This window comes from Polaribacter sp. (assembly GCF_036480315.1).
Lineage (GTDB): Bacteria > Bacteroidota > Bacteroidia > Flavobacteriales > Flavobacteriaceae > Polaribacter.
This window is the reverse complement of the sequence record NZ_JAZGGG010000052.1, coordinates 1-57,671: the sequence shown is the minus strand read 5'-3', so window position 1 is coordinate 57,671 and position 57,671 is coordinate 1. Positions and strand designations below refer to the sequence as shown.

Sequence of the window (57,671 nt, the reverse complement as noted above, 5' to 3'; positions counted from 1 at the left end):
CTGAAGAAATCGTAAATTTAGAAAACGGAAAAACTACTCCTTTTAATGCAGCTAAACGTTTGTTGGAATTGTAGTTTGGTTTGTAACCTAAAAGCTATCTATATAAGCCACTAAAACAGTATCACAATATTTTTGAAAAAAGAAAAATTTCGTTTTAAAGCACAAAAAAACTCCTTTTAAGGAGTTTTTAATTTATAACTATAAGAGTTTTTTACTTAAAAAAAGAATCAACAAATTCATGTTTATTAAACACTTGTAAATCGTCTATTCCTTCTCCAATTCCAATATATTTTACAGGAATTTTAAATTGATCTGAAATACCAATTACAACTCCGCCTTTTGCTGTACCATCTAATTTAGTAACTGCCAAAGAAGTTACTTCTGTTGCCAATGTAAACTGTTTTGCTTGCTCAAATGCATTTTGCCCTGTAGAACCATCTAAAACTAATAAAACATCGTGTGGAGAGTTATCAACTACCTTTTGCATTACACGTTTAATCTTTGTTAACTCATTCATTAAGTTAACTTTGTTATGTAAACGACCTGCAGTATCAATAATTACAACATCTGCATTTTGGTTTACTGCAGATTTTAAGGTATCAAAAGCTACAGAAGCAGGATCAGACCCCATTTCTTGCCTTACAATTGGCGTATCAGTTCTGTTCGCCCAAACTTGTAATTGATCTATTGCCGCTGCTCTAAATGTATCTGCCGCACCTAAAACAACTTTTAAGCCTTGTTTTTTAAATTGACTTGCCAACTTACCAATTGTTGTTGTTTTACCAACTCCGTTTACACCAACTACCATAAGAACGTAAGGTGTTTTGTTTCCGTCTTTGTCTAAAGGTAATTTAGGAATTGTAAATTCGGTTTCATTGCCAATATTAGTTTCTGATAAAAGGCCTGCAATTTCTTCTCTAAGAATTGCATTTAATTCATCTGTACCTACATACTTATCTTTAGCAACTCTTGCTTCTATTCTATCAATAATTTTTAAAGTGGTATCTACACCAACATCCGAAGCCACTAAAACCTCTTCTAAATTATCTAAAACATCTTCATCTACTTTAGATTTACCTGCTACTGCTTTAGATAATTTACCAAAGAAACTTTCTTTGGTTTTCTCTAAACCTTTATCTAATGTTTCTTTTTTTTCTTTCGAAAATATATTTTTGAAAAAACTCATATCCTTTTTTTATAATCTAATGGAAATACTCTAAAAAGTATGCCATTTATCTGGTTGGGTTAAATTGTTATTAAAGTTGCCTGCGTTAGGGATTGAAGCGACATCCTTTTTATACTTAACTCGATTTAGTATCTCTACTAAACACTTAAATTACTTATAAGTATAAAAGATACTGAAATAAATTCAGCATAAAAAGATATAGCGGAAAGCCCGACCTTTAGTTAACGCCCAAAAATACGTAATTATAAGGCGCAAAAAAAACTACTTTCTAAAATAGAAAGTAGTTTTAAATATTTTATGTGGTAAAAATTACTTTTTTGCTAAAAAAGCATCTACTTTAGAAGGATCCATAATTGATTCTACAAAAGTGTAAGCTCCTGATTTTGGAGATTTTACCATTTTTATAGCTTTACTTAATCTTTTTGAAGATGTTTGTAACGATGCTACTGTTTTCTTTGCCATTGTGTTAGTTTTTAAAATCTATATGCTCTGTTCTGAGTTCTAGATATTTTAATTATTTAATTTCTTTGTGAACAGTCATTTTCTTTAAGATAGAATTGAATTTTTTAATTTCCATTCTATCTGGAGTGTTCTTCTTGTTCTTTGTTGTAATATATCTAGAAGTACCTCTTTCTCCTGAAGCTTTATGCTCTGTACATTCTAAAATTACCTGAACTCTGTTTCCTTTTTTTGCCATCTGTATAAAATTTTAAATCGCTTAAGCTTATTTAGTTAAAAATCCGTTAGCTCTCGCTTCTTTTATAACTGCAGAAATTCCTTTCTTGTTAATATTCTTTAATGCAGAAGCTGATACTTTTAAAGTAATCCATTTATCTTCTTCTGGTATGAAAAAACGCTTGGTCATTAGATTAGCGTCAAACTTTCTCTTAGTTCTATTCATAGCATGAGAAACATTGTTCCCAACCATTGCTTTTTTTCCTGTTAATTCACAAACTCTAGACATCTTTTCGACAGTATTTATAGTGTTATCTCTAAACGAGGTGCAAATCTACAACTAATTACAATATTGAGCAAAACAATTTTACATATTTTTAAAGAATTTCTTTCTGTAAAATTTCTAATGATTTACTTACCGTTCTGTTAATTACTTTTTCTCTTGGTTGACCAAAATTAAACTCTTCTACAAACACCTCATTATCTGTTGCTAACGCTATAAAAACAACGCCAACACTTTTATCATTATGGTCTGTCGTTGGGCCAGCATTACCAGTAACTGCAATTGCATAATTTGTATTTAATTTTTCTTTTGCTCCTTTTGCCATCTCAATTGCTACTTCTTTACTTACAACAGAGTACTTTTCTATTGTTTTTTTGGACACTCCTAACAAACTTATTTTTGTTTCTGCTGAATAGGTTATAAAACTACCTTTATAATAAGCAGATGATCCTACAACAGAAACCAAATTGGCTGCAATTTTTCCTCCAGTTAGACTTTCTGCCGTGCAAATAGTCTTATTATTCCTTTTTAAAATCTCTCCTACTCTTTTTTCTAAAGAAGCATCATCATCTAAACCTGTAATAATTTCTGGTATTAATTGATAAACCTTTGCAACCTCTTCATTCAATTCTTTTTCTAGAATTTCTTTATTTTCTCCTTTGGCGGATAAACGTAAACGGACTTTACCAAATGATGGTAAATACGCTAATTTTATATAGGTTGGCAAATTGTTTTCGAAATCTTCAATTCTTTCAGCAATCATACTTTCTCCTGCTCCATAAGTCATAATTGTTTTATGAATTATAAAAGGTAGTTTAAATTGCTTTTGAATTCTTGGTAAAACTTGATTGGTAATTAAACCCTTCATTTCATAAGGAACTCCGGGAAGTGACACAAAAACAGTTTCGTTTTCATAAAACCACATTCCTGGCGCTGTACCAAAACTGTTTTGCAAATAAGTTGCTTTTGAAGGTAATTGCGCTTGTGCTCTTTGAATTTCTTTAAATGGATGATTTATCTTCTTGAACAATTCTTTTATATGCGCCACAACTTCTGGATACTCAATAAGTTTATCATCATTAAAATACTTTGCAATTGTTTTTTTTGTGATATCGTCTTTTGTTGGCCCTAACCCGCCAGTAAGAATAATAATATCTACTCTTTTTTGCGCTTCTTTTAAAGCGTTTAAAATATGTAGTTCATCATCTTGGATAGATGTTATTTGATATACAGAAACGCCAATTTTATTTAATTGTTGACCAATCCATTGCGAATTTGTATCTACAATTTGACCGATTAAAATTTCATCTCCTATTGTTATAATTTCTGCATTCATATTTTTTTTGTTGCAAAGTAACAAAGTTAAAAAGAGTCACAAAGTTTGACTTTGAATCTTTGCAACTTTGTAACTTTGTAACTTTGTAACTCTTTTTAACTTTGTTGCTTTTTTTTTCTATTTAACTCTAATATTAAAAGCTTCTTTTCCTTCTACAACTCCTTTTAAAACATCATTTTCTACAACTTTTCCAACTCCTGCTGGTGTTCCTGTAAAAATAACATCTCCTTTTTTTAATGTAAAATATTGAGAAACATAAGAAATTAACTCATCTGTTGTCCACAACATAGCGTTTGTGTTTCCATCTTGTACTATTTCATCATTTTTATACAATTGAAATTTTAAGTTTTCTAAATCGAATTGTTCCTTTGGATAAAATTCTCCAATAACAGCACTTCCGTCAAACGCTTTTGCTTTTTCCCAAGGCAAACCTTTTTCCTTGCATTTTGCTTGTACATCTCTTGCAGTAAAATCGATTCCTAGTCCGATTTCATCGTAATATTTATGCGCAAACTTTGCATCTATATGTTTACCAACTTTATTAATTTTTACCAAAACTTCTACTTCATAATGAACATCGTCAGAAAAAGGTGGGATAAAAAATGGGTTTTTTCTTGGTAAAATAGCAGAATCTGGTTTTAAAAAAACAACAGGATTTTCTGGTCTTTCATTTGCTAGTTCTTCTATATGTTTGGCATAATTACGCCCAATACAAATTATTTTCATTTTTATTTATTGAAAAATTAAAAAGTTCTAGATACAAATTTATTCATTCTTCATAAATTCACTCGAACTGACAAACTGACAAACTGATAACTGACAAACTGATAACTGATAACTGATAACTGATAACTGATAACTGAAATCTACGGAATCTACGGAATCCAAACTTTTGGAAAATTAGGTTTACGTTTTTCTAAAAAAGCATCTCTACCTTCTTTTGCTTCATCTGTCATATAAGCAAGTCTTGTTGCTTCACCTGCAAAAACTTGTTGCCCAACCATTCCATCATCGGTTAAGTTCATTGCGAATTTTAACATTTTAATTGATGTTGGAGATTTTTCTAAAATTTCTTGCGCCCATTCAAAAGCTGTATCTTCTAATTCTTCATGAGGAATTACAGCATTTACCATTCCCATTTCAAAGGCTTCTTGCGCAGAGTAATTTCTTCCTAAAAAGAAAATTTCTCTTGCTCTTTTCTGACCAACCATTTTTGCCAAATATGCTGAACCATAACCACCATCAAACGAAGTTACATCTGCATCAGTTTGTTTAAAAATAGCATGTTCTTTAGACGCCAAAGTTAAATCACAAACAACATGTAAACTATGCCCGCCACCAACTGCCCAACCAGGAACAACAGCAATAACTGCTTTTGGCATAAAACGAATTAACCTTTGAACTTCTAATATATTTAACCTGTGATAACCATCTTCGCCAACATAACCTTGGTGTCCTCTGGCCTTTTGATCTCCACCAGAACAGAAAGAATAAACACCATCTTTTGTACTTGGTCCTTCGGCCGAAAGTAATACTACACCTATCGAAGTATCTTCACCTGCATCATAAAAAGCATCGTATAATTCTTTTGTTGTCTTGGGACGAAATGCATTTCTAACATTAGGTCTATTAAAAGCAATTCTAGCAACTCCATTACATTTTTTATACGTAATGTCTTCATATTCTTTGGCAACTTTCCACTCGGGTTGTATCATAATTTTGTATTTTAGGCGTTCTTTTTAGAGAACTAAAACAATTTGCTTACAAAAATAAACATTCTATATGATGATTAAGAAATCAGTGACAGTAATATTTATATTTTTTTGTTTCTTCGGGTTTTCACAAAAAATAATTAATAAGAACATTGAATCTGAAATATTAGAAACAACAAGAAATGTAAAGATTTATCTTCCACAAGGTTATGAGAAAGATAGTATTAAAAATTATCCTTTAGCTGTAGTTTTTGACGCTGAATATCTTTTAGATGCTTATATAGGTAATTCTGTATTATTTGCAGCAAAAGACAAAGCACCTAAACAGATAATTGTAGGTATTTCTATGAGTAAAACTAGAAAAAAAGACACTTATTTTGATGTAAATACAGGTAATTTAACTGCAGACAATATTGCTTTTTATCAATTTGTTAAGGATGAAGTTATCTTTTATATGGAGAGTAATTTTAGAACTTCTCCATTTATTTCTTTAGTTGGCGAAGGAACTTCTGCAAATTTAATTACACACTATTTAAGTGAAAATAAACCTTTTATAAATTCATACATTTGCATTAACCCAACTTTTTCAGATTTTGTTGGTCAACAATTTCAATCTTATAATTTACAGAAGTTTTTAAAAGAAGACAATACTTTTTATTTATATACAAACAATGCCAGTTCTTTTTCTTCAAAAAAACAGACAAAGATTAGCGAACTACAAAACGGTCTTGCTTCTTTAGAATTAAAAAACTTTAATGTAATAAACGATACAATTAAAACCTCTAGTAGTGTTTCTGCAATTAGTGAGGCAATACCAAGAGCTTTAACAAATGTATTTGAAATTTATTCTGCAATATCAAAAGATGAATTTAATAAAAACATAAAAGACTTATCACCAATTGATGCCATCGCTTATTTAGAAAATAAATATCTAGAAATTGAATTCCTTTTTGGAAGTAATTTAGGAATAAGAGAGCGTGATATTTATGCTGTAGAAAAAATTGTAATCGAAAAAGAAAATGGAGATCATTTACGAGAATTTGGTAGAATGATTTTAAAATTATTCCCTACATCTCCTTTAGGCGATTATTACATTGGTAGATACTACGAAAGTGGAAAACAGATAAAAAAAGCCTTAAAACAGTACAAAATTGGCTATGGAAAAATGGATCCTACAGACCCAAATTCTGATGCTTTTTATGAAAATATTTTAAGACTTGGTGGAATGTAAAAAGTTGGCAGTATTTTAGTCTTCAGTTGGAGGTAAGTTTCTGCCTGAATACTGCCTACTGAAGACTGAATACTACTTTACCAACTCTATTCTGTCTTCTTTAATTACAATTAGTTTTTGTTTGTACAAGTTACCAACTGCTTTTTTAAATGCCTTCTTACTCATTTTCATATGAAAACGAATAGAATCTGGCGAGCTTTTATCAGTAATTAAAATAAAACCCTCTCTACTATCTTTTAATCTAGCAAGTACTTTCTCAACGTCAGAATCAATCACATTTCTAAAACCTTGTGGCCTTAAAGAAACGTCTATCTTACCATCTTCACGAATATTTTTGATATAACCAGTAACTTCCATATTCTCTTCTAACTCCTGAAAAACTTCACTTCTAAAAAGTAAACCATCAAATTCTTCATTAATTAAAACAGTATAACCCAAACCGGTTTCAGTTTCAATTACCAAATTCACCTTATCACCTTCTTTCAAGTACATTTCTTGTTCTTCAGAACTATTTTCTTCGTCTTGTAAGTTCTCTTCTTCGTCGTATAAACCTTCTTGTAAATCCATTACTGTATATATTTAAAATATTCTTTTAAAATTAAATCATTTTCTTCACTTGGCGTAAAGATTTCTAATATTTTTGGTTTTTCTGATGTTTCATAAAAACCTTCTAGTTGTTCTCGTACTGTTTCTGTTGAGTTTGCTTTTAAATAATCAAGTTCATACATTTTACATAAATGTTCTGCAGTTAAAGAATGTGGGGTTTCAAAATACTTTGCAGCATTTGTAGATTTTGGTCCAGGAATAATTTTAAAAATTCCACCACCAGAATTATTAATTACAATAATTCTAAAACTTGCAGGAATATTAGCATTCCACAATGCGTTACTATCATAGAAAAAACTTAAATCTCCTGTAATAAAAATAGTTTGATTCTTATTCGAAAAAGCAGCTCCAATTGCTGTAGAAGTACTACCATCAATTCCACTAGTTCCTCTATTACAGAACACATTATTTGTTTTATGAATGCTAAACAATTGCGCATATCTAATAATTGAACTATTACTAATTTGCAACTGACAATTGTTAGGAACACTTTCTAAAACTTGCTCAAAAACCTTAAAATCTGAATGTGTCGTTTTTGATAAATATTCAGCATGTTTAACTCGTTTTTCATCACGAATTTCTAGCCATTTTGATTGATAATCGCTATCTTTTTTCACTATTGAGGTATTAAATTCAGTAAAAAAATTAAGAGGGTTTATTTGTATAAATTCTGATAAGCAAAAAAACGTGTTTGTTGCTTTTTTCTCATCAATACTCCAATGGTGTTTTGGTTGATATTTTCTTAAAAATTGTTTTATTTTTTTAGATACAATCATTCCTCCAAAAGTGATTAACACTTCTGGTTTTAAATCTTGAAACTGATTTTCGTTCAAAGAAAAAATCAATTGATCTATAGAATTAATCGCTTTTTCTTGATGCAAATTAGACGTTGTTTCTGTTAATACTAACACAGAATCATCATCAGCATACAAATCCATTAGTTTATGTAAAGCTTCATCAGGATAATTTACACCTACTAAAATCATTTTCTTTTCAGCTGCGTTCCAAATTTTAGATAAATCATCATAATCTATATGAAAATTATCTAAAGAACTTAAAGAAATATGCGGAAATTTAAATTCTTCTAAACCAAAAACTGTTTCGTACAAAGGCTCATCAAAGGGAACATTTATATGCACAGGTCCTTTTTGTGAAACTGATATTTGTAGCGCTTCCCCAATTAATTGAGAATTGCGTGTTTTATATTTCTCATTTTCAATCAAATTTGCAGAAAATAATATGTGGTTTTCAAACACATTTTCTTGACGAATCGTTTGCCCGTCGCCAATATCTATTAAATGTTTTGGTCTGTCTGCAGAAATTACAACTAACGGGATATTACTGTAAAAAGCTTCTGCAATTGCAGGATAATAATTTAACAAAGCAGAACCAGAAGTACAAACAATTGCAACTGGTTTTTGCGTTTGTTGCGCAATTCCTAAAGCAAAAAAAGCAGCACAACGCTCATCAACCACACTTAATGTTTCAATTTCTGGGTGATTAGAAAAACCAACCGTTAAAGGAGCATTACGTGAACCTGGAGAAATAACAACGGTATCAATCTTAAATTGATAACAAGCTGAAATTACAATTTGTGCGAGTTCTTTTTTTGGATACATTTTTTAAATCCTTTTTAAGATTTAAAAGTTTTTAGTTGTTGACTTTTAGTTATTAGTGAAGACTGAAAACCAAAAATAAACATACAAAAACCAATCTATTAAACTATTAGTTACTAAACAAGTTTAGCCCTGATTGAGCGACTTGTTTGAGCTCTTTTTTGCCTTTTCGGAAAAAAAAGCGAGTAGCGAAAGCAGGAAATAGCTTCTTATTATATAATAAATTGTTGATTTTTAATTAAGAGTGAGTACTAAAAATTAAAAACCAACAACTAAAAACTATTTTCTAGTTTCCTTTTTGGTAATCTGCTAAAAATTTAGCCAAACCACTATCTGTTAAGGGGTGTTTTAATAAACCTTCAATAGCACTTAAAGGTCCAGTCATAACGTCCGATCCTAATTTAGCACAGTTAATAATGTGCATTGTATTACGTACAGATGCAGCTAAAATTTGAGTTTCAAAACCATAATTATCATAGATTAAACGAATTTCTTTAATTAAGTTCATTCCGTCTGTAGAAATATCGTCTAAACGACCAATAAATGGAGAAACATATGTTGCTCCTGCTTTTGCTGCTAATAAAGCTTGACCTGCAGAAAACACTAACGTTACATTTGTTTTAATTCCTTTAGATGAAAAGTATTTACATGCTTTTACACCGTCTTTTATCATTGGTAATTTTACCACAATTTGAGGGTTTAAAGCAGCTAAAGCTTCACCTTCTCTAACCATTCCTTCAAAATCGGTAGAAATAACTTCCGCAGAAACATCACCTTCAACCAACTCACAAATTTCTTTGTAATGATTAATAATATTCGCTTCACCAGTAATTCCTTCTTTTGCCATTAAAGACGGGTTTGTAGTTACGCCATCTAAAATACCCATAGCTTGCGCTTCTTCAATTTGGGCTAAATTTGCTGTGTCAATAAAAAATTTCATTCTATATAAATATTAGTTGTGATTTCTGTTTTTGGGCGTTCCTTAAAAAGGTAGGGCTTTACGTTCCAATCTTTTTATTTTGTTCTCGATACAAATTTGTTCATTCTTCACAAACTCACTCGAACTGACAATAAAAAGGATTTCCACTTCAATCCCTAACGCAAAGATAGTTACTTGCTTGTAAATTTAGGAAGTGAAATAAAAGTATTTTTCTATCACTTATAAACAATAAAAAAACACCTTTCTAATTATAATTTGTAATGATTCATTAAGATTTTCTCATACATTCTATCTGGCAAAATTCGTTTTAAGACTATAGAGAATTTTTCCATAAACCCGCCAACTTTATAATGAATTTTAGGACTCTTGGTATTTATAATTTTATGAACCACTTTTGCCATTTCTACAGGATTCATCCCTCCGTTAACATGTGTATCCATTAAATCTAAATTCGCTTGATAATTCTCTTTATAAGCAGAGTTTTCAAAAACAGGTGTATGATATCTTGCTGCAGCAATATTGGTAGCAAAATCTCCTGGAGCAACATTCACAACATTAATTCCAAAAGGTTTTACCTCCATACTTGTAGATTCAGTAATCGTTTCTAAAGCGCCTTTTGTTGCAGAATATAAACCTCTAAAAGGCAAACCCATATAACCAGCAATAGAAGTTACATTAATAATTGTACCAGAATTTTGTTTTCGCATTTGTGGTAAAACTGTTTTCATGACATCTATTGCACCAAATAAGTTGGTATTAAAAACAGCACGCATTTCATCGGTTGGTGTATCTTCAATCGGGCCAGTAATTCCCATTCCTGCATTATTCACCAAAACATCTAACCTTCCTTCTTTTTTGATGATAAAATCAATTGCTGTATTAATTGTTTCAACTTTTAAAACATCTAAAGCAATGAGTTCAAAAGAAAAGTTCTCAATATTTTTAGGATTTCTACTTGTACCATATACTTTATATCCTTTTTGATATAAAAAAGTTGCAATCGATTTCCCGATTCCAGAGGAAGCGCCAGTAATTAAAACAACTTTAGACATAGTGTATTAAAATATTTAAGAATTTAATAGAAAGGCAAATATCTTAAAAGTTAATGAATGAAACTAAAAAGGAGAAAGTTAATAACTGTTATAAAAATAAAAATTCTGAAAAGATTCAGAATTAAATTAAGGGTAAAAAAAATGGCAAGCTATCTACATCACACCGCTACAACCTAATACCTTTGCTGCGTTCCCGCCCTGGAGGATTCAAAGGGAGCTAGTTGTGTAGGACTTGCCGCTGCAAATTTACAATAGATTTTTATTTAATCAACAAAAAAAATATGAAAATTTTTGTAACATTTTTAATACTTTGATTACTAATTAATTGTTTAGATAATTTTTCTAACTTTATTAAAATTAAAAACTATCTAAATGAAATGAATATATTTGTATAACTAACTAAATTTAAACACAAATGGAAAATCAAGCAAACAGTAAAGGTTTTATAGTAAATAACGGAGTAATATTAGGTGTAGCAAGCATACTTTTATCGCTTGTAATGTACGCAACAGGTAGTCATTTAGATCCACATTGGTCTAGTTCGGTAGTATCTGCAGCTTTATTTATTGGTATAATTATTCTTGGAACTAAAAAATTTAAAGAAGCAAATGGTGGTTTTATGTCTTGGGGGCAAGGAGTTAAAATTGGTGTTGGAATTGCGGTTCTTGCAGGGTTAATAGTAGTTATTTACAATTATATCTTTATGAACTTTATAGAGCCTGACTTTATGAGCCAGGTTATGGAAATTCAAAATCAAAAGTTTTTAGACCAAGGAATGACTGAAGAACAAATTGATGCCGCTAATGAAATGGGGAAATCTTTTCAATCTCCAGGAGTTATGGCTGCAATGGGAATTATTGGTTATGCTATTGGTGGTTTTATTGTTGCGGCAATTACTTCTGCAATTATGAAAAAAACCGAAGAAGAAAACTATTAGTATCGTTTAAAAGTTAATTAGTTTATAAAGTTTAATAGTTTTAACAATAATTATTTTTAAACTTTTAACTTTACAACTTTCAACTTTAGAGCAAAAATTATGGATATTTCGGTAGTAATACCACTTCTTAACGAAGCAGAATCTTTACAAGAATTACACGATTGGATTGCAAAAGTTATGCAATCCAATCGTTATTTATATGAAATTATTTTTATTGATGACGGTAGTACAGATACTTCTTGGGAAGTAATTGAAAAACTATCTAAAAAAGATAATGCAGTAAAAGGAATTCGTTTTAAAAGGAATTTTGGAAAATCGCAAGCTTTAGATGCTGGTTTTGAACTAGCAAAAGGTAAGGTAGTTATTACTATGGACGCAGATTTACAAGACAATCCTGATGAAATTCCTGAATTATACGACTTAATTATAAAAGAAGATTTCGACCTTATTTCTGGCTGGAAAAAGAAACGTTATGACAATGTTGTAACTAAAAACATTCCTTCAAAACTATTTAATGCTGCAGCCAGAAAAACTTCTGGTTTAAAATTACACGACTTTAACTGTGGTTTAAAAGCTTACAAAAACGAGGTAATTAAAACCGTAAAAGTTAGCGGAGAAATGCATAGATACATTCCTGTTTTAGCCAAAAATGAAGGTTTTAATAAAATTGGAGAAAAAGTTGTGCAACATCAGGCAAGAAAATACGGAGAAACTAAATTTGGAATGGATCGTTTTATAAATGGTTTTTTAGATTTAATTACTATTTCATTTTTATCTAAATTCGGAAAAAGACCAATGCATTTTTTTGGCCTTTGGGGAACTTTAATGTTCTTATTCGGTACCACTTCTGCATTTTATATTGGCATTATAAAGCTTTACAAAGTATACAAAGGTGTTAAATCAATTTTAGTTACTGATAATCCTTGGTTTTATATTGCTCTAACTTCTATGACTTTAGGAACTTTATTATTTTTAGCAGGTTTTATTGGCGAATTAATAATTAAGACCAAAAGCAACGAAAAACACTATACTATAAAAGAAAAACTCAATTTCTAATCTGTATATTTGTATTTCTAAATTAACAAAAAACCAAACCTAAATGAGTAAAATTTTAGACAAAGCTAAGCAATGGTTAACTTCAACTTTTGATGCTGAAACTCAACAAGAAATTCAACAATTAATAGACACTAATTCTTCAGATTTAGAAGACAGGTTCTATAAAAATATGGAATTTGGTACTGGTGGAATGCGTGGAATAATGGGCGCAGGAACTAACAGAATTAATAAATATACTTTAGGTAGAGCTACACAAGGTTTGTCTAATTACTTAATAGAAAACGTAAAAAAAGAACAATTAAAAGTAGTTATTGCTTATGATTGTAGACATAATAGCAAAAAGTTCGCAAAATTGGTTGCAGATGTTTTTTCTGCAAATAATATAAAAGTTTTCCTTTTTGAAGATTTAAGAGCAACACCAGAGTTATCATTTGCTGTAAGGCATTTAGATTGTGATGCAGGTATTGTTTTAACAGCTTCTCACAATCCACCAGAATACAATGGTTACAAAGTGTATTGGTCAGATGGTGGACAAATTGTTCCTCCACATGATGGCGGTATAATTGGTAATGTAAATGGATTAGATTTTACTGAAATTAAATTTAATGCAAACGAAAGTTTAATAGAAACTATTGGTAAAGAGGTTGATGATGTTTTTGTAGCAAAATCTGTAGTAAACGGAAAGTTATCAGAAAAAATTGATAGAAAAAATTTAAAAGTAGTTTTTACTTCTTTACATGGAACTTCTATTGTTTCTGTACCAGATGCTTTAGCAAAAGCAGGTTATACAGATGTACATATTGTAGAAGAACAAAGAGAACCTAACGGGGATTTTCCAACAGTAAAATCGCCAAATCCAGAAGAACCAGAAGCTTTAAAAATGGCAACTGATTTGGCCTATAAAATTGGAGCAGATATTGTTATTGGTACAGATCCAGATTGTGATCGTTTAGGTGTAGCAGTTAGAGATGCAGATGGAAACATGAAATTAATGAACGGTAACCAAACAATGGTTGTTATGACCGATTTCTTAATGAGAAAATGGAAAAAAGAAGGAAAAATTAATGGAAATCAATTTGTAGGCTCTACAATAGTTTCTACTGAATTAGTTAATGAAGTTGCTGCTGGTTATGGTGTAGATACTAATGTTTCTTTAACTGGTTTTAAATGGATTGCTAAAATGATAAGAGACAACCCTAATAAAGATTTTATTGGTGGTGGTGAAGAAAGTTTTGGTTATATGGTTGGTGACTTTGTTAGAGATAAAGATGCTGTTACGGCTACACTTTTAGCTTGTGAAGTTGCTGCTTTAGCAAAACAAAACGGAAGTTCTTTTTATGAAGAATTACTAAATATTTATATCAGAAATAATTTTTATAAAGAACATTTAATTTCTATTACAAAAAAAGGAATGGATGGTGCTGCAGAAATTCAGCAAATGTTAAGCGATATGCGTAACAACCCTATTACAGAAATTGATGGAGAAAAAATAGAATCGCTTTCTGATTATGATGCATCAACAAGAAAAAATTTAATTACTGGTGCTATAACAAACATAGATTTACCAAAATCTAATGTTTTAATTTACCAAACAGCATCAGGAACAAGAATTGCTGCAAGACCAAGTGGTACAGAACCTAAAATTAAATTCTACTTTAGCGTAAATACTTCTTTAGATAATGTGAAAAATACAGATAAGGTTGAAGCGGAATTAGATGCTAAAATTCAACGAATTATTAAAGAAATGAAACTGAATTAATGAGCTATTTTAAGGACATTTTAAAATACGAGAAAAAGTATCGAAAATTTACAATTCTTAATATTATATTTAATATACTTTACGCAATTTTTAACGTGCTTTCTGTATTGGCTTTTATTCCTGTTTTAAATATTTTATTCGGAACAGAAAAAAAAGTAATTACAAAACCTATTTATGACGGAATTACTAATATTGGTAGTTACCTAGAAAATAGTTTTAACCATTTTATCTATCAAAAAATCATAGATGATGGAGAAATTAATGTGTTACTATTCATTTGTTTATTATCGCTTTCATTATTCTTTTTCAAGAACCTATTTAGATATTTAGCTTCTTATGTAATTACTTTTTTAAGAACCGGAATTGTAAAAGATTTACGAGATAAATTATATAATAAAATAGTAGAATTACCAATTGCTTATTTTTCAGAAAAAAGAAAAGGAGATATTATTGCTCGAATGACTTCTGATGTGCAAGAAGTAGAAAACTCTATTTTAACCTCTATAGAAGCATTGGTAAGAGAACCTCTTACAGTAATTATCTCTATTACTATTATGCTTTTTATAAGTTTAAAATTAACACTTTTTGTTTTTGTTTTATTACCTGTTTCTGGTTTTATAATTTCATCAATTAGTAAAAAATTAAAATCTACTTCTGTTAAAGCTCAAAAAGAAACCGGTAACTTTCTTTCTTTTATTGAAGAGACTTTAACAGGTTTAAGAATTATTAAAGGTTTTAATGCTGAAAACGTAATTGCGAAAAAATTTAATGATTCTACATTAAGTTTTAGAAAATTAATGACCAGTGTTTTTCATAGACAAACATTAGCGTCTCCAATGAGTGAGTTTTTAGGATCTGTAACTATTATTGCGATTCTTTGGTATGGCGGAACAGATGTTTTAAATAAAACAAGTGCTTTAGATTCAAGTAAATTCTTAGGCTATATACTTCTATTTTACACCGTTTTAAACCCAATAAAATTAATTACAACAACATTTTATAACATTCAGAGAGGAGAAGCTTCTGCAGAAAGAATTATGACTATTTTAAATACTGAAAATAGTATTAAAGACAAAACAAACGCAACTGTAAAAGAAGGTTTCAATAATAAAATTGAATTTAAAAATATTTCATTTAAATATAAAGATGATTATGTTTTAAAAGATTTTTCTTTGACGATTAATAAAGGAGAAACTGTTGCTTTGGTTGGACAATCTGGAAGCGGAAAATCAACTTTAGCAAACTTAATTACTCGTTTTTACGATGTTAATAAAGGGGATGTAATTATAGATGATAATAACATTAAAGACATAACAAAAAAATCTTTACGTGATTTAATGGGCATTGTTTCCCAAGATTCTATTCTTTTTAATGATACAATTGCTAACAATATTAAGTTAGGAACTCAAAATGCAACAGATAAAGCTATTTTAGAAGCCGCAAAAATTGCTAACGCAAATGAGTTTATTCAAAATTTACCAGAAAAATTCGATACTAACATTGGTGATGCAGGTGGTACACTATCTGGCGGACAAAAACAACGTTTATCTATTGCTAGAGCGGTTTTAAAGAACCCTCCGATTATGATTTTAGACGAAGCAACTTCTGCTTTAGACACAGAGTCTGAACAACTGGTACAACTTGCATTAGAAAAAATGATGCAAAAGAGAACTTCTTTAGTAATTGCACATCGATTATCTACTATTCAAAATGCAGACAAAATTGTAGTAATGAAAAAAGGTAAGATAGTAGAACAAGGAAAACATGATGAATTGCTTACAAAAAAAGGTGAATACTATAAACTGGTAACAATGCAGAGTTTAATCAAATAAAAAACGCTTCTAGAAATAGTATAAATGTGTCTAAAACTTCTTGTTAAAAAGAATTATTAGACACATTATTTATTTATAAATAACCAACTAAAGTCTAATTATTATTTTATTTGACACAAACAGTTGCTAGTTATAATTTTAAAAAAAACTCAAAGATTATAGAACCTTTGAGTTTTTCTTTAAAAAAGTAAGACCTCTAACAGTTAGTCAAAATCTTTTCTAATATTAACTTTAGCATATTGAGCATTCAATACTACTTTTCCAGAAGCATCTACTAACATAGCAATTACTGCAGTATTATTAACATTAGCAATACCAACTAGACCTAAATTAGTACTAAAAGATTTATGATGAATTCCTGTGGTTGCAGAAGTTGGATCTCCTAAAACATCAGTTGTTGCATATCTTAAAACGTGATTGTGTTCAAAACCAACAATTGGATCTGCACCTGCGTAATAACTTGTATAATTAGACTGATTATAAATGACTTTATCTTCTAAAATAAAAACAACCAATTTAGTTCCTGCTAAATTTTGAGTAAAACCTGTACTTATAACTATGTCTAAGGTAGTACCAGATAACAAAGAACTTATTGCTAAACCTGCATTCGTATTTCCCTTTGCTTGGTTTACTGCCTGATCCACGTTACTTGGTTCTGGATAAGACCATTCAGATGCTCTATTAACATAAGCTGTTGGAAAACTAGAAACTCCAAAAGCACTTCTTAACGCTTTAGACGCATCATTTTCCATTGGTTCACTATTTGCAACGTGAGCAGCTATAGCAAAGACTTTATCAGTTTGTGCTTCAACTAAACCAATAGCGTAAGAAACTCTAGGACACCATCCGCACCAAGTTCCTGTATAATCTTCTATAACCGCTTTTTTGGTGTATGTAGTTGGTGTAGAAACTTCAGATATTGATATAATAATTTCATTACTAGTTACATTATTATAGACCGATTTTGCTTTTACATCACCTACTTTATCAGCAATATATTTATTTCCTGTTAAAACTGTTCCGTCAACAGAAAACTCACTATCACTAGTTTTATCTACTTTAGAGCCATCACTTAAAGTTACTTCTGAACTAAAAGTTATAATATCTCCTGTTTTTGCAGAAGAAACATCAGCAGTTATAGCTACCGAAGTTACAGTTATAACTTCATTAACAGTAATTGTTAATTCATTACTTGTTAAACTACTAAATGTAGCACTTACTTTAAACACACCATGTGTAGAAGGCGTATAAGTACTTCCTGTAATTGCAGCACCATTTACTTTTATTGCAGCTTGAGAAGTAACATTTGTATTTTGATTTGTTTTAACAGTAAAATTAGCCGTTCCTCCTGAATCAAAATTATTTTTATCAGATGTTAATGTAATTGAAGTTGGTGGAGTTTCTCCACTACCCGATCCTGAACCACTTCCAGTACCCGAACCAGTAGGTTCTCCTTCAGGAGAAGAACAAGACATGATAAGTAATAAAGCAAAAAAGGTAATAAATTTGTAAAATTTTGTTGTTTTCATAAAGAAATATTTATAGGGTTTTAAAAAAAAATTTTGTTAAAGATAATATATTTATTTTCATTAAAACCCATTTTTTTTATTGAATAGTATATATTTGCTCCAATATTTTAACAAAAAATCAAAAAACATGAAAAATTCTTTCACTATTCTTTTTCTTTTAATTTGTACTTCTATTTTTTCACAAAAAACAATACCAAATGTTAGTTTAACCAGTTTAAATGGAAAAACTGTAAGTATCGAAAATGAAATTTCTAAAGACAAAGTAACTGTATTGAGTTTTTGGGCTACCTGGTGTGTTCCTTGTATAAATGAACTAGATGCTATTAGTGAAGTTTACCAAGATTGGCAAGATGAAACTGAAATAGAAATAATAGCTATTTCTATTGATGACTCTAGAACACAAAAAAGAGTTAAACCTTTAATCAATGGAAAAGATTGGAATTATAAAGTTTTAATAGATAAAAATCAAGAATTAAAAAGAGCGTTAAATATATCTGTAATACCACATGTAATTGTTTTAAAAGGTTCAAAAATTTTATATAGACATACAGGTTATTCGCCTGGTGCAGAAGAAGAACTTTATAAAAAAATTAAAGAATTTTCAAAATAATACCCTTAAACTTAAATTATGAAAAAAATATTATTTTTTACTACAATCTTATTTTCTGTGATATCTTTTGCTCAAGAAAATAGTTATTTTTCTGTAGGCTTTGAATCTAATTCTCAATATTATTTAGATGATGAAAAAACAGGAGACTTCTTGCTTTCTGATAGGTTTAGGTCAAATAATTATTTAAAAATAGATTACGCTATTAAAAACTTCTATTTTGGTGTACAAGTTGAAAGTTATGCACCTATGGCATTACTTAATTACTCACCCGAATTTGACAAAACAAATCTAGGTTTATTTTATACTGGTTACAAAACTAAAAAGTTAGACATTACTTTAGGTCACTTTTATGACCAATTTGGGAATGGATTGATTTTAAGATCTTGGGAAGACCGACAAATTGGTATAAACAATGCTTTAAGAGGTGCAAGAATTAAATATAGCCCAAAAGACTTTATCCATTTAACAGCTTTGTATGGTAAACAAAGAATAGGATTTGGGGTATCTAATGGAGATCTTTTTGGTTTTAATTCAGATATAGATTTAACTTCATTTATAAAATCCGAAAACGCTACTTTAAATGTAGGTTTTAGTTATGTTGGTAGATCTCAAGAAAAAGAAACTTCAAATCTTGAGTATAACAAATTAACTAATTTAGTGTCTAGCAGAGTTGAGTATTCAAAAAATAATTTTTATGCCAATGCTGAATTAGTTACTAAAGGGAAAGATGCTGTTATTCTAAACAATCAAATTAAAAATGCAAAAAAAGGGAATGCCTTTTTATTAAATTTCGGCTATTCAAAAAAAGGTTTAGGTATTGATGCTACTTTTAGAAGAATGGAAAATATGAATATCTATTCAGAAAGAGAAGCGTCAGGTAATGTTTATAATGAGGCTATTGTAAACTATTTACCAGCTTTAACAAAACAACACGATTATTTGTTAACTAATATTTATGTATATCAGGCGCAGCCTCAAGTTTCTTTTCAAGATCCGACTTTAATTAAATCAGGAGAAATTGGTGGGCAATTAGATGTCTTTTATAAAATTAAAAAAGGGACAACTTTGGGAGGTAAATACGGAACAAAACTAGCGGTGAACACTTCATTTTGGTACGGTTTAAAAGGTGAAAATGATTTTCAAAATTTTGAATTTTCAAATGAGATTCTTGGTTTTGGAGAAAAGTATTTTTCAGATATTAGTTTAGAAATTCGAAAAAAATGGAATAAAAACTGGAATTCTATTTTTTACTTTGTTAACCAATCTTACAATAAAAGATATATTGAAGAAACAAACGGACAAATAAATGCCAATATTATTGTTGGTGAAGCAACTTATAAAATGGGAAGCGGAAAATCTTTAAGATTTGAAGCACAACATTTATCTACAAATGATGATAAAAAAAATTGGGTTGGTGGTACTTTAGAGTTTAATGCTACTTCTAAATTAGCCTTTTATGTAAACGACATTTATAATTACGGTAATGATGTTGCAGCTAAACAAATACACTATTACAATGCTGGTGGAAGTTATTCTATTGGTGCTCATAGATTTGCTTTAAACTATGGTAGACAAAGAGGTGGTTTAGTTTGTGTTGGTGGTGTTTGTAGATTTGTACCAGAAAGTACAGGTGTTTCGGCAAATATTATTATGTCTTTCTAAAGTATAGAAAACCTTATTTAAACTTATAACCACCATTAAATATTTTAATTAGAAATATTTAATGGTGGTTATTTTTATAATTTTAACCCTAACGATTTTCCTTTTTCAATCATAAAATCATAAGAAGCCTTGTGCTCATTTGGTATTTTACCATCTAAAATAGCTTCTTTTATGGCTTCTTTTATTTGCCCTATTTCTCTACAAGGTTTTAAATTGAATGCTTTTATAATTTCTTCTCCTGTAACTGGAGGTTGAAAATTTCTAACATTATCTCTTTCTTCTACTTCTTTAATTTTTGCACGAACAACCTCAAAGTTTTGATGATAACGTTTAAATTTCTTTGGATTTTTAGTAGTAATATCTGCTTCACAAAGTGTCATTAAAGAATCTATGTCTTCGCCAGCATCAAAAACCAGTCTTCTAACAGCAGAATCAGTAACATTTGTTGCTAAAACAATTGGTCTAGAACTTAACATTACTATTTTTTGAACAAATTTCATTTTATTATTTAAAGGCATTTTTAACCTTTTAAATAATTTGTAAACCATTTTTGATCCTACAAATTCGTGAGAATGGAAAGTCCAACCAACTTTTTTACTAAATTTTTTGGTTGGTGCTTTTCCAATATCATGTAATAATGCAGCCCAACGTAACCAAACGTCTTCTGTATTTTCACTAATATTATCTACAACTTCTAAAGAATGATAAAAATTATCTTTGTGTAACTGACCTTCTACTTCTTCTACTCCTTTTAAAGCTACTAATTCAGGAAGAATTTGTGGTAATAAATCAGTTTCTTCTAACAACAAAAAACCAATTGAAGGTTTTGAAGAAGATAAAATTTTATTTAACTCATCTACAATTCTTTCTCTAGTAATAATTTTTAATCGACTAGAGTTCTTTGCTATTGCAGCTAAAGAATTCTCCTCAATTTTAAAATTTAATTGTGTTGCAAAACGAATAGCACGCATCATTCTTAAAGGATCATCAGAATATGTAATATCTGGCTCTAAAGGTGTTTTTATAACTTTATTCTCTAAATCTTCAATTCCATTAAACGGATCTAATAATTCGCCAAAGTTATCTTCACATAAACTTAATGCCAATGCGTTAATTGTAAAATCTCTCCTATTTTGGTCGTCATTTAAAGTACCAACAGTAACTTCTGGGTTTCTACTTTCTTTTGTATATGATTCTTTTCTTGCACCTACAAACTCAATATCCACATCTTTATAACGCAACATTGCGGTACCATACGTTTTAAAAACCTGAACTTTGGGCTTATTTGGCAATAAACTTGCTACTTTTTGAGCTAGTTCAATTCCGCTACCTACTGCAACAACATCTATGTCTTTTGCGGTACCTCTTTTTAAAAAAAAGTCTCGTACAAAACCACCAATTACATAGCTTTCAACCTGTAGTTGTTGAGATGCTTTTGATATAATACTAAAAATTTCTGATGAAATTGCTTCTTTGAAGTTCATTTTTATTTTTGCCACGAATTCACAATTTTTTTATAATACAATTCTTTTATGTTGTAATGAGTCTTTATGAAAATTTTCCAAAATAGCTAATTTGCATTCAGATACTTTTAATAATTAAGGCATTGAGATATGTGCTTATTATGAAAACTATCAACGCATTTTAATTCTAATATAATTTTATCAAAAACCACAAAATCTGCATACAATTTATGTGCTAAAATAACATCTTTATAATTAACATAATACTCTTTTTCTCTTGTATATGGAATTTCTAAATTTTTAAATTCATACTCAATTGCATCTTTATAAACTATTTCAGAAAAACCACTACCTAAATTATTATAAACCTCAAACAAAACACCAATAATTTGGTAACTTTCTTCTTTGTAAATAATATTTGACATTCTATATGGTCTTAAATTCGTGAATTAGTGGCATAAAATCTACGCTCTTAATACTTTAACATCATCTCCAATAATTTTTAAAATTGTAGATGATTTTTTGTTTACTTTATTTTGATGCAAATTTACTATATAATCTACGCCATCCAAAATTGGTTGGTTAATTTCTTGAAATGATTTTGGTGTTTTATTTCCGCTAACATTCGCAGATGTGGAAACAATTGGCTTTCCAATTTTTTTAATCAATTTTCTGCAAAAATCATCTTGTACGATTCTTATTGCTATCGTTTTGTCTTTAGCAACAGTGTTTTTTGCAAACCCAATTGGATTTTCATAAATAATTGTTGTTGGATGCGTTGTTTTCTTTAAAATTTGAAGAACAGTTTTTGGTACAGAAACATATTTTTTTAACATGTTTATAGAACTTACTAGTACAATTAAACTTTTACTTTCTTCTCTGTTTTTAAGTCGATAAATCTTTGAAACAGCTTCAGAATTTGTCGCATCACAACCTATTCCCCAAACAGTATCTGTTGGGTATAAAATTGTTTTACCTTGAATTAAAATCTGATTTGTTTTTAAAATTTCTGTCAACATTTAATTTCCAAACTTTTAGAATTTCTTTTATTGTAACAATTAAATCGTATTTTTACAACGAGTACAAAAATACCATATTATTATAGAAAAACCTTAAATGATTGTTGTTAGAATTCTTGGCGGTTTAGGAAATCAAATGTTTCAATATGCATATGCAAAAGCATTAGAACACGAAGGTTTTAATGTAAAATTAGATCTTTCTAAATTCAAAAAATACAAATTACATGGTGGTTATCAATTAGATAAATACACTATCAATATACAATATGCAGATGCACTTTCTTCAACTTTAGGAAAACTAGGCATCAAAAAATCGGTAAAAGAAAAGAGTTTATTGTTTGATAAAAACTTATTATCTTTAAAAGGAAACGAGTATATAAAAGGATATTTTCAAACTGAAAAATATTTTTCAGAAATAAGAGAAATTTTACTAAAAGACTTTACAATTAAAAAAGAAATAGCAGAATCAACAAAAAGTTTTGCTACAAACATTTCTTCTTTTAAAAACACATGTTCTCTACATATAAGACGAGGAGATTACATTTCTGATGAAAAAGCAAATAGTGTTCATGGAACTTGTAGTTTAGAATATTATAAAAAAGCCATCGAAATTATTCTTAAAAAAGATAAAAATACACATTTTTTTGTTTTTTCTGATGACATTAATTGGGCAAAAGAAAACTTAAAAATTGAAAATGCTATGTATATAGATCATAAAACCATACCTCATGAAGATATGTATTTAATGAGTTTATGTAAACACAACATTACTGCAAATAGTAGTTTTTCTTGGTGGGGAGCTTGGTTAAACACAAATAAAAACAAAACTGTAATTGCGCCAAAACAATGGTTTGTAGATAAAGAAAATGAAATTGCTTGTTCTAATTGGATAAAAATATGATGTCTTACAAAATATATTATATCAATTTAGATAAAAGTAAGGAACGTAGAAACTTCATGGAAAATCAATTTAAAGAATTGAAGATTCCAATAACTAGAATTTCTGCTGTTTACGGAAAAGAACTAGACAAATCATTTTTAAAAAAAGAGAAAAGTAAACATAATATTTTGGCACATTTTCCTTTACCAAATGATGGTGAAATTGGCATCTGTTTAACGCATTTTAAGCTTTGGGATTTTTTATCTAAACAACCCGAAGATTTCTCAATTGTTTTAGAGGACGATGCTTTGGTGCAAGAAGTTTTTTTTAAGGATTTAAAACAACTTTTAGAACAACTAACTGTTGAGGATTTTTTAGATATTTCCGGTAAAAAAGGTTTTTATTCATTAGAAAAAAATGAGTTAGTTAATACCTTTTTAATGCCACCAGTTTTAATGATTGGGCAAATTATTGGAAGAAACGCTGCTAAAAAATTAACTGATAATTTAAGCAACTACTACGCTCCTATTGATGTAATGAAGCAAGATATTTACAAACATAAAGTTCGATTGTATTCTACAAATAAACAATATGTAAAAAGTTTTGATAAACAAATGGGAGGAAGTACGATTCAGCAAAATAATATGATTGTTTGGAAAAAAGCAATTAGAGAAATTCTTCGTCCTTTTTGGCAAATTATTACACTATTTACTTATAAGTTAAATAGATGTGTTAGAAATTACATCTTTTATAAAAAGAATTAATTTTCTTTTAACCCCTTGTTTAATAGCCAAAGTTTAATATATCTAGTTAAAACTGCATAACCTTGGGTAATTGAAAGTATTAAACCAGCATAACCGTCTAAAAAACCTTTTCTTAATATAAAATGAGAAAAAATTCTAAAAGGTGGTTTTATTAAAACATGATAAGCATTTACAGTTTTACCTTTTGAATGTAACTCTTTTGCTTTTAATTCTCCATAATGATGTATTTTAGAAATAAAATGATTGTAATTTTTATACCCAAAATGATCAATTTTATGTTTAAAAAAACCCAATTCTCCTTCTGTAAATATAGTTTCGTGAACAACTCCTTGATACTTGCAATGTTCTTTTAAAAATAAACGCACTACTTTATCTCTTTGCCAACCAGAGTAATTTATTTTTTCACCCACAAAGTAAAAAGTCCTTCTCACATAAAAACCAACAAAGTCTTTTGGATTTTTAACAGCTTCTAAAATCTCTTTTTCTACTTCTGGAGTAACTCGTTCGTCTGCATCTAAAATGTAGATCCAATCGTATTTAGCTTGATCTATAGCGAAGTTTTTGTGTGTAGAAAAATCATCAAACTTTCGTTTGATGATTTTTACATTATATTTTCCTGCTATTTCTAGCGTCTGGTCTGTACTATAAGAATCTATAACTATAATTTCATCTGCAAAACTTACAGATTTTATTGCATCAGCTATATGAATTTCTTCATTTAATGTGGGTATAATTGCCGATATTTTTGTCATAGTATTTCTAAATCTTAAACGGCTACGTCATATTCACGTAAAGCATCGTTTAAAGATGTTTTTTTGTTGGTACTCTCTTTTCTTTTTCCAATAATTAATGCACAAGGTACATTGTACTCTCCAGCTGCAAATTTCTTTGTGTAACTTCCAGGAATTACTACAGATCTTGCAGGAACTCTTCCTTTCATTTCTATAGGTTCATCACCAGTTACATCTATAATTTTAGTACTCATTGTTAATACAACATTTGCACCTAAAACTGCTTCTTTTTCAACTCGTACACCTTCAACAACAATACATCTAGAACCAATAAAAGCGCCATCTTCTATAATTACTGGTGCAGCTTGTAATGGTTCTAAAACACCACCAATACCTACGCCACCGGAGAGGTGTACATTTTTACCAATTTGTGCACAAGAACCAACTGTTGCCCAAGTATCTACCATTGTTCCTTCGTCTACATAAGCACCAATATTCACATAACTTGGCATTAAAATAGTTCCGGCAGAAATATAAGCACCATGTCTTGCAACTGCATTTGGTACAACTCTAATTCCTCTTTCAGCAAAATTTCTTTTTAGTGGAATTTTATCATGATATTCAAAAATACCTGCCTCTAGAGTTTCCATTTTTTGAATAGGAAAATATAAAACAACTGCTTTTTTTACCCATTCATTTACTTGCCATCCACCATTTATTGGTTCTGCAACTCTTAATTCTCCTTTATCTAATAAATCAATCACTTTTCGGATGGTATCAATCGTATTTTGTTCTTTTAACAAATCACGATTTTCCCAAGCAGTTTCTATAATTTCTCTAATATTTTTCATTCTAATTGTATACTTTTCTGCAAATATAAATCTATCTGTAAAAACGGTAAGCGAATATACCTTTTTTAAACATATTACTCATCCTTGTTTAAATTCAAAAAACGAAGCATAAACTATTTATTATAATCAATTGATAATATTTAAGTTAATACTTCGTTTTTAAAATTTAACGTTTATTTTTGCAGAAAAGTATATAATTTGGGAAGAATTTTATCAATAGATTTTGGAAAAAAAAGAACAGGTATAGCAGTTACAGATGAACTACAAATAATTGCTTCTGGTTTAACTACTGTAAATACCGCTGATCTACTAGTTTTTCTAAAAGAATACACAGCCAAAGAAAAAGTAGAATTATTTTTAGTTGGAAAACCTAAACAGATGAATAATTCTGATAGTGAAAGTGAAGTACTAATTCTTCCTTTCTTAAAAAAATTAGAAAAATTTTTTCCCAAAACACCAATGAAAAGAGTTGATGAACGTTTTACTTCTAAAATGGCATTTCAAACAATGATTGATGGTGGAGTTAAGAAAAAACAAAGAAGAAATAAGGCTTTAGTTGACGAAATTAGCGCTACAATTATTTTGCAGTCTTACTTATACAATCAACATTAATATATCTTCTAAAATTATAGGCACTGTCAGTTCGAGTGATTTTTTTGACGAAGGAAGAAAAATTGTATCGAGAACATTTTGTAAACAAATTAAAAACTTCTCGATACAATTCCCCTAAAAGCGAAATCACTCGAAGTGACATTTTGCGAAATAAATAAATCACAGTAAAAAAAATCGTTTTATAAATTCCTATTTCAAAAATTCGTAATTCATAATTCAAAATTGTATTTTTGCACTCGTTTTTAAATTCAAATTAAATGATATTACCAATTGTTGCCTACGGAGACCCTGTTTTAAGAAAATTAGCAACAGATATTAATGCAGATTATCCTAATTTAGAAAAATTGATTTCTGATATGAAGCAAACCATGTACAACGCTTCTGGTGTTGGTTTGGCAGCTCCACAAATTGGTAAGGCAATTCGTTTGTTTATTATTGATGCTTCGCCATTTGCAGAAGATGAAGATATCTCTGAGAAAGACAAAGAAGTCTTAAAAGATTTTAATAAAGTTTTTATTAATGCACAAATTGTAAAAGAAGAAGGTGACGAATGGGTTTTTAACGAAGGTTGTTTAAGTATTCCTGACGTTAGAGAAGATGTTGTTCGCCAACCAATAATTACTATTGAATATCAAGATGAAGAATTTAAAAAGCATACCGAAGTTTTAGATGGTTTGGCGGCAAGAGTTTTTCAACATGAGTATGATCATATTGAAGGAATTTTGTTTACAGATAAGCTTTCAACATTAAAGAAAAGATTAATAAAAAAGAAATTAGAAAATATTTCTAGAGGAAAAATAAATTCAGATTACAGAATGCGCTTTCCAAATTTAAAAAAAGGTAAATAGTCTTAAAAAGACACAAAATATATAATATGGAATTTAATAAAATTATTTCAGTTACAGGTAAACCAGGTTTATACCAAGTAGTTTCTCAATCTAAAAATGCAATTATAGTTGAAGCTTTAGCTGATAAAAAAAGATTAGCAATTAATACTACACAAAATGTAAGTTTGTTAGAAAACATTGCCATTTATACTTATGAAGAAGACAAACCTTTATTAGAGGTTTTTACTGCTATGTTTGAAAAAACAGCAGGTAAAGAAGCACTTTCTCATAAAGAAAGCGGAAAGAAATTAGCTGCTTTTTTTGCTACAATCTTACCAGATTATGATGTAGAAAGAGTATATTCTTCTAACATTAAAAAAGTAATTCAGTGGTTTAATCTTTTGGTAAAAGCAGGAATGGACTTTTCTAAAGTTGAAGTTTCCGCAGAAGATACTTCTGAAATAACTGAAACAGAGTAAGTAAGAAAGTAAGTTTATATTTTTAATATACAGTTTGCAGTCGCAGTTTTCAGTTTGTGCGGAACCTATGTAACATTCAAACTCTGCTAATTTGCTGCTTTGTAACTCTAAAAACTATGTAACTCAAAATATGAACTCTAGAAAAGAACAGTTAGCCGCTTTTAATCGTTTGTTAGATATTATGGATGAGCTTCGTGAGAAGTGTCCTTGGGATAAAAAACAAACTTTAGAAAGTCTACGTCATTTAACTATTGAAGAAACGTATGAACTTGCAGATGCTATTCTAGACAACGATTTACAAGAAATAAAGAAAGAATTAGGCGATGTGTTGCTGCACATCGTTTTTTATGCAAAAATAGGAAGTGAAAATAAAGCTTTTGATATTGCAGATGTTGCCAATTCAATTTCGGATAAACTAATTCACAGACATCCTCATATTTATGGAGATGTTACTGTTAAAGATGAAGCTGAAGTAAAACGAAATTGGGAACAATTAAAGCTAAAAGAAGGCAAAGAATCTGTTTTAGAAGGCGTACCTAAAAGTTTACCAGCTGTTGTTAAAGCTAGTAGAATTCAAGAAAAAGTTGCTGGAGTTGGTTTCGATTGGGAAGAGCCCCAACAAGTTTGGGCGAAAGTGCAAGAAGAATTAATAGAATTTAACGAAGAAGTTAAAGCCGGAAATAAAGAAAATACCGAAAAAGAATTTGGTGATGTTTTATTTTCTATGATTAACTACGCTCGCTTTATTGGCGTAAACCCAGAAAATGCGTTAGAGAAAACCAACAAGAAATTTATAAATCGTTTTCAGTATTTAGAAAAAGCAGCCAAGAAAGAAGGCAAAGAACTTTCTGATATGTCTTTAACTGAAATGGACGTGTATTGGGAGAAATCGAAAGAATTCTTTAAATAATTATTATTTCTTCGGATAGAATTGCGATTCCAAAAAGCCTAATCCATATCCTAAAAACTGGGTTAATGAAGTAAAAATACTCAAAAAGGCAACGTACAAGTTTTTATTTTGAAACAAAGAATCTAGGAAGATTAACAAAAAATAAAATCCGTAGAAATACATAAATTCGTTGAAACTAAAAACTACAAGAATAATACTAACATCTAACCCAATAATAAACAAACTAGGAAACCAATAGGTGATTTTTGCTGTTTCTGGATAACGTTTATTTAATTTTGGTCTTGCTGTACCAAAACTAAATGTTTGTTTAAAAAATTGCTGAATAGTACTTCTTCTTTTATGATACACAAAAGCTTTTTCTATCAATTGTGTTTTAAATTCGTTTTGCCAAAGACGAAAAGTTAAATCGATATCTTCTCCTGTTTTTAAATCTGTAAACCCGTGTGTTTTTAGAAATGCTTCTTTAGATAGTCCGAGATTAAAACTTCTTGGTTGAAACTTACCAACGGCTTGCTTTTTTCCACGAATTCCGCCAGTTGTTAACACAGAAGTCATAGAATAATTAATTGCTTTCTGTAATGATGTAAAACTTTTATGTGCTGCGTCTGGCCCACCAAAAGCAGCTGTAAAATTATGCTCTAAACCTTTTTTAACTTCAGATAAATATTGATTTGGTACAATTACATCTGAATCTAAAATGATAAAATAGTTTCCAGAAGCTTTTTCCATACCAAAATTACGGCTTGCTCCTGCTCCACTATTGGCTTTAAAAAAATATTTTAAATTAAGTTGACTTTTATATTTCTCAACAATGAATTCGCTTTTTTGGGTTGAACCATCTTCTATTATTAATACCTCAAAATCATTAAAGAAATCTTGTTTTGTAAGACTTTCTAACAACTCGTCTATTTCATTAGGACGATTATAAACAGGTATTATTATGGAGAAACTGAGTTTCAAACTGTATTGGTGTTTTTTATTAAGTAGTTACTTATTAAGTGTTTTAATTTTTTGAAAGAAACTCATTTTCTTCTTTACTCTTGATTTTGCAGAATACATACTTTCTAAAGTTTGCAGGCTTAATGTGTCTTTTATAGATAAATTATAACACTCTAAAGCATTCAATAAATCTCCCTTTAATTCATAAGCTTGACCAAGTTTATTATAAATAACAGCTTTATCTACTGAATTATTATTAATATTCTCTAAACCAAAACTTAACATCTCATCATATTTATTTGTTTCAACCAGTAAATAGGCGTAATTATTATATCCTCCTCCAAAATCTGACGCATATTTAATAGCCATTTCGTAATGAAGTTTAGCTTTCGTATTATTAGAAAACTTATTTTGATATAACCACCCTAAAAGATTATGAGCTCTTCCATAGTCAGGAAAATCACTCAATAACTCCAGCAATATATTTCTTGCTTCAATATTTTTATTATCATCAGAAAGTTGATCTGCTTCTAAAAATAAATCTTCTGCTTTTATATCTCCCATAATAATTTAATTCAACAATTCTTTTGCATGTCTAAGAGCAGAATCAGAAATATCTTTACCACTTAACATTTCTGCAATTTCTACAACTCTCTCTTCTTTAGATAATTGTTTTAAATTTGTGGTAGTTACACCGTTTACCTCTTCTTTATACACTTTGTAATGATTGTTTCCTTTTGCCGCAATTTGTGGTAAATGTGTAATTGCGATTACCTGCATATGATTACTCATTTGTTGCATAATTGCTGCAATTTTGTTGGAAACTTCACCAGAAACTCCAGTATCTATTTCATCAAAAATAATGGTTGGTAACTTTGTGTTTTCTGATAAAACTGTTTTTACAGCCAACATTATTCTAGACAATTCTCCACCAGAAGCAACTTTTTTCAACTCACCAAAGTTACCGCCTTTATTTGCTGAAAATAGAAACTCTAAATTATCTTTTCCGTTTGGAAAATAGATGATAGTCGGTTTTATTTTTATTGAGAAACGTGCGTTTTGCATTCCTAAATCTGCCAATAAATGTTCTAATTTTTTTGTTAATTTTGGGATTGATGTATTTCTTGCTTTAGAAATTAAATCGGCAACTTTATCTAATTTTTCTGAAACTGAATGTATTTCTGCTTTTTTCTTATTAATTACATCTTCTGCAGATTCAACTTGCATTACTTTATCAGATAATTCTTCAAAAACTGCTAATAACTCTTTATTAGAATTTGCATAATGTTTCTTTTGCAAATTATAAATAAGTTGCAATCTATCATTAATTTCTTCTGTTTCATTCGGATTAAAATCTACGGTTTCATTAACATTTTCTAATTCTGAAACAATATCATCAATTTCAATTTTTACGCTAGTAATTCTTTCTGACAACTCATTATATTCTTTAGAAAAAGAAGCAACTTTAGATATTTTATTTTCTAAAATGTTTAGTAAATTCTGAATTCCTACTTCTTCATTGATTGTGATTTCTAGTGCTTCAGATAAATTACTTTTTATATCTTCTATATTGTTGAGTTTCTCTAGCTTTTCTTCTAAAATTTCTTGCTCATCTAATTTTACGTTTGCTTCTTCTAATTCTTTAAACAAATGTAAATTATAATCATATTGCTGATTTGCTTCACGCTGAATTCGCTCTAATTCTTTGAGTTCTTTTTCTAGGAATTGTAATTGTAAATAACCACGTTTATAAGAATCAATTTTCTTTTTATTATTAGCTAAAGCATCAATTATAGAAAATTGAAAAGCGTTATCTGATAATTCCATTGTTTGATGTTGCGAATGCACATCAAACAATTTATTTCTTAATTCGTTTAAAACAGATAAAGTTACTGGTGTGTCATTTACGAAAGCGCGGGATTTTCCTGAAGGAAGAATTTCTCTTCTAATTATGGTTTCAGATTCGTAATCTAAATCTACTTTTTTAAAAAAATCTTCTAAGTTATAATTAGAAATTGCAACTTTTGCTTCTACAATACATTTTCTTGAAGTATCTTTTAAAGAAGATAGATCTGCTCTATTACCTAAAACTAAACCTAAAGCGCCTAAAAGTATGGATTTTCCTGCTCCTGTTTCTCCTGTTATTATGGATAAACCTGAAGAAAAATCAATAGATAATTGATTGATTAATGCGTAGTTATTTATGGAAAGTTGCGTTAACAAGTTGACTAATTTTTGGAAGATAAAATTAGTGAATTATAATTAACATACCCCATAAATAAGTTTTTATTGGGTATGTTAATAAATTTATTAGTAAGATAATAGTATTTATTATGTTTAACATCCATTAGAATTACTTCCATATTGCCCAGGACAAGCATCATCATTATTTAAAACTCCATCAAAATCATTATCTCCAAATGGGTTAGACCAAAGTAGAGGGTTCCAAAGGCAATGAGTATTTAAAGTACATGCCAAATTTCCAGAAGTAGGCGCAGATTCAAAATTAGAAACTTCAGACAGGGTATTCATAACAGCTCCATAGTATACTTTAATAATTTTCATTGTAATTGTTCTATTACCATTTACATTTTGACAATAAGGGAACATACTCCAAGCACTAACATTGTATAATTTATTAGAATACTTTTCTCCTGCCTTAATTGTAAACAATTGAGGAACAAAAACCATTTGATTTCCTCCGTAAAAATAACCAACCATAATATTTATGTCTTGATCATGTAGATTTATAGATGTAAGTCTAATACCCGCAAGATCTACGTCATTAACCCTATTCTCTACATTAAAATACATTTTTAACTTTATGTCATCTTTTCCAAAAGTTAATCCTGGGCCTGCAAACCTTTCACTTAATACCTCTTCAGGTTCAGTTTCAAGTTTAGTTTCATTTAATTGTTCTTGAGAACAACTAAAAAAAATAATACTTAATAATAAATAAATTGCTTTTTTCATGTTTGTAATTTTAGTTTAATGAAGTATGAATTATTTTATGTCACTCATAGCATTATGACTACCATTGCAATGATACCGCAAACATATAACAGAAAAAACAACTTATCAATGCCTAAAAATGGATAAATTATACCTTTTTAATCTCACTGAAAACCGTGAGAAAACTCACGGTTTTCAGTGACCCAAAAACTGGCTATTGTAGAATGAAAATACAACATGTACCTTTACAAAAAATTGTATTGCCTTTATTAAATCACCCAATAATAATAATAATAATAATATGTTGTTAGAGGAAAAAGCAGAAAAAGTTAGAAAGAGAATTAGAAGTACTAGATTAGAAAAAGAATTCACACAAGATTATGTTGGCCAAAAATTGGGTGTCAGTCAAAAAACGTATCACCGTTTAGAAAATGGAAAATCTCAATTAAAAGTAGAAATACTTTTTAGATTGGCTATTGTATTAGAAGTAAATGCTAGTTATTTTCTAGAAATTTAATTTTAAAAAAAAGCTGGAAAATATTAATTAATTTTTTTCCATTTGCTACTATTGTTCGGAGAAATTTTTCTTAAAACTTCAATTACTTTAGAAGTATTTCTAGTTTGTGGCCCATCTGAATAGATGTTTACAATCTCATCTGCTTTTGCATCAAAGAAAAGTCTAATTAAATAGTTACCTACGGTTTTATTGTAAATATTTTCGATAGATAAAACTGAATTCTCTAAACTTTCTTTTGCTATATTTCTATTGGATGCAAATTCATCTAACCCATTTCTATGGTAGTTATACATTACATCTCTATAGTTTTTTAATTTTGGAGATAACATATTATCTATCAATAAAAAACGATTTTGCTTACCAACTACATTTTGCCAAGAAGATAAACCACTTTGTTGTGCTTGTAACATTACATTTTGTGCTTCTTTTAAATAAGTTTCTCCGCCGTATTTAGAAAATGTATCTGCATCTGCACCTAAAATAATATTTACATAAAAAACAATGGTAGAAACTAAATTACTATCAAATGAGTTTTTATTGTAAATTAAAGGATCAAATTCATTGTATTTAAAATTGAATTGATTGTCTTTAATGTTTAAAACAGGTGATGCATAACTAGAATCATAAACAGGCCTTGTAGATTGCACTTGTAAAGTTGCTGTAAAGTTATTTGCATCTCTAGAAGTAATAATAATTGTCATTGCACAATCAATACGTTCTTCTGTTTTTACTGTTTTATTCGTCCACTTTGTTTGATTCAAATATTCATTCAAAGACTTTTGTAGCGTAGTAAAAACTTGTTTATTAGAACCTGCAACTTGTGCTGAATTTACAGTAACTAAACAATTTAATTCTTGAGAATTAATACTTGATATGAAGAATAATACTAAAAAAAAGGAAATATATTTATGCATATTCAAGTTTAGATTTTTAGAATCAAGAGCAAAACTATTTTAGGTAAGCCAAATAAACCTTATTTCTTTGTTCTTAAAACAATTTCATTTATAATATCTTCTGCAACAGCTACCTTAGACTTTAATTTAAAAGATTTCTCATTGAATTCTTTATCAATAATAGTGATTTTATTTGTGTCTGTTGCAAAACCTGCACCTTTATCTTGTAAAGAGTTTAATACAATAGCATCTAAATTTTTTCTTTTTAGTTTGCCTTTTGCATTTTCTAATTCATTATTAGTTTCTAAAGCAAAACCAACTAAAAACTGATGCTTTTTTATTTCTCCTAAAGAAGCTAAAATATCTTTTGTTGGTGTTAACTCAATCTCTAACGATGAATCTTTCTTTTTTATTTTCTGATGAGCAATATTTTTTGGCTTATAATCTGCAACGGCTGCAGAAAGTATAGCAATATCAACATCATTAAAATAAGTGTGCGAAGCTTCATACATTTCATCTGCAGAAACTACATCTATTCTATGTATTAAAGAATGTTTTATTTTTTGATGACTTGGGCCCGAAATTAAAAACACTTCTGCCCCTAAATTGGCAGCAGCATTTGCAATTGCAAATCCCATTTTACCAGAAGAATGATTTCCTATAAAACGAACAGGATCTATAGCTTCATAAGTTGGTCCAGCAGTAATTAAAACTTTTTTACCTTTTAAAGGTAATCTAGATAAGATATCACTTTCAATAAATGATACAATATCTTCTGGTTCTGCCATTCTTCCTTCACCAACTAAACCACTTGCGAGTTCGCCAGAAGTTGCAGGAATTAAAACATTACCAAAACTTTGTAATTTGTTTAAACTTTCTTTTGTAGATGGATGAATATACATGTCTAAATCCATTGCTGGTGCAAAGTAAACAGGACATTTTGCAGATAGATAAGTTGCTAACAGCAAATTATCGCAAGTTCCATTAGACATTTTAGATAATGTATTTGCAGTTGCAGGTGCAACTAACATATAATCTGCCCAAAGGCCTAAATCTACATGATTGTTCCACAATTCATTTTCTTCTTCCTTATCATAAAAAGTAGTATGAACAGGATTTTTAGAAAGTGTAGAAAGTGTAAGAGGTGTAATAAAATCTTTAGACGCAGGAGTCATAATAACTTTGACTTCTGCGCCTAATTTTATAAATAAACGAACTAAACTAGCCGTTTTGTAAGCAGCAATTCCGGCAGTAATGCCTAATAAAACTTTTTTACCACTTAAAACAGACATTATTCAGCGTCTGGAGTTCTAAAGTAAACTTTATCATTTAACCATTCGTCCATTGCAAGTGCAGTTGGCTTTGGTAATCTTTCGTAAAATTTAGATACTTCTATTTGTTCTTTGTTTTCAAAAACTTCTTCTAAACTATCATTGTAAGTAGCAAACTCTTCTAATTTATCAACTAATTCTCTCTTTAAATCAGAATTAATTTGCTCTGCTCTTTTAGAAATGATAGAAATTGCCTTGTAAATATTTTCAGTTGGTGCTTCAACTATATTTTTATCATAAGTAATAGTACTTAATGCAGCTGTTGTGTCTTTATAATCCATAATAATAATTATTTCTTTAGTGAATTTGCATATTCTTTTTGCTTTGCTTCCAAAGCATCAACTCTTGTTTTTTCTTTTTGTAAAGTTGCTAACATACTGTTAGAATCTTCCATAAACTGAGATTCCGGGAAATTTCTTTTTAATTTTTCGTATGCCTCAATTGCATCTTTAATACGTTCAGGTTTTCTTCTGTCATAACTTTTTAAAACAAAATCATGTGCAGCTTTTAATCTGAAGTATAATGCTTCTTCTTTAAATTCTGACCCCAAATAATCTGACAACAAATTATCGAAAGCTTGTATTGCAGCTTTGTAATTTCTTAAATCATAATCTGCAGTTCTATAATATGTTTTTGCTATTTCAAAAGATTTCTTTTGTAATTTATAACGCAAGTCTTTATAGTGTTTATTTGCTTCTGGAATTTTATCTGAATCAGGATATGCATTTATAAAGCTTTGGAATGCTTCTAAAGCTTTATAAGTATCTGTTGGATCTAAACTAAAGTTAGGTGAAGCTAATTTATAACTGTAAGCTGATAAGTATGCAGCTTCTTCTCTTTTAGAGCTTTTAGGATAATTTTTAGAAAAACGATCAAAATAATAACCAGAAATACTGTAATTTTTCTCGTTAAAATTAGATTGAGAAATCATAAATGAAATTCTTTCCATTTGTGGTTTTCCTCTATAAGAAGGTGTAATTTTCTCGAATAAACGTAAAGCTTTACTATACTTATTACTTTCGTACATCTTTACAGCCATCTTATACTGCTCTTCTGTAGTACCTTTGTTTAATACTTTTTGATACTCACCACATGAAAACAAGAGAAGTGAGAACATCAATAAATACGCTAAATTTTTAATTTTTTGCATCGGGCAAAATTAGTGATTAATTATGGATAAATAAAACGATTTTTTACACAGTTAATTGTGCTGTGAAATAATTATCACAAAACAACAAAAAAATGTGCAAATTGATACTAAAAGTATGTTAATATTATGGCTGTGTTGGTGCTGGTACAATTAATTGTTTAATATCATTATCAAATAAGTAAAAACCACTTTTATCATCACCAATTAAATTAATTTTATCTAATATGTTTCTTGCTAACGCTTCTTCTTCAATTTGTTCAGACACATACCATTGTAGAAAATTATGTGTTGCATAATCTCTTTCTTCTAATGTAATATGAACTAAATCGTTTATTGACTTTGAAACAGCAACTTCATGCTCAAACAGCGTTTGAAATACTTCTTTAAAAGAACCAAATTCGATTGGAGGTGCAGATAGTTCCGAAACCTTTGCATGTCCACCACGTTCATTTATAAACTTTACCAATTTTAACATATGCATTCTTTCTTCATCTGAATGTGCATACATAAATTGAGAAACGCCCTCAAAACCCTGTGTTTCTGCCCAGGAAGCCATTGCTAAATATACTTGTGAAGATTGCGCTTCTATGGTTACTTGCTCATTTAATGCGTCTTGTATTTTTGCTGATAACATCTTTATTGGAATTTTAGGAAAAATATTTTAATTAAAACTTGTTACAAAATTAGCGATTTTTAACTGAAGTTCTGTACTTGCTTTTACTAAAGGCAAACGAACTTCATTTTTACAAATATTTAATTCTTGTAAAACTGTTTTAATTCCTGCAGGATTATTTTCTTCAAAAATATAATCTACTATATCCATCATTTTAAAGTGAATATCATATCCTTCTTTATTATTCCCTGCTAATCCATGGTTTATCATTGTTGAGAATTCTTTAGGAAATGCTTGTCCTATAACAGAAATTACACCAGAACCACCAGCTAAAGTTACACCAAAAGCTAAATCATCATCACCAGAAATAATTAAAAAATCTGCTGGTTTGTCTTTTAACAAAGCATAATATTGTTGTGTATTATTTCCAGCTTCCTTTACTCCTACTATATTATTAAAATCTTTTGCCAAACGAATTGTAGTTGCTGGCTCCATGTTTTTTGCTGTTCTACCAGGAACATTATACAAAATAATTGGTTTTTCTGTTGCTTCTGCAATTGCTTTAAAATGCTGATAAAACCCTTCTTGAGTTGGTTTACTATAATAAGGTGCTACAGAAAGAATACCATCTATATTAGATAGGTCTCTTGTTTTAATTTCTTCAACAACCTTTAATGTATTATTTCCACCAATTCCTAAAACTAATGGTAAACGTTTGTTATTTGTTTTAACAATAACATTTATAATTTCTTGTTTTTCTTCTTCAGTAATTGTCCCACTTTCGCCAGTGGTACCATTGATAACCAAATAGTTTGTTCCGTTTTCTATATTGAAATTCACTAATTTTATTAGCGCATCAAAATCTACACTTAAATCTTCTTTAAAAGGTGTAATTAACGCAACTCCTATACCAATAAATTCTTGCATTTTCTGTTATTTTTAGAATGCCGTAAAATTACAATATTCAATTAGATTATAAACTGAAATTATTAAATCTTAAAAAGAATACACAACTTTATATTTAAAGTTTAATTTTTCAACTTTTCTAAAATCTGTAGGTACTTTTTTAATTCTGAAGTAAATTGAGGTACATTTTCTAATTTTTCTGAAATCTCTAATTCATATAATTGTGAATTAACATCTGAAAAACCGGCTTTAAACACAGCTTTAGATTGTAAAACGGCACTTTTTAAATACAAATTATTTGTATTGAAATAACCTATTAACAAATCGAATGGTTGCTCTAAAAAGCTTTCAAAATTTTGATGTGTAAATTCTCCACTCCAATTTATATCGTTTTCTGAAAAGTGTTTAAATGAATCCTCATCTAACTTGTTGTATTTTCTATAACTGTATAATTTAACATTTCTTAAATTCAAAACAGTTTCTATTTCTTTTTGAAGATCAAGTTTTGAAGAAATATCTTCTGTACTTAAAACTCCAACGGATAAAACTTCCTTTTGAGAAACAATTCTATTTTCTATTGATTTTGATAAAGATTTTTCAAATCTTTTTTTAATTATGGAGTGTTTTAAATTACTAAACATTTATAGTTTTACTGGTTTTAACTTTGTAAAAATAGTAATTATTTGTTTGTTATTTAAAGCAAAACAAACTGATTTATTTGTTCTTCTTAAACTTTAATATTATCAACTGAAAACCAAATGTTTCTATTGTATTATCTTTAGAAAAAGAATTGAATAAAATTATAAAGTTCATTAGTTTAGAATTTCAGCAAAAATGTATTCAAAAAAGGGTACTTACTGATAATTATTTTTTTTGTAATTATAAAATAAATTATTCGTCTAAATTTTTAAATAAAACAAAATGAACAAAAAAATACTATTTATATTAAAAGTAGTTGCTGCAATAACTATGCTACAAACTTTATTCTACAAATTTACTGGTGCACAAGAAAGTATTGACTTATTTACAAAATTGGCTGGAGAAAAAGAAGCTTTTATGAGGGTTGGAACTGGTGTTCTAGAACTAATTGCTTCAATTTTATTATTTACATCAAAGAAAACAGTGTTTGGCGCAATTTTAACTGCTGGTTTAATGGGTGGTGCAATTATGTCTCATTTAACAAAAATTGGAATTGAACACAATAATGATGGGGGGATACTTTTTGGGTCTGCTATTCTTATATTTGTAATTGGTATAATTGTATTGTTTTCTGAAAGAAAAAACATACCTTTTATTGGGCATAAGTTTTAAACCAAAACATAAAAACATTTTTTTTAGAATTACTTTTCTTCTACTTCTAATAGAATAAACTGATTTAGCTGTTTTCCATAAATTTGAAAATTATCATCAGTAACAAGTAGTAGAGATTGATTACCATTTTCTAATTTTGGCCCAAATGTAATTCCTTCAACATTATCTATAATTCCTTCTGTTAATTGATTTTTAACATCTTCAAAATTTATTAACAAACGTTTTTTTAGTGGAATAAATGAAGTTTCCTTTAAAGATTCAACATCTAAAATGTTTGTTGTTTTATCACCTAGAACAGCATCAAAAATTCTTACAATATTACCATAAGCTCCATACCCATTTTGGTAGGTTCTTTCAATAATAAAAAAATTATTTTCTTTATATTCTAAAATAGCCGTTACACCATTTAAGTTAATATTTCCTTTTGCAGGTTTTGTAATATGCTCTAATTGATACGCAAACTGCTTTGTTGCTTTTTGGGTTTGTTTATCGAAATAAGTAATTCTTATTGGTGAAGATTTTTTAGTGAAAGTTGGTTCTGAACCATCTATTTTTAATGGTGCTTCCATAGTTACCCAAAAACCTTTATTATCTATACTTTTTGAAGAACCTTCAAAAACTGCGTTGTGTTTTATAACTTCATTATTTTTCAGATTATTTGGAAGTTTATATGATGCTATAAATTTTCCATTTAAATCAGTTTTAAAAACAGTTGGTTTTTTATCTTTTCTTATTGAACCTTCACTAACAAGGTTTACTTCTTGAGTTTTTTCATCAATAAAAATAGATTCTAAATCTAATGCGTTTTCTTTATAAAAAAATTGAGCAGTATCATTTAAATAAACAACGTTTTTAAAATCTACATTTACAATTTCACTTTGCAGAACATTAATTTTAGCTTTTAAAAACCTTGGGTTTCTTGCGTCATCTACAATAAAGTAATAATATCCGTTTGAATAATCTACACCAGAAAGTCCACCAATAATAGATTTTTGAAAAGAGACTGAATCTGCTAAAACATATTCATCTAAAAACTTTAGTTCAGTTTGTTGTTTTGAAGAACAAGAAAAAATGAGTGAAATTATTAAAAAAATGTAACCACAGTTTTTCATCTAATATTTTTTAAACAAAGTTATCCATTTTATATATTTGTAAGTAAGAAAACAACACTCTTTAAAAGATTAATTATTCATTTAATAATAAAAATTAAAAAAAAGTAAATTATTCTTGCTTTATATTCTTTTTATTTATAATATTGCCATGTAATTATATTTAATGTTATTAAATGTGATTACTATTATCCCCTAAATTAATATATATGAAATAAAATTATTTTGAGTCACCCCTAATTATTAGTCCCCCTAAAATAGCTGATAATTGACAAGAAAATAAAAAAAAATATATCTATTCATTTAGAACTAAAAAAAGCAGTTACAATATGTAGCTGCTTTTTTCTTTTGCTATAATCTTATCAATTATTTTTATATTTTTTCTTAAATTTAAAGGGATCAAGTCATAAACTTGTGAGATTTTAGGATTAGCCATAAATATTTTGAGAATCTAAAGAAGAAGAATTCAATGTTTCTAACACCTCTAAATTGTGCTCTAAAGGCTTTAATTTCGGCAATAAAAACCACTACTTGTAAGTATATTAAGCGATTAACATATTCAAAAATTAATTAGAATAATTAGTATTCTCTTTTTCATATTTATTCTTTAGATTATATATTTAGCAAATACAGGATCGAGTAGTTATTTTCTCGATGTAGTTAAACAATTCCTCTAGGATATAAATTAGGACACTTCTTTTTATTTGGAAATTTAACTTTTATAGGAATTCTCGCTTTAAAGTTTCGTTCTTTTTGTTTTGGCAGTTTTAATATTTACTATAATGTGGTTTTTGTTTTCTGCGAAGAATTTAGTCAAGTTTTTTTTACCTACACGTACATTTGGCTTTGTAGATTTAGCCGCAGATTTACTTGGCATAATTACCGCAACAATTATGGCATAACTTAACAAACATTTATTTTATTAAGAGCTTTAAAAGCACATTATAAAGCATAAAGACATCAATAATTATTGAGAATCTTTAACAATCAAAGCCTTACAAATTAAATATTGAGCTACAATGTAAGTAATCATAATAGATATACTATACATTGCTTTAGGCTCATAAAACTTATTAATTGCAATTAAACTGTCTGAAGTTATAAAAATAATTGCACCCAAAAATAACCATAAATTTTCAGTAGATTTTTCTTGTACATAGTTCAATAAAGTAACCGCTCCAAATGAAGATATAGTAATACCATAAACAATTACTGGCACTAACATTTCACCTAAATTACCTTTAATTAGATACAATAAACTAAAAAAGAAAACTACAAACGGAAGAGAAACCATAGTTACTTTTTGCAAACTAATTTTCTTTAAAAAGCCTGCAGTAATTTTAATGTATAAAATATGAGCTAATAAAAAAGAAGCCAATCCAAAAACAAAAAATTGTTCTTTAAAAAGCAGTAAAACATCTCCCCAAAAAGAGAAAAATAAAGCAGAAACATACCAGAAATTTGGTTTTTTAACTGCAGATAAATAAACCAAAACCAAAGTTACCATTAACAATGGTTTTGTAGAAAACGCTAACATTTCATGATTTAAAAGCCCATAAACATGAAGAATTACTACAATTAAAAAAAATAATGAAGCGATAGTTACTCTGGTTTGTTTAGTCATGATTATAATTTTCTTCTATTATCTTCAGATTGTGTATCTATTAATTTATTAAAAGGGTCTACACCAACTTCTGTTGGTTTTTCATCAACTATAATTGTAATTTTATTATTGATTGCTGTTATTTTATGCTTATTTAGATACAGTATTTTTTCTTGCTTTTTATCATCAATTTCTTCTACTGTAAAAACACCAATATCTATATAATCGACTAATGGAACCGATAAAATAGCTTTCTTCATTTTATCAGTTTTATAAGATAAAGTATCACCTACTTTTTCACCATAGTAACGTTTTCCTTTTTTATCGTTTCTATATTTTGAAACTTCAAACTCAATATCTACTTGGTATTTTCCGTTTTCTAATTCGGTAGATTTCACATCAACAATTCTATTTTTATATAACGTAATTGTTTCAAACATGTCTTTAATTACATATTGTAAAGAATCTGGTGTAACCTCTCTTATATAATCTACCAATTCTATTGAAGTGGTGTATGGAGGCTCTTGAAACTTTACTTTTTCTACATATTCTTTTAAAGCTCCGTTTAATTTTTCTTCACCTATATAATCACTTAAAGCATAAAATACTAGAGAACCTTTTTGATAACGAATATAACTTTGACCATCATTATACATTAATGGATTCTCACGTTTTGTTTCGAAAGCTCTTTGAGACAAATAACCATCTAAAGCTTCTTTTAAGAAAATTCTCATTTTTTCTTTTCCATGTTCATGTTCCAAAACTTTTAGTGAAACATATTCAGATAAACTTTCAGACAACATGGTTGCTCCTAAAACATCTGCACCAATTACTTGATGTGCCCACCATTGATGTGCTACTTCATGCACCGTAATTGCAAACGAATAATCTACACCACCATCTGCTTCATCTACCACATCTGCAATAAAACCTGCATCACCTGCAAACGGAATTGTATTCGGAAAAGATTGTGCAAAAGCGCCACTTGGAAACTCCACAATTCTTAATTGCTTGTGTTGATATGGACTAAAGTTCTTCGAATTATAATCTAAAGAAGCCTTCATTCCTTTTAGCATTCTTTCTAAATTATATTCGTGTCCTTTATGATAATAAATCTCTAAAATAACATCATTCCATTTGTCCTTTTTCACTTCATATTTAGCAGAATTAAATGCATAAAAATTTAAAATTTTACTATCCATCTTATAGTGAAAATACCTTCTATCATTTTCTGTCCATTCTTTTTGTAGATAACCTGGCGCAATAGCTATCTGATCTATAGAAGTTGAAACGGTTGCTTCAAAATCAATCCAATCAGAATCTTTAGAAATATAAGTATCTCCTAAAGCCGTTGAGTCTGATGGATGTGGACGTAAATTATTTTTTGATAAATCGTATTTTTTACGCGTTTTATTATCTGTTAACTCTCCTGCTGAAGAGTAACCTAAAGTAGGAAACATAGAGAAATTATTGATAAATGTTCCGTTCTCTACAATTGGTGATTTTGTTCTAAAAGCAGAATTTTTATTGCTTTTTACAGTAACTGAAAGTTGTAAAGTATCGCCAGGAAGTATTTTATTTTCAAAATGATACACATCAAAATGATTAATGGTATCTTCTAAAACTAGATTGTTTGCTTTGCTAAATTCAAATGTACTTTTTAACGAATTATGATTTAAGAAAATACTATCAATTGCTTCATCCGTTTTATTTATCATCGTAAAAACTGCTGATGCTTCAAAAGTTTTTTTCTTCGGAAAAATAGCTACATCCGTTTTTACAGCAACAATTCTAGGTTGTGCATAACTCTCATACTTTTTGTATGTTTTTTCCCAATTCACTCTTTGCAACTCTCTTTCTTTAGAAGAAGTTCTTTTCGATTTTGTGCCAGTTTCTTGATAAATTGAATATCCTAATACTAAAAATAAAAGTAGAAAAACTGTAAAACTTACTACTGCAAAACCTTTAAAACGAGATTTTGCAATAGAAATTCTCTCTGAAAACGAGTTCGGAATTCCACGAACCCAGAATAAAAAAGAAACTATCAGTAAAATTAATCCGCATAAAATCCAATATATTTTATACCATAAATAAGGCGCTAAAGTACCGTAACCATTCATATCTGAAAATCGAAAACCAGGACCTTCATTGTATTTAAAAATAGATTGCTCAATACCTGCTAATGATAAAAATGGCATTCCTATTGAAATGACTAAAAGAATAAACAAACCTAAATAAGGATTTCTAATAAGCGTTTGAATAAAGATTGCTAAAAGAGTCCAAACTAAAAGATTTAAAACATCTAGAAAAAATAATTCTTTTAAATAATGTCCGACTTCAAAATTATAGTATCCTTTATAAATTTGGAAAACAATACCTGAAATAAGAATAACACTTAATAAAACCAACTGCATTTTTAAAATTGCAATTACTTTAGAGAACAACAAAGTCCAATTAGGTACCGGAGTTGTATCTACCAAATGATCAATACGAGCAATATTAGCTCTATGCACCAACATACCCGCATATAAGAAAGTACAAATAATAATTGCCAATCTTATAAAAACTCTACCTCCTATTAGCATTTGCCAAGTTACAGGCAAGGTTTTAGTTCCAAAAACTTCTCCCCTATTAAATAATGTTACCATTAATAAAATAAAGCCAACCAAAACAATAGAAATAAAAGCCCAACTTTTAAAAATGTATTTAAAATCTATATTAGACAGTTTCCACATTGTTTTTAGGTTCTGTAGAAACGAAAAATTATAAGTAACTTTTGGTAAAACAATTTTTGTAATTCCGCTAAAGTTAGATTTAATAATTCTTTCTCCTTTTGTTTTTTTAAACGAAAAAGAAATTGCATTCTGACTAAATGTAAAGAATTTATATACCATTCCAAAAATGAATACTGCAATTGCCAACCATAATAAACGGTTATAAACAATTAATTCTTTCAAAGGAATTTGCAATTCATTTTGCTCTGAAGGCGTCCAATATTTTGTGTAATGATTTACTGCTGAAGAACCAAAAGGATCTAAAATAGCAGCCAATGAACTTTGTTCAGGATCAGATAAAACACTTGCTATAATTCCTTGTATCAAAAATAAAATAATGACTGCAATAAAACCCGCAGCAATATTTCTTGTGTATGTAACCACCGCAAAAACAATAGCACCAAACAACAAAATATTAGGCAAAATAAACACCAAGTAGGTTTGTAAATAGGTTAAAACATTAAATGCTCCTACAATTTCTGAATTTGTTCCGGGAAATCGAAAACCAATAATCATACCCAATGCTATAGAGAGTACAATTATAGAAACAACCACAATTGCGCTAAAAAATTTGGCAAATAAATAATTGGCTTTTGTAAATGGATATGAATATAAAATGGTGTGCATTTCACTCTTATAGTCTCTATAGATTGAAACTCCCATGATTGAGGGAAACAAGAAAAATATAAACGTAGTTAAACCATCCATTAAGTTGTTCACACCAATCGGCGAATTTACAATTCTTGATGAACCTACTGTTGCTGTTACAGAATCGAAAAGGCCAGCAAAATTAGCTGATAAGAAAAAAGCTAGTAAAACAAATATGGATGTATAAATGTAAAATGCAGGTTTGTTAAACCAATATTTTAATTCTTGTTTGAAAATAGTTGAAAACATAATAAAAAAAGTTTTGAGTGTTTAGTTTTAAGTGGTTAGTTTTTTGAGTTTAATTTAAAATTTATACTAAATCCTAACTTAAAACTCATAATTAAAAACTCTTAACTCGTTAAAACTGGTTCATCTTGTTTTAAAGCAATAAAATACACATCATCTAACTGCGGAGTTGATGCCACAAAATCTTCAGAAGGTTTTTCTGTTGCATGCACTCTAATATTTAACGTATTATCTTGATTGTAGTTTGATGATAAAATATTGAAGTTTTTTTCATTTTCTTCTAAATCATCTCTCTCTATAACTTTCGTCCAAATTGTATTTTCAATTTCTTTTGTAGCCTGTAAAGGTGTTGTATGTTTTAATATTTTTCCACCATTTAAAATTGCCATTTCATTACACAATTCTTTTACGTCTTCAACAATATGTGTAGAAAAAATAACGGTACAATTTGTACCAACTTCACGTAAAACATTCAAAAAACGATGTCTTTCCGCAGGATCTAAACCAGCAGTTGGTTCATCAACAATTATTAATTTAGGATTATTTAGAAGTAGTTGTGCAATTCCAAAACGTTGTTTCATTCCGCCAGAATAACCCGCAACATACTTGCGTCTTACATCGTATAAATTAGTGATTTCTAAAACTTCTTTTACAATTGCTTTTCTTTCGGATTTGTTTGCAACTCCTTTTAAAGTTGCAAAATAATCTAACAAATCTTCAGCTGACATTTTTGGATACACACCAAAAGATTGAGGTAAATAACCTAATACTTTACGTAAAGACATATTGTCTTCTAAAACATTAATATCTCCAAAAGTAATTGAACCAGAATCTGGACTTTGCAATGTTGCAATTGTTCTCATTAAAGATGATTTACCAGCACCATTTGGCCCTAATAAACCAAACATTCCTGTACCTATTTCGATACTTAAATTATCGATTGCTTTAACACCGTTTTTGTAAGTCTTGGTTAAATTTTCAATTACTAACTTCATATTCTTGGTTTTAGTGATTTTTACTTGAAAAAAATCCATCTAGATTCATTCTAGAGGTTTCCTTTAAAATTGTAATTCCCGTGAAAACGGAAATCAGTGATTAGTGTAAAAGTAAGCACTTTTGTTACATTTTTTTGTGATTATTTTTGTGCTTTTAATAAAAATTCGTTTTATTTTTACAATTAACAAAGAAACACAATATTTATAAACTTATATATAATGGCAAAAAAATCAATCTTAAATAAGAAATCGCTTACTTTTTTAGAAAAATATTTAAACAACGCTGCTCCTACTGGTTATGAATGGGAAGGTCAGAAAATTTGGATGGATTATCTAAAACCCTATGTAGATACTTTTATTACAGACACTTATGGTACAGCTGTTGGTGTTATAAATCCGGATGCAAAATACAAAGTTGTTATTGAAGGACATGCAGATGAAATTTCTTGGTATGTAAATTATATTTCTGATAATGGTTTGATTTATGTCATTAGAAACGGAGGTTCTGATCATCAAATTGCGCCAAGTAAAATTGTAAATATTCATACTAAAAACGGAATTGTAAAAGGTGTTTTTGGTTGGCCAGCAATTCACACAAGAAATAGAGCGAATGAAGAAGCGCCAAAACCAGACAATATTTTTATTGATACTGGTTGTTCAACAAAAAAAGAAGTAGAAGAGTTAGGTGTTCATGTTGGCTGTGTAATTACGTATCCAGATGAGTTTCATATTTTAAACGGAGATAAATTTGTTTGTAGAGCTTTAGACAACAGAATGGGTGGTTTTATGATTGCGGAAGTTGCTCGTTTATTAAAAGAAAATAAGAAAGAATTACCTTTTGGATTGTACATTACAAACTCTGTACAAGAAGAAATTGGTTTACGTGGTGCAGAAATGATAACACACACAATACAACCAAATGTTGCTATTGTTACTGATGTTACACACGATACAACTACACCAATGATCGACAAGAAAAAAGCAGGTCATTTAGAAATTGGTAAGGGGCCTGTTGTTGCTTTTGCACCTGCAGTACAACAAAAATTAAGAGATTTAATTACAGATACAGCAGAAGCAAAAAAGATTCCTTTTCAGCGTTCTGCACTTTCTAGAGCAACAGGTACAGATACAGATGCTTTTGCGTATAGTAATGGTGGTGTTGCTTCTGCATTGATTTCCCTACCTTTAAGATACATGCACACAACAGTAGAAATGGTTCATAGAGATGATGTTGAAAACGTTATTAAAATGATTTATGAAACGCTTTTAAATATTAAAGATGGTGAAACGTTTTCTTACTTTGAATAGCAAATTGACTTCATTGCGAGGAACGAAGCAATCTATTAATTTAACATTCAGTTTTGTCTTTTCGAAATGAGCTTTTTAGCGATTGAAAAACCTCATATTTGATAACCAGAATTATGAGATTTTTCATTCTTCGAAATGACAAACTGACTCTTATCCAGACCCTTCAGGTTTTAAAAACCTGTAGGGTCTTATAAAAAAATAAATGGACGAACTAATAAACATTTTAACTCCAGAAGGAAAATCAACAGGGAAAACGGCTTTAAAATCTGAAGCTCATAAAAATGGCTGGTTTCATGCAACTGTGCATATTTGGTTATTTACTTCGGATGAAAAAATACTACTTCAAAAAAGAACTGCTACCAAAAAAGTATTCCCTGGTTTATGGGATATTTCTGTTGCAGGACATATTGTTGCTGGCGAAGACATTTTAACATCAGCAAAAAGAGAAATTTTTGAAGAAATTGGATTACAATTAAAAGAAAAAGACCTCATCAAAATTGGGACAAGAATTCATCAAGTTTCTCATAAAAACGGAATAATAGATAATGAACATCATCATGTTTTTATTGCTGAGTTAAAAGTTCCAGTTTCTGAATTAAAAATTCAAGAGGAAGAAGTTGATTCTATTAAGTTGTTTGATTTAGATATTCTTAAAAACACAAAAAACCTCGAAAACGTATTGCTTCCGAGGTTTCATGATTATTATGTTTCTATTTATGATAAAATTATTAAATACCTATAATAATTTTTAACAGAATTGTTTATTTAACTGGTTTCTCAAAAAATGAATCTGCTAATTTTGCTTGACTTACTAAAGGTAACGTAAATTCAGTTGCAGGTTTTGCTGGTTCTGTTGGAACACCATTTTCATCTTTTTTATACCAAGTAATTTCTTTTGGTAAAACCAATCCGTTTACGTTTTCCCATTTATTATATTTTATTAAGTTATACTTATCACTGTTACTTTTAGATCTAAAAGTAACAGTATATGCTAACCATTCCATTTGATAAGTTTTAGGGTTGTAATACACAATATAATTATCATCTGGTGAAGCTCCTTTATCTGAAGCATAAGAAATTTTATAACCTGGATAACTTACTCCTTCAAAAACCAAATCATGTTCTTTACTATAAGTAATTCCATCATCTGCTAAAACAAAAGGCATTGCATAAAAATAGAAATACAAATTATAATAAAAAGTAGGATTTCCTTTATAAACTCCTTCTTTGTCTTCATCTAACCAAACCTCTTTTCCATCAAAACCTAAAGAAAATTTCGGAGTATTTATAACTGATTTTCTTGACTGTAAATCTACAGTATGAACTTCTTCTCCTTTGTTAAAAGAAAGAATTTGTGCTTTTCTCCAGATATTTATTCCTCCGTGTTTTTCGAAAATTCTCCCTAATTCTTCTGGAAAATTTTCTTTTTTCACTTCAACAATAGTAATAAAATGGTTTTTTTCATAAGTTAAATGTCTGTTGATTATAATGTACTATTGTCGTTTGTTTTAAAAATCCTTTCAAAAATAAGGATTTTAATTTTTCATTTTAAGAGAAATCTTCTGATGTTAAAAAAAACCTAATCGTTAGAGATTTCTCCATAAAGTCGAAATGACAAATAAATAAACTTTTCGAATTTTAATTAAATTTTTGCTTGGTAGGTATACAAATCATAATACCTTCCTTTTGATGCTATTAATTCATCATGCGTACCTCTTTCTGCAATACTTCCAGCTTCTATCACTAAAATTTGATCTGCTTGTTTAATTGTACTCAATCTATGAGCAATTACAATGGTAGTTCTATTTTTTACTAATTCTGATAAACTTTTCTGAATTAAAGATTCGCTTTCTGTATCTAAACTAGAAGTTGCTTCATCTAAAATAATAATTTTAGGATTTGCTAAAATTGCTCTTGCAATTGCCAATCTTTGTCTTTGTCCGCCAGATAATTTCACACCTCTTTCTCCAATTAAAGTATCTAAACCTTCATCAAAACGGTCTGTAAATTCATTAACATACGCAGCTTTTACTGCATTTTGTAATTCTTGTTCTGTTGCATTTGGTCTTGGAAATAAAATATTTTCTCTAATGGTTCCTTCAAACAAAAATTCGTCTTGTAAAACAACACCTAAATGTTTTCTGAAACTAGATAATTTTACTTGAGATATATCTTGATTGTCAACTGTAATTGTACCAGAATTAGGGTTTAAAAATGTTGCAGACAAACCAGCAATTGTAGATTTACCAGAACCAGAACTACCAACCAAAGCTGTTACAGAACCAGAAGGAACTTTAAAATTGATATTATTTAATACTTCTTTTCCTTCTTCATAAGCAAAAGAAACATCTTCAAAAATAATTTCTCCTTTAATATCTTCTAAAACAATTGTTCTATCCACATCATCTTCTTCTGCTTGCATATTCATTAATTCTTCAGTTCTGTCTAAACCTGCCAAAGCTTCTGTTAATTGACTTCCTATATTACTCATTTGTACAATTGGTGCAATCATAAAACCAAGAATTAAAGTAAAAAACAAGAATTCACCTGTAGTCATTTCTCCTTGCATCATGTAATAACCACCAATTCCAATAATTCCTGTGGTTGCAACACCTATTAAAAATGTTGATGAACTCGTCATAATTGCAGTAGCTGTTAAACTCTTTTTTACATTTTGAAAGAGTTTATCAACACCTTTTTCAAAAACTAAATTTTCTTGTTCTTCAGCATTAAATGCTTTTATAACTCGTACACCTGCCAAAGTTTCTGTTAGTCTTCCTTTTACTTCTGCATTAATTTTACCACGAGTTCTAAAAATTGGACGAATAAATTTAAATGCTTTTAAAGCAACAACTCCAAAAATTGAAATCGGTAGAAAAACGAATAAAGTCATCCAAGGATTTAAATCTATTAAAATAATTAAAGATACAATTGCTGTAAAAGTTCCACCAACTAATTGTACTAACCCTGTACCAATTAAGTTTCTTACACCTTCTACATCACTCATAATTCTAGAGACCAAGGCGCCAGATTTGGTATTATCGAAAAAGCTAATTGGTAAAGACAATACTTTCTTTTGTACTTGTGCTCTTAATTCTGATATTAAATATTGTGCTTGAACACTTAATATTCTAGTTAACAAAAAAGACGTAATTGATTGTAAAATAATTGCTCCTATTACAAATAAAATCAAAGAATATAACTTATCGAAATTTTTGTCTGGAACAACCTCATCTAATAACACTTTACTTTGCCATGGTAATATTAAACCTGACAAACTTCTAATTACAATTAGAATTAGTCCAATAAAGACTAGATTTCTTCTTGGCCATATAATTGTTTTAAAAGCTTTACCAATTGATACTTTTGGCTTCTTTTTATTTTTATTTGATTCTATTAAATGTTGCATAAATATCTATTGTCAATTTATATGCCATTGAAAGAAATCTGACATATTTACAAAGTTACAATAAAGCAAAAGACCTTACAGGTTTAAAAAAAACTGTAAGGTTTGAAAAGATCAATTTAGTTAACAAACAAGCTTGCGTGAGCGATAGAAACGACATCCTTTTTGCTTTTATAACAAAAAGATATAGTGGATAGCACAGTTTTTGTTTTTCACAAAAAAACGCCCAAAAAAATACCTCACAGATTTAAGAGTCTATGAGGCATGGATAGAAACTGAATCAAGTTCAGTTTAGCTTTCATTACAATCGATTATCAATAATACTTTGCACAACTTCTGGATTTAAAAGTGTACTTGTATCTCCTAAATTATCTATTTCGTTGGAAGCTATTTTACGTAAAATACGTCTCATAATTTTCCCTGAACGTGTTTTTGGTAACCCGTCTGAAAACTGAATTTTATCTAATTTTGCTATCGGACCAATCCTATCAGAAATTAACTGATTGATTTCTTTGCTTAAATTATTGTGATTTCTGCTTTCTCCAGAATCTTTTAAAGTAATATAACCATACAAAGCACTTCCTTTTATATCATGTGGAAAACCAACAATTGCACTTTCTGCAACTGCAGGATGTTCATTAATTGCGTCTTCAATTGGTGCTGTTCCTAAATTATGACCAGAAACAATAATTACATCATCTACTCTACCCGTTATTCTGTAATAACCAACCTCATCTCTTAATGCGCCATCACCAGTAAAATACATTCCCTCATACGCAGAAAAATAAGTTTCTTTATAACGCTCATGATTTCCCCAAATTGTTCTTGCCATACTTGGCCAAGGGAATTTTATACACAATCTTCCGTCTACTTGATTTCCTTTTAACTCATTACCTTTCTCATCCATTAAAGCAGGCTGAATTCCAATAAAAGGTAAAGTTGCATACGTTGGTTTTGTTGGTGTTACATAAGGTATTGGTGTAATCATCATTCCTCCTGTTTCTGTTTGCCACCAAGTATCAATAATTGGGCTTTTCTTTTTACCAATATTCTCATTATACCAATGCCAAGCTTCTTCATTTATGGGTTCTCCAACAGAACCTAAAACTTTTAAAGATGATAAATCGTATTTATCAACTAATTTTGTTCCGTGTTTTGCCAATGCTCTAATTGCAGTTGGCGCTGTATAAAATTGATTTACTTTATGCTTTTCAATAATATCCCAAAAGCGTCCAAAATCTGGATAACTTGGTACTCCTTCAAACAAAACTGTAGTTGCTCCGTTTGCTAAAGGTCCATAAACAATATATGAATGCCCAGTAATCCAACCAATATCTGCAGTACACCAATACACATCATTTTCTTTATATTGAAATGCATTCTTAAAAGTATACGCCGTATAAACCATATAACCAGCTGTTGTGTGCACCATTCCTTTTGGCTTTCCTGTAGAACCAGAAGTATATAAAATAAATAACGGATCTTCTGCATTCATAATTTCTGCTTCACAAATTGTTGAAGCATCATCTAATAAAGGTTGTAACCATTGATCACGTCCTTCTTGCATATTTATATCAGAATTGATTCTTTTTGCAACTAAAACAGTTTCTACACCAGGACAAGATTCTAAAGCTTCATCTACAATTCCTTTTAAATCTATTGATTTTTTCCCTCTGTAAGAACCATCAGAAGTAATGACCATTTTACAATCGGAATCATTAATTCTTGTTGACAATGCTGTCGCTGAAAAACCTGCAAAAACTACAGAATGAATAGCACCAATTCTTGCACAAGCTAATGTTGCAATTGCCAATTCTGGAATCATAGGAACATAAATACAAACTCTGTCTCCTTTTTTAACTCCGTTTTCTTTTAAAACATTTGAAAATTGATTTACTCTTTGGTGTAATTGTTTATAAGTAATATGTTCAACAGCTTCTTTTGGATCATTAGGTTCAAATAAAATAGCGGTTTTATTTCCTCTTGTTGCTAAATGCCTATCAATACAGTTTTCTGTAATGTTTAATTTTGCTCCTTGAAACCATTTTACTTCTGGTTTAGAGAAATCCCATTCTAAAACTTTATCCCATTTTTTTCTCCAAACAAAATGTTCTTCAGCAATTTCTTCCCAAAAATTTTCTGGCTCACGAATTGATTTTCTATAAACTTGATAATATTCTTCTAAATGTTTGATGTGGTAGTTGCTCATAATTAATTTTGTTGATTGTAATAGTTTATAACAATATAAAAAAATGTTTTATTTTTAAGGGGCTAATAGGTTAATTTTGAGTGCTTTTTTATTAAGTTACTAATGTATAAAAACAATGTTTCTATTTCCTACTTTTTCTACTTACAACATTTAATGATAGATGAAATACAAAAATTAAAATAAATACATCTTTAATTCTTAAGAGAATAATATATTTGCTTAAAATGAATTTACAATTATTTTTTGGTACTTTTTTTGAAAATTGGCATATCGTTGTGCTTTTTTTTACGGTTGCAATCTTGTACTCTTCAGTTGGTTTTGGTGGTGGTTCTAGCTATTTAGCAATTTTAGCTTTAACAGGAGTTATTTTTACGCAAATTAGAGCCACAGCACTTTTATGTAATATTATGGTAGTTTCTGGCAATATTTGGTTCTTTTATCATCAAAAAAGGTTTGATTGGAAAAAGATAACTCCATTAGTACTATTTAGTATTCCGCTCGCTTTTTTAGGCGGTTTTTTAAAGATAAATCAAACTTTTTTTTTCACCCTTTTAGGTTTTACTTTATTATTTGCAGCAATAACTATGTTGATATCTAAACGTATTGTTTCATTGGAAGAAAAAGAAACAAAACTAAATCTCACAAAAAACGCTAGTTATGGTGGAGTTATTGGCTTTATTTCTGGAATGGTAGGAATTGGAGGTGGTATATTTTTAGCCCCATTGCTCCACTTAACAAATTGGGATACTCCAAAGAAAATTGCTGCAACTGCTAGCTTTTTTATTTTGGTAAATTCCATTGCTGGTTTGTTAGGACAATATTCTAACCCAAATTTTGAAATTGATTGGAATTTAACTTCTGTTTTATTGATTACTGTTTTTATTGGCGGTCAAATTGGAAGTAGAATGAGTAATAAATTTTTTAAACCTATTCAATTAAAAAAGGCAACCGCTATATTGATTGCCTTTGTAAGTATTCGTATTTTAATAAAATATTTATTCTAACTATTTCTTTTTCGCCTTCATTGCTCTTCCTCCTTGATTTAAAGTTAATGCAATTACTTGCCCTTTATCATTTTTATGGAAATTAACTGATGCTTTTACAACTTTTAAAAAGAATTTGGTTTTTGATTCTGCAAATAGTTCAATTTTTTGCTGACCAGTTGCTTGTGCAAATAATTGATTTTCTTTTGAAGAAATTGTTAAATCAAAACCAGGTTGAATCTCAAAAACACCTTCATATGTTTTTAATACATCCACAGAAACAGTAAATTCTCCCTTCTCTTTTGGTGCTTTTTTATCTGTAAAAATTCCTTTCCGTTTGTTAATTCTATTTTTAAAAAGTGTTACTTTCTTTCCATCTTTTATTGAAAAATCATATGAAATAAATCCTTCTTCAAAAGAAAACGAATTTGGGGAAGATGGATGAATTTTAAAAGGATCTTGCGAACTTCCTTCTCTTTGACTATATAGTTGATTATCCTTTAAAGTGATATAACGTAACACATCATTATCAAATTCATAAGTTCCAACCCATTTGCTTAATTGTTTTTTTGATAATTTAACTGAATTCTCATTATTAATTTTTGGCTGATCAATTGCTAAAGCTGCAATTTCTAAAGCAGTATTTGTTGGCGATTGACAACCACAATTAGAAAACAAAATCACATACACATTTTTACTTGGCACAAAGACTCCCATTGATAAATATCCAGGAATTGCACCTCCATGTTCAATTGTTGATACAGCATTTATTTCGTTAATACTCCAACCATAACCGTAGTTTATTTTATCTCCGTTGTTTAATGTGTAATTGGTAAACGCTTTATCTATTGTTTCTTCTTTTACAAAAACATCTTTAGTAATTGCTGTTTGCCATTTTAACATGTCATCTACAGACGACATTATAGAACCAGCAGCATAAGGAAGTGTTAAACTAATATATTGCGCATTTGAAAATTCGCCTCTTTTTTTGATAACCAGAAGCTCTGTTTTTAATTAATTTTGAGTGACTTCCATAATAAGAAGAATTCATATTTATTTTATCAAAAATTCGTTGTTGAATAAACTTCTGATAAGATAAACCACTAACTTTTTCAATAATATACCCTAATATAAAATATCCTGAATTGTTATATTTATACTTTTCACCCGGATCAAAATCCATTGGTTCATTTTTAAAAAAATCGATAAATTTTAAAGGAGATTCATCAATTGTCATCACTTTTCCAAAACTTTGCATTGAAGTATAACTCTTAATACCTGAAGTATGCGTTAATAAATGGTGCACAGTAATTTTTTTTCCGCTAGTTGGGTAATCTGGGATAAATTTTGTGATTTCGTCTTCTAAACTTAATTTACCTTCTTCTAATAACATTAGAATTGAAACGGAAGTAAATTGTTTTGTAATAGAACCTACTTGAAAAACATTATCTGAAGTCATGTCTACATTCAATTCTAAATTAGCTTTTCCGAAAGCTTTTCTGTAAATAATTTCACCATCTTTAGCAACCAATGCAGAAGCCCCAGATTCGTTACTTTTAAATTGTTTGCTTAATATATTGTCTATCTTAGATTCTAAACTTTGTGCTTGACTTGTATTGAAGGAGAATGCATAAAGAAAAAATAAAATGGTAGATTTTATGAGTAAATGAGTTTTCATCTGAAAGTTTTAAGGTGATTAATTTTATATATGATGCTTTTAAAAAGTTTAAGTTACAACTTTACTCGAATTTTAAAAAATACTTCTTTGATAATAGGTATTGTTTTTAAGTTTTTTAAATACCTTTGAACAATTCAAAAAAGTAAATAAAATTATGTTAGGAATTATCTTTACACTATTAATGTTAATCTTATTACAAGCTGTTTTAGGATTCGACAATTTATTATACATTTCTTTAGAATCTAAAAAAGCACCGCTTGCCGACCAAAAAAGAGTTAGAAAAGTAGGAATTTTAATTGCAATTATTTTAAGAATTATATTGCTCTTTGTTTTAGTTTCTTTAATTGGTTATTTTAAAGAACCATTTTCTTTTTTATCTGGTGAGATAAAAGATATCGTAAAATTTTCATTTAATGGACACAGTATTATTGTTTTACTCGGTGGTGGTTTTATTATCTACACAGCAATAAAAGAAATCTGGCATATGATTGGTGATTCTGACTTATCTACAAATGCAGAAGATGCAAATGGAAAAGGAAAAAAATCTTCAAATGCAGTAATTGTAAGTATTGTACTTATGAATTTAGTTTTTTCTTTCGATTCTATTCTAGCAGCAATCGGTCTTACTAGCGAAATAGAGAATTCTACAACAGCATTTATTGTAATGGCAATTGCTATTGTAATTAGCGGATTATTAATGCTGTTTTTAGCGGATAGAATTTCAACTTTTTTAGCAAAAAATAGAATGTATGAAGTTTTAGGATTGTTTATTCTTTTTATTGTAGGTATTATGCTAGTTACTGAAGGTGGTCATTTAGCACATATAAAATTATTTGGAAACGAAATTGTACCAATGAGTAAAACTACTTTCTACTTTGTTTTGGCAATTTTAGTAATTGTAGATGTTGTACAAGGAAGCTATCAAAAGAAATTATTGGCAGAGCAAAAGCAGAAGTAAAAACAATATTACCTTAAAGCTGTTATAAAATATAGTAAGTTGTTGTATTAATTTACAGCAACTTTTTTTATTGAATTTCGACAATACTATCTTTAATTCTTTGAGTAACAATCTGTAAAATTCTTCTATTTATTTCTGATGAATTAGCGCTATAAAACGTAAATTCTTCTGTAGAAAACTGACCAATAATAAAACCTAAAGTGAGGTTTTTATAGTTATTATCTGTTTTAAAAACTGATGAAACTTTACTTCTTTTTTTCTTGTCTACTAAACTTGAAAAATCAACTTTTCTTTTCTGAAGATAATTTTGAAAGGAAACAATTAATAAAGTATGTTGCATTTTTATAACAGGACGAATTACTTCATTCTGAAATTTCTCCATTTCTGAAGTTCCTGCATTTACTAAATCTTCTAAAACTAGTCTTTCTTTTTTATCCATTTAACAAATATTAATATATTATTTTACCCGTTGTGCATTTAAATAATACTAATTTTTAAGTTGTTAATATTTCTATCAAAAGTAAACTTATTAATGAATTGAATAATTGTTAATGAGGTTAATTTTGAGAGTATTCTAGTCTTAA

At 29.0% G+C, this 57,671-nt stretch carries 58 protein-coding genes, 1 other RNA gene and 1 pseudogene (1 of these 60 running past the window's edge); 20 read left to right on the top strand and 40 right to left on the bottom strand.

What is annotated here, in order from left to right; translation table 11 throughout:
• Window positions 1-74: the 3' portion of a methylmalonyl Co-A mutase-associated GTPase MeaB gene (gene meaB, locus V3V28_RS10790; protein ID WP_331365024.1), read on the top strand. 997 nt of this gene lie to the left of the window's left edge; the window shows 74 of its 1,071 coding nt (coding positions 998-1,071); its start codon lies off the left edge, out of view; its stop codon occupies window positions 72-74.
• 137 nt (window positions 75-211) lie between these two features.
• Here the strand turns inward: meaB and ftsY are convergent, their stop codons facing one another.
• From ftsY to V3V28_RS10755, 7 genes are all read right to left on the bottom strand, one after another.
• Window positions 212-1,186 carry a signal recognition particle-docking protein FtsY gene (gene ftsY, locus V3V28_RS10785; RefSeq protein WP_331365023.1) on the bottom strand — a complete coding sequence of 325 codons (975 nt, stop codon included), beginning with the start codon at window positions 1,184-1,186 and terminating at the stop codon, window positions 212-214.
• Between the two features lie 309 nt (window positions 1,187-1,495).
• On the bottom strand, window positions 1,496-1,648 hold the full coding sequence (locus tag V3V28_RS10780) for a DUF4295 domain-containing protein (protein WP_165730204.1): 153 nt from the start codon (window positions 1,646-1,648) through the stop codon (window positions 1,496-1,498).
• A gap of 52 nt (window positions 1,649-1,700) precedes the next feature.
• Complete coding sequence (gene rpmG / locus V3V28_RS10775) at window positions 1,701-1,883, bottom strand: 50S ribosomal protein L33 (RefSeq protein WP_036785601.1); 183 nt, start codon at window positions 1,881-1,883, stop codon at window positions 1,701-1,703.
• A 27-nt stretch (window positions 1,884-1,910) separates the two neighbouring features.
• On the bottom strand, window positions 1,911-2,150 hold the full coding sequence (gene rpmB / locus V3V28_RS10770) for a 50S ribosomal protein L28 (protein WP_331365022.1): 240 nt from the start codon (window positions 2,148-2,150) through the stop codon (window positions 1,911-1,913).
• Between the two features lie 88 nt (window positions 2,151-2,238).
• Window positions 2,239-3,480, bottom strand: coding sequence for a competence/damage-inducible protein A (locus tag V3V28_RS10765; protein WP_331365021.1), 1,242 nt, complete (start codon window positions 3,478-3,480; stop codon window positions 2,239-2,241).
• 117 nt (window positions 3,481-3,597) lie between these two features.
• Window positions 3,598-4,206, bottom strand: a complete 609-nt coding sequence (locus V3V28_RS10760) for a fumarylacetoacetate hydrolase family protein (protein WP_331365020.1) — start codon at window positions 4,204-4,206, stop codon at window positions 3,598-3,600.
• 149 nt (window positions 4,207-4,355) lie between these two features.
• Window positions 4,356-5,195 carry a 1,4-dihydroxy-2-naphthoyl-CoA synthase gene (locus tag V3V28_RS10755; protein ID WP_331365019.1) on the bottom strand — a complete coding sequence of 280 codons (840 nt, stop codon included), beginning with the start codon at window positions 5,193-5,195 and terminating at the stop codon, window positions 4,356-4,358.
• Window positions 5,196-5,265: 70 nt separating this feature from the next.
• On the opposite strand from V3V28_RS10755, the gene V3V28_RS10750 reads away from it, so the two are divergent.
• Window positions 5,266-6,423 carry an alpha/beta hydrolase-fold protein gene (locus tag V3V28_RS10750; RefSeq protein WP_331365018.1) on the top strand — a complete coding sequence of 386 codons (1,158 nt, stop codon included), beginning with the start codon at window positions 5,266-5,268 and terminating at the stop codon, window positions 6,421-6,423.
• A 72-nt stretch (window positions 6,424-6,495) separates the two neighbouring features.
• Here V3V28_RS10750 and V3V28_RS10745 read toward each other — a convergent pair whose 3' ends face one another.
• The 5 genes from V3V28_RS10745 to ffs form a co-directional block, all read right to left on the bottom strand.
• A complete protein-coding gene (locus tag V3V28_RS10745) occupies window positions 6,496-6,990 on the bottom strand; it encodes a DNA-binding protein (protein WP_331365017.1) in 495 nt (164 codons plus the stop codon).
• Window positions 6,990-8,648 carry a 2-succinyl-5-enolpyruvyl-6-hydroxy-3-cyclohexene-1-carboxylic-acid synthase gene (gene menD, locus V3V28_RS10740; protein WP_331365016.1) on the bottom strand — a complete coding sequence of 553 codons (1,659 nt, stop codon included), beginning with the start codon at window positions 8,646-8,648 and terminating at the stop codon, window positions 6,990-6,992. Before menD ends, V3V28_RS10745 begins: the two co-directional genes overlap by 1 nt.
• A gap of 283 nt (window positions 8,649-8,931) precedes the next feature.
• A complete protein-coding gene (gene fsa, locus V3V28_RS10735; protein ID WP_331365015.1) occupies window positions 8,932-9,585 on the bottom strand; it encodes a fructose-6-phosphate aldolase in 654 nt (217 codons plus the stop codon).
• A gap of 248 nt (window positions 9,586-9,833) precedes the next feature.
• Window positions 9,834-10,637 carry an SDR family oxidoreductase gene (locus V3V28_RS10730; RefSeq protein WP_331365014.1) on the bottom strand — a complete coding sequence of 268 codons (804 nt, stop codon included), beginning with the start codon at window positions 10,635-10,637 and terminating at the stop codon, window positions 9,834-9,836.
• Between the two features lie 139 nt (window positions 10,638-10,776).
• An RNA gene (gene ffs, locus V3V28_RS10725) (signal recognition particle sRNA small type) lies at window positions 10,777-10,875 on the bottom strand.
• Window positions 10,876-11,052: 177 nt separating this feature from the next.
• Here ffs and V3V28_RS10720 point away from each other — a divergent pair.
• The 4 genes from V3V28_RS10720 (at window position 11,053) to V3V28_RS10705 (ending at window position 16,221) form a co-directional block, all read left to right on the top strand.
• A complete protein-coding gene (locus V3V28_RS10720) occupies window positions 11,053-11,574 on the top strand; it encodes a DUF4199 domain-containing protein (RefSeq protein ID WP_331365013.1) in 522 nt (173 codons plus the stop codon).
• A 99-nt stretch (window positions 11,575-11,673) separates the two neighbouring features.
• Window positions 11,674-12,630 (top strand): glycosyltransferase family 2 protein, encoded by a 957-nt coding sequence (locus tag V3V28_RS10715; protein ID WP_331365012.1) that lies wholly within the window; start codon window positions 11,674-11,676, stop codon window positions 12,628-12,630.
• 43 nt (window positions 12,631-12,673) lie between these two features.
• Window positions 12,674-14,389, top strand: a complete 1,716-nt coding sequence (locus V3V28_RS10710) for a phospho-sugar mutase (protein ID WP_331365011.1) — start codon at window positions 12,674-12,676, stop codon at window positions 14,387-14,389.
• Complete coding sequence (locus V3V28_RS10705; RefSeq protein WP_331365010.1) at window positions 14,389-16,221, top strand: ABC transporter ATP-binding protein; 1,833 nt, start codon at window positions 14,389-14,391, stop codon at window positions 16,219-16,221. The genes V3V28_RS10710 and V3V28_RS10705 overlap by 1 nt, the downstream gene beginning before the upstream one ends.
• Before the next feature lie 203 nt (window positions 16,222-16,424).
• Here V3V28_RS10705 and V3V28_RS10700 read toward each other — a convergent pair whose 3' ends face one another.
• The gene (locus V3V28_RS10700; RefSeq protein ID WP_331365009.1) at window positions 16,425-17,750 is read right to left on the bottom strand and encodes an Omp28-related outer membrane protein; all 1,326 of its coding nucleotides are present in this window, start codon (window positions 17,748-17,750) and stop codon (window positions 16,425-16,427) included.
• A 127-nt stretch (window positions 17,751-17,877) separates the two neighbouring features.
• On the opposite strand from V3V28_RS10700, the gene V3V28_RS10695 reads away from it, so the two are divergent.
• Both V3V28_RS10695 and V3V28_RS10690 read left to right on the top strand, forming a co-directional pair.
• Window positions 17,878-18,360: a TlpA family protein disulfide reductase gene (locus V3V28_RS10695; protein WP_331365008.1), complete on the top strand. Its 483-nt coding sequence runs from the start codon at window positions 17,878-17,880 to the stop codon at window positions 18,358-18,360.
• An 18-nt stretch (window positions 18,361-18,378) separates the two neighbouring features.
• Window positions 18,379-20,022: a DUF6029 family protein gene (locus V3V28_RS10690; protein WP_331365007.1), complete on the top strand. Its 1,644-nt coding sequence runs from the start codon at window positions 18,379-18,381 to the stop codon at window positions 20,020-20,022.
• Window positions 20,023-20,096: 74 nt separating this feature from the next.
• On the opposite strand, the gene V3V28_RS10685 is transcribed toward V3V28_RS10690, so the two are convergent.
• From V3V28_RS10685 to V3V28_RS10675, 3 genes are all read right to left on the bottom strand, one after another.
• Window positions 20,097-21,506, bottom strand: coding sequence for a CCA tRNA nucleotidyltransferase (locus tag V3V28_RS10685; protein ID WP_331365006.1), 1,410 nt, complete (start codon window positions 21,504-21,506; stop codon window positions 20,097-20,099).
• 107 nt (window positions 21,507-21,613) lie between these two features.
• Window positions 21,614-21,910 carry a GxxExxY protein gene (locus V3V28_RS10680; protein WP_331365005.1) on the bottom strand — a complete coding sequence of 99 codons (297 nt, stop codon included), beginning with the start codon at window positions 21,908-21,910 and terminating at the stop codon, window positions 21,614-21,616.
• 39 nt (window positions 21,911-21,949) lie between these two features.
• Window positions 21,950-22,504 (bottom strand): L-threonylcarbamoyladenylate synthase, encoded by a 555-nt coding sequence (locus V3V28_RS10675; RefSeq protein WP_331365004.1) that lies wholly within the window; start codon window positions 22,502-22,504, stop codon window positions 21,950-21,952.
• A gap of 97 nt (window positions 22,505-22,601) precedes the next feature.
• On the opposite strand from V3V28_RS10675, the gene V3V28_RS10670 reads away from it, so the two are divergent.
• Entirely contained in the window at window positions 22,602-23,405 is an 804-nt protein-coding gene (locus V3V28_RS10670) for an alpha-1,2-fucosyltransferase (RefSeq protein WP_331365003.1), read from the top strand.
• Window positions 23,405-24,148 (top strand): glycosyltransferase family 25 protein, encoded by a 744-nt coding sequence (locus V3V28_RS10665; RefSeq protein WP_331365002.1) that lies wholly within the window; start codon window positions 23,405-23,407, stop codon window positions 24,146-24,148. Before V3V28_RS10670 ends, V3V28_RS10665 begins: the two co-directional genes overlap by 1 nt.
• Here V3V28_RS10665 and V3V28_RS10660 read toward each other — a convergent pair.
• Together V3V28_RS10660 and V3V28_RS10655 are read right to left on the bottom strand one after the other, a co-directional pair.
• Window positions 24,145-24,900, bottom strand: coding sequence for a glycosyltransferase family 2 protein (locus tag V3V28_RS10660; RefSeq protein WP_331365001.1), 756 nt, complete (start codon window positions 24,898-24,900; stop codon window positions 24,145-24,147). The genes V3V28_RS10665 and V3V28_RS10660 overlap by 4 nt on opposite strands.
• A 14-nt stretch (window positions 24,901-24,914) precedes the next feature.
• A complete protein-coding gene (locus tag V3V28_RS10655) occupies window positions 24,915-25,730 on the bottom strand; it encodes a 2,3,4,5-tetrahydropyridine-2,6-dicarboxylate N-succinyltransferase (RefSeq protein ID WP_331365000.1) in 816 nt (271 codons plus the stop codon).
• A 198-nt stretch (window positions 25,731-25,928) separates the two neighbouring features.
• On the opposite strand from V3V28_RS10655, the gene ruvX reads away from it, so the two are divergent.
• The 4 genes from ruvX to mazG all read left to right on the top strand — a co-directional run bounded on the left by ruvX (window position 25,929) and on the right by mazG (window position 28,558).
• Complete coding sequence (ruvX, locus tag V3V28_RS10650) at window positions 25,929-26,342, top strand: Holliday junction resolvase RuvX (protein ID WP_331364999.1); 414 nt, start codon at window positions 25,929-25,931, stop codon at window positions 26,340-26,342.
• A gap of 257 nt (window positions 26,343-26,599) precedes the next feature.
• Window positions 26,600-27,190 carry a peptide deformylase gene (def, locus tag V3V28_RS10645; RefSeq protein WP_331364998.1) on the top strand — a complete coding sequence of 197 codons (591 nt, stop codon included), beginning with the start codon at window positions 26,600-26,602 and terminating at the stop codon, window positions 27,188-27,190.
• A gap of 26 nt (window positions 27,191-27,216) precedes the next feature.
• Window positions 27,217-27,648, top strand: coding sequence for a DUF5606 family protein (locus V3V28_RS10640; RefSeq protein WP_331364997.1), 432 nt, complete (start codon window positions 27,217-27,219; stop codon window positions 27,646-27,648).
• A 130-nt stretch (window positions 27,649-27,778) separates the two neighbouring features.
• A complete protein-coding gene (mazG, locus tag V3V28_RS10635) occupies window positions 27,779-28,558 on the top strand; it encodes a nucleoside triphosphate pyrophosphohydrolase (protein WP_331364996.1) in 780 nt (259 codons plus the stop codon).
• A 3-nt stretch (window positions 28,559-28,561) separates the two neighbouring features.
• Here mazG and V3V28_RS10630 read toward each other — a convergent pair whose 3' ends face one another.
• The 4 genes from V3V28_RS10630 to V3V28_RS10615 all read right to left on the bottom strand — a co-directional run bounded on the left by V3V28_RS10630 (window position 28,562) and on the right by V3V28_RS10615 (window position 32,470).
• Window positions 28,562-29,518, bottom strand: a complete 957-nt coding sequence (locus tag V3V28_RS10630) for a glycosyltransferase (RefSeq protein WP_331364995.1) — start codon at window positions 29,516-29,518, stop codon at window positions 28,562-28,564.
• A 27-nt stretch (window positions 29,519-29,545) separates the two neighbouring features.
• Complete coding sequence (locus V3V28_RS10625; protein WP_331364994.1) at window positions 29,546-30,061, bottom strand: hypothetical protein; 516 nt, start codon at window positions 30,059-30,061, stop codon at window positions 29,546-29,548.
• 6 nt (window positions 30,062-30,067) lie between these two features.
• Window positions 30,068-31,720 (bottom strand): DNA repair protein RecN, encoded by a 1,653-nt coding sequence (gene recN / locus V3V28_RS10620; RefSeq protein WP_331364993.1) that lies wholly within the window; start codon window positions 31,718-31,720, stop codon window positions 30,068-30,070.
• 114 nt (window positions 31,721-31,834) lie between these two features.
• Window positions 31,835-32,470 carry a hypothetical protein gene (locus V3V28_RS10615; RefSeq protein ID WP_331364992.1) on the bottom strand — a complete coding sequence of 212 codons (636 nt, stop codon included), beginning with the start codon at window positions 32,468-32,470 and terminating at the stop codon, window positions 31,835-31,837.
• 280 nt (window positions 32,471-32,750) lie between these two features.
• Here V3V28_RS10615 and V3V28_RS10610 point away from each other — a divergent pair, with 280 nt between their 5' ends.
• Window positions 32,751-32,966 (top strand): helix-turn-helix domain-containing protein, encoded by a 216-nt coding sequence (locus V3V28_RS10610; RefSeq protein ID WP_331364991.1) that lies wholly within the window; start codon window positions 32,751-32,753, stop codon window positions 32,964-32,966.
• A 23-nt stretch (window positions 32,967-32,989) separates the two neighbouring features.
• Here V3V28_RS10610 and porD read toward each other — a convergent pair whose 3' ends face one another.
• From porD to V3V28_RS10575, 7 genes are all read right to left on the bottom strand, one after another.
• A complete protein-coding gene (porD, locus tag V3V28_RS10605) occupies window positions 32,990-33,880 on the bottom strand; it encodes a type IX secretion system protein PorD (RefSeq protein WP_331364990.1) in 891 nt (296 codons plus the stop codon).
• A gap of 59 nt (window positions 33,881-33,939) precedes the next feature.
• Window positions 33,940-35,151, bottom strand: a complete 1,212-nt coding sequence (gene coaBC / locus V3V28_RS10600) for a bifunctional phosphopantothenoylcysteine decarboxylase/phosphopantothenate--cysteine ligase CoaBC (protein ID WP_331364989.1) — start codon at window positions 35,149-35,151, stop codon at window positions 33,940-33,942.
• Window positions 35,151-35,471: a DNA-directed RNA polymerase subunit omega gene (locus tag V3V28_RS10595; protein ID WP_331364988.1), complete on the bottom strand. Its 321-nt coding sequence runs from the start codon at window positions 35,469-35,471 to the stop codon at window positions 35,151-35,153. The genes coaBC and V3V28_RS10595 overlap by 1 nt, the downstream gene beginning before the upstream one ends.
• Before the next feature lie 8 nt (window positions 35,472-35,479).
• Complete coding sequence (locus tag V3V28_RS10590) at window positions 35,480-36,340, bottom strand: outer membrane protein assembly factor BamD (protein WP_331364987.1); 861 nt, start codon at window positions 36,338-36,340, stop codon at window positions 35,480-35,482.
• Between the two features lie 124 nt (window positions 36,341-36,464).
• Window positions 36,465-36,974 (bottom strand): ferritin, encoded by a 510-nt coding sequence (locus V3V28_RS10585; RefSeq protein WP_331364986.1) that lies wholly within the window; start codon window positions 36,972-36,974, stop codon window positions 36,465-36,467.
• A gap of 27 nt (window positions 36,975-37,001) precedes the next feature.
• Window positions 37,002-37,880: a 4-hydroxy-tetrahydrodipicolinate synthase gene (gene dapA / locus V3V28_RS10580; RefSeq protein ID WP_331364985.1), complete on the bottom strand. Its 879-nt coding sequence runs from the start codon at window positions 37,878-37,880 to the stop codon at window positions 37,002-37,004.
• A gap of 101 nt (window positions 37,881-37,981) precedes the next feature.
• Window positions 37,982-38,500 carry a DUF6913 domain-containing protein gene (locus V3V28_RS10575; protein ID WP_331364984.1) on the bottom strand — a complete coding sequence of 173 codons (519 nt, stop codon included), beginning with the start codon at window positions 38,498-38,500 and terminating at the stop codon, window positions 37,982-37,984.
• 280 nt (window positions 38,501-38,780) lie between these two features.
• Between V3V28_RS10575 and V3V28_RS10570 the strand changes: the two genes are divergently transcribed.
• Window positions 38,781-39,170 carry a DoxX family membrane protein gene (locus V3V28_RS10570; protein ID WP_331364983.1) on the top strand — a complete coding sequence of 130 codons (390 nt, stop codon included), beginning with the start codon at window positions 38,781-38,783 and terminating at the stop codon, window positions 39,168-39,170.
• 29 nt (window positions 39,171-39,199) lie between these two features.
• Here V3V28_RS10570 and V3V28_RS10565 read toward each other — a convergent pair whose 3' ends face one another.
• The 4 genes from V3V28_RS10565 to V3V28_RS10550 form a co-directional block, all read right to left on the bottom strand.
• Entirely contained in the window at window positions 39,200-40,282 is a 1,083-nt protein-coding gene (locus V3V28_RS10565; RefSeq protein WP_331364982.1) for an esterase-like activity of phytase family protein, read from the bottom strand.
• A 964-nt stretch (window positions 40,283-41,246) separates the two neighbouring features.
• Window positions 41,247-41,903, bottom strand: a complete 657-nt coding sequence (locus V3V28_RS10560) for a lysoplasmalogenase (protein WP_331364981.1) — start codon at window positions 41,901-41,903, stop codon at window positions 41,247-41,249.
• A 2-nt stretch (window positions 41,904-41,905) separates the two neighbouring features.
• Entirely contained in the window at window positions 41,906-45,553 is a 3,648-nt protein-coding gene (locus tag V3V28_RS10555) for an ABC transporter permease/M1 family aminopeptidase (protein WP_331364980.1), read from the bottom strand.
• A 101-nt stretch (window positions 45,554-45,654) separates the two neighbouring features.
• The gene (locus V3V28_RS10550) at window positions 45,655-46,545 is read right to left on the bottom strand and encodes an ATP-binding cassette domain-containing protein (RefSeq protein ID WP_331364979.1); all 891 of its coding nucleotides are present in this window, start codon (window positions 46,543-46,545) and stop codon (window positions 45,655-45,657) included.
• 219 nt (window positions 46,546-46,764) lie between these two features.
• Here V3V28_RS10550 and V3V28_RS10545 point away from each other — a divergent pair, with 219 nt between their 5' ends.
• Together V3V28_RS10545 and V3V28_RS10540 are read left to right on the top strand one after the other, a co-directional pair.
• A complete protein-coding gene (locus V3V28_RS10545; RefSeq protein ID WP_331364978.1) occupies window positions 46,765-47,853 on the top strand; it encodes a M42 family metallopeptidase in 1,089 nt (362 codons plus the stop codon).
• Window positions 47,854-48,055: 202 nt separating this feature from the next.
• A complete protein-coding gene (locus tag V3V28_RS10540; protein ID WP_331364977.1) occupies window positions 48,056-48,595 on the top strand; it encodes an NUDIX hydrolase in 540 nt (179 codons plus the stop codon).
• Between the two features lie 19 nt (window positions 48,596-48,614).
• Here V3V28_RS10540 and V3V28_RS10535 read toward each other — a convergent pair whose 3' ends face one another.
• The 3 genes from V3V28_RS10535 to acs form a co-directional block, all read right to left on the bottom strand.
• Window positions 48,615-49,286: a DUF6503 family protein gene (locus V3V28_RS10535; protein ID WP_331364976.1), complete on the bottom strand. Its 672-nt coding sequence runs from the start codon at window positions 49,284-49,286 to the stop codon at window positions 48,615-48,617.
• Window positions 49,287-49,495: 209 nt separating this feature from the next.
• A complete protein-coding gene (locus V3V28_RS10530; RefSeq protein WP_331364975.1) occupies window positions 49,496-51,262 on the bottom strand; it encodes an ABC transporter ATP-binding protein in 1,767 nt (588 codons plus the stop codon).
• A 298-nt stretch (window positions 51,263-51,560) separates the two neighbouring features.
• On the bottom strand, window positions 51,561-53,468 hold the full coding sequence (gene acs, locus V3V28_RS10525) for an acetate--CoA ligase (protein WP_331364974.1): 1,908 nt from the start codon (window positions 53,466-53,468) through the stop codon (window positions 51,561-51,563).
• A 224-nt stretch (window positions 53,469-53,692) separates the two neighbouring features.
• On the opposite strand from acs, the gene V3V28_RS10520 reads away from it, so the two are divergent.
• Window positions 53,693-54,472 carry a sulfite exporter TauE/SafE family protein gene (locus V3V28_RS10520; protein WP_331364973.1) on the top strand — a complete coding sequence of 260 codons (780 nt, stop codon included), beginning with the start codon at window positions 53,693-53,695 and terminating at the stop codon, window positions 54,470-54,472.
• Here the strand turns inward: V3V28_RS10520 and V3V28_RS10515 are convergent, their stop codons facing one another.
• Both V3V28_RS10515 and V3V28_RS10510 read right to left on the bottom strand, forming a co-directional pair.
• Window positions 54,473-55,372, bottom strand: coding sequence for a DUF3471 domain-containing protein (locus tag V3V28_RS10515; protein ID WP_331364972.1), 900 nt, complete (start codon window positions 55,370-55,372; stop codon window positions 54,473-54,475).
• A gap of 31 nt (window positions 55,373-55,403) precedes the next feature.
• A complete protein-coding gene (locus V3V28_RS10510; RefSeq protein WP_331364971.1) occupies window positions 55,404-56,129 on the bottom strand; it encodes a serine hydrolase domain-containing protein in 726 nt (241 codons plus the stop codon).
• A gap of 154 nt (window positions 56,130-56,283) precedes the next feature.
• On the opposite strand from V3V28_RS10510, the gene V3V28_RS10505 reads away from it, so the two are divergent.
• The gene (locus V3V28_RS10505; protein ID WP_331364970.1) at window positions 56,284-57,087 is read left to right on the top strand and encodes a TerC family protein; all 804 of its coding nucleotides are present in this window, start codon (window positions 56,284-56,286) and stop codon (window positions 57,085-57,087) included.
• 67 nt (window positions 57,088-57,154) lie between these two features.
• Here the strand turns inward: V3V28_RS10505 and V3V28_RS10500 are convergent, their stop codons facing one another.
• Together V3V28_RS10500 and V3V28_RS10495 are read right to left on the bottom strand one after the other, a co-directional pair.
• Window positions 57,155-57,526, bottom strand: coding sequence for a glyoxalase (locus tag V3V28_RS10500; protein ID WP_331364969.1), 372 nt, complete (start codon window positions 57,524-57,526; stop codon window positions 57,155-57,157).
• Window positions 57,527-57,564: 38 nt separating this feature from the next.
• Window positions 57,565-57,671, bottom strand: a pseudogene (locus tag V3V28_RS10495) (IS982 family transposase); the annotation flags it as partial.

Bases quoted from the DNA above. Each gene is read 5' to 3' on its own strand.
- ftsY (WP_331365023.1), bottom strand. From the start codon at position 1,186: ATGAGTTTTTTCAAAAATATATTTTCGAAAGAAAAAAAAGAAACATTA.
- V3V28_RS10780 (WP_165730204.1), bottom strand. From the start codon at position 1,648: ATGGCAAAGAAAACAGTAGCATCGTTACAAACATCTTCAAAAAGATTA.
- rpmG (WP_036785601.1), bottom strand. From the start codon at position 1,883: ATGGCAAAAAAAGGAAACAGAGTTCAGGTAATTTTAGAATGTACAGAG.
- rpmB (WP_331365022.1), bottom strand. From the start codon at position 2,150: ATGTCTAGAGTTTGTGAATTAACAGGAAAAAAAGCAATGGTTGGGAAC.
- V3V28_RS10765 (WP_331365021.1), bottom strand. From the start codon at position 3,480: ATGAATGCAGAAATTATAACAATAGGAGATGAAATTTTAATCGGTCAA.
- V3V28_RS10760 (WP_331365020.1), bottom strand. From the start codon at position 4,206: ATGAAAATAATTTGTATTGGGCGTAATTATGCCAAACATATAGAAGAA.
- V3V28_RS10755 (WP_331365019.1), bottom strand. From the start codon at position 5,195: ATGATACAACCCGAGTGGAAAGTTGCCAAAGAATATGAAGACATTACG.
- V3V28_RS10750 (WP_331365018.1), top strand. From the start codon at position 5,266: ATGATTAAGAAATCAGTGACAGTAATATTTATATTTTTTTGTTTCTTC.
- V3V28_RS10745 (WP_331365017.1), bottom strand. From the start codon at position 6,990: ATGGATTTACAAGAAGGTTTATACGACGAAGAAGAGAACTTACAAGAC.
- menD (WP_331365016.1), bottom strand. From the start codon at position 8,648: ATGTATCCAAAAAAAGAACTCGCACAAATTGTAATTTCAGCTTGTTAT.
- fsa (WP_331365015.1), bottom strand. From the start codon at position 9,585: ATGAAATTTTTTATTGACACAGCAAATTTAGCCCAAATTGAAGAAGCG.
- V3V28_RS10730 (WP_331365014.1), bottom strand. From the start codon at position 10,637: ATGTCTAAAGTTGTTTTAATTACTGGCGCTTCCTCTGGAATCGGGAAA.
- V3V28_RS10720 (WP_331365013.1), top strand. From the start codon at position 11,053: ATGGAAAATCAAGCAAACAGTAAAGGTTTTATAGTAAATAACGGAGTA.
- V3V28_RS10715 (WP_331365012.1), top strand. From the start codon at position 11,674: ATGGATATTTCGGTAGTAATACCACTTCTTAACGAAGCAGAATCTTTA.
- V3V28_RS10710 (WP_331365011.1), top strand. From the start codon at position 12,674: ATGAGTAAAATTTTAGACAAAGCTAAGCAATGGTTAACTTCAACTTTT.
- V3V28_RS10705 (WP_331365010.1), top strand. From the start codon at position 14,389: ATGAGCTATTTTAAGGACATTTTAAAATACGAGAAAAAGTATCGAAAA.
- V3V28_RS10700 (WP_331365009.1), bottom strand. From the start codon at position 17,750: ATGAAAACAACAAAATTTTACAAATTTATTACCTTTTTTGCTTTATTA.
- V3V28_RS10695 (WP_331365008.1), top strand. From the start codon at position 17,878: ATGAAAAATTCTTTCACTATTCTTTTTCTTTTAATTTGTACTTCTATT.
- V3V28_RS10690 (WP_331365007.1), top strand. From the start codon at position 18,379: ATGAAAAAAATATTATTTTTTACTACAATCTTATTTTCTGTGATATCT.
- V3V28_RS10685 (WP_331365006.1), bottom strand. From the start codon at position 21,506: ATGAACTTCAAAGAAGCAATTTCATCAGAAATTTTTAGTATTATATCA.
- V3V28_RS10680 (WP_331365005.1), bottom strand. From the start codon at position 21,910: ATGTCAAATATTATTTACAAAGAAGAAAGTTACCAAATTATTGGTGTT.
- V3V28_RS10675 (WP_331365004.1), bottom strand. From the start codon at position 22,504: ATGTTGACAGAAATTTTAAAAACAAATCAGATTTTAATTCAAGGTAAA.
- V3V28_RS10670 (WP_331365003.1), top strand. From the start codon at position 22,602: ATGATTGTTGTTAGAATTCTTGGCGGTTTAGGAAATCAAATGTTTCAA.
- V3V28_RS10665 (WP_331365002.1), top strand. From the start codon at position 23,405: ATGTCTTACAAAATATATTATATCAATTTAGATAAAAGTAAGGAACGT.
- V3V28_RS10660 (WP_331365001.1), bottom strand. From the start codon at position 24,900: ATGACAAAAATATCGGCAATTATACCCACATTAAATGAAGAAATTCAT.
- V3V28_RS10655 (WP_331365000.1), bottom strand. From the start codon at position 25,730: ATGAAAAATATTAGAGAAATTATAGAAACTGCTTGGGAAAATCGTGAT.
- def (WP_331364998.1), top strand. From the start codon at position 26,600: ATGATATTACCAATTGTTGCCTACGGAGACCCTGTTTTAAGAAAATTA.
- V3V28_RS10640 (WP_331364997.1), top strand. From the start codon at position 27,217: ATGGAATTTAATAAAATTATTTCAGTTACAGGTAAACCAGGTTTATAC.
- mazG (WP_331364996.1), top strand. From the start codon at position 27,779: ATGAACTCTAGAAAAGAACAGTTAGCCGCTTTTAATCGTTTGTTAGAT.
- V3V28_RS10625 (WP_331364994.1), bottom strand. From the start codon at position 30,061: ATGGGAGATATAAAAGCAGAAGATTTATTTTTAGAAGCAGATCAACTT.
- V3V28_RS10615 (WP_331364992.1), bottom strand. From the start codon at position 32,470: ATGAAAAAAGCAATTTATTTATTATTAAGTATTATTTTTTTTAGTTGT.
- V3V28_RS10610 (WP_331364991.1), top strand. From the start codon at position 32,751: ATGTTGTTAGAGGAAAAAGCAGAAAAAGTTAGAAAGAGAATTAGAAGT.
- porD (WP_331364990.1), bottom strand. From the start codon at position 33,880: ATGCATAAATATATTTCCTTTTTTTTAGTATTATTCTTCATATCAAGT.
- coaBC (WP_331364989.1), bottom strand. From the start codon at position 35,151: ATGTCTGTTTTAAGTGGTAAAAAAGTTTTATTAGGCATTACTGCCGGA.
- V3V28_RS10595 (WP_331364988.1), bottom strand. From the start codon at position 35,471: ATGGATTATAAAGACACAACAGCTGCATTAAGTACTATTACTTATGAT.
- V3V28_RS10590 (WP_331364987.1), bottom strand. From the start codon at position 36,340: ATGCAAAAAATTAAAAATTTAGCGTATTTATTGATGTTCTCACTTCTC.
- V3V28_RS10585 (WP_331364986.1), bottom strand. From the start codon at position 36,974: ATGTTATCAGCAAAAATACAAGACGCATTAAATGAGCAAGTAACCATA.
- dapA (WP_331364985.1), bottom strand. From the start codon at position 37,880: ATGCAAGAATTTATTGGTATAGGAGTTGCGTTAATTACACCTTTTAAA.
- V3V28_RS10575 (WP_331364984.1), bottom strand. From the start codon at position 38,500: ATGTTTAGTAATTTAAAACACTCCATAATTAAAAAAAGATTTGAAAAA.
- V3V28_RS10570 (WP_331364983.1), top strand. From the start codon at position 38,781: ATGAACAAAAAAATACTATTTATATTAAAAGTAGTTGCTGCAATAACT.
- V3V28_RS10565 (WP_331364982.1), bottom strand. From the start codon at position 40,282: ATGAAAAACTGTGGTTACATTTTTTTAATAATTTCACTCATTTTTTCT.
- V3V28_RS10560 (WP_331364981.1), bottom strand. From the start codon at position 41,903: ATGACTAAACAAACCAGAGTAACTATCGCTTCATTATTTTTTTTAATT.
- V3V28_RS10555 (WP_331364980.1), bottom strand. From the start codon at position 45,553: ATGTTTTCAACTATTTTCAAACAAGAATTAAAATATTGGTTTAACAAA.
- V3V28_RS10550 (WP_331364979.1), bottom strand. From the start codon at position 46,545: ATGAAGTTAGTAATTGAAAATTTAACCAAGACTTACAAAAACGGTGTT.
- V3V28_RS10545 (WP_331364978.1), top strand. From the start codon at position 46,765: ATGGCAAAAAAATCAATCTTAAATAAGAAATCGCTTACTTTTTTAGAA.
- V3V28_RS10540 (WP_331364977.1), top strand. From the start codon at position 48,056: ATGGACGAACTAATAAACATTTTAACTCCAGAAGGAAAATCAACAGGG.
- V3V28_RS10530 (WP_331364975.1), bottom strand. From the start codon at position 51,262: ATGCAACATTTAATAGAATCAAATAAAAATAAAAAGAAGCCAAAAGTA.
- acs (WP_331364974.1), bottom strand. From the start codon at position 53,468: ATGAGCAACTACCACATCAAACATTTAGAAGAATATTATCAAGTTTAT.
- V3V28_RS10520 (WP_331364973.1), top strand. From the start codon at position 53,693: ATGAATTTACAATTATTTTTTGGTACTTTTTTTGAAAATTGGCATATC.
- V3V28_RS10515 (WP_331364972.1), bottom strand. From the start codon at position 55,372: ATGTCGTCTGTAGATGACATGTTAAAATGGCAAACAGCAATTACTAAA.
- V3V28_RS10510 (WP_331364971.1), bottom strand. From the start codon at position 56,129: ATGAAAACTCATTTACTCATAAAATCTACCATTTTATTTTTTCTTTAT.
- V3V28_RS10505 (WP_331364970.1), top strand. From the start codon at position 56,284: ATGTTAGGAATTATCTTTACACTATTAATGTTAATCTTATTACAAGCT.
- V3V28_RS10500 (WP_331364969.1), bottom strand. From the start codon at position 57,526: ATGGATAAAAAAGAAAGACTAGTTTTAGAAGATTTAGTAAATGCAGGA.